This window comes from Labrys sp. LIt4 (assembly GCF_017813775.1).
Lineage (GTDB): Bacteria > Pseudomonadota > Alphaproteobacteria > Rhizobiales > Labraceae > Labrys > Labrys okinawensis_A.
In genome coordinates, this window is sequence record NZ_JAGIPY010000012.1 from 113,832 (window position 1) to 168,571 (window position 54,740).

Sequence of the window (54,740 nt, forward strand, 5' to 3'; positions counted from 1 at the left end):
AGGATGGACCGTATCTGCCCGTCAATAACACGGCAACTACGTTGACTCCATCTGGCACCGGGAATGCGGTACCGGTCATGACCTCCGACACAGCACCGTCTGGTGTTTGCTCGGCATCAGACTCGTTGGCTGGATTTGGTCCATTCCGCGCCTTCGATGGCAATGGAAGCACCTTCTGGACTACCACGGACAAGGTTGGATGGCTGTCCTATCAATTTGCGGCATCCAAGGTCATTGTTGGCTATAGCGTTCAGACAAGCAACTATCTGAATCCTGGCGATCCCAGCAACAACGGGCCTATGAACGCTCCTAAGTCCTGGACTTTCGAAGGCAGTGATGACGGGTCCACCTGGATCGTTCTAGATAGCCAGTTTGGCCAAACTGGGTGGAGCAACAACGAAACTCGCTCCTACCTGTTCTCCAACACAACTACCTATCGCTATTACCGGATCAACGTCGCCAGCAACAACGCCGGCACCGAACTCGATATTGCTTCGCTCCGTATGTTGGAGTTGCCGCCGAATGCCGCAACGATCACGATTACCGCATCCAGCATTGCGGGGATCAACAACGATACCGGGTTCCAGTCCAGTGACGTTGGCCGTTTCATCACCCTACTTGGATCGGACTCGATCTATCACCCTTTTCAGATCGTTAGCGTCACCTCGTCTACGATAGTCACGGTGAAAGCCACAGGCGGCCCGCTGCCGTCGGCGCGAGGCACATTGCAATGGCGCTTCGGCGCCTGGGGTGAAACACCCGGCTGGCCGGCTCATGTCGCCACTTTCGAGCAGCGCAAGGTCTACGCCCGCACCAACACCCAACCCTCCGGTATCTGGGCGACCAAGACCGGCGGCTACGGGCGCGAGCTGGACTTCTCCGTCTCCGTTCCGGTGAAGGACGACGACGCGATTTCCTTCACTCTTACCGATGTCAACGAAATCCAGTGGATCGCCGAAGGCGCGGATCTCCTGATTGGCACGGCCGGCGCAGCCCGCACGATGGGACGCGATAGCCCGAACCTGCCCTTCTCGGCCAACAATTTCCGGCAGGCCCTCGCCTCGACCTATGGCTCGCAAGCGATCCGGCCCGTGAAGGTTGGAAGCTCCACGGTCTTCGTCTCCAGCTTCGGTAAGGCGCTCCGCGAATTTGTCCAGGGCGACAGCGGAGCCGGCTATGCGACACCCGATATCTCCGTGCTTTCGGATCACCTGTTCGCTGCCGGAATCGCTGAGCTCTCCTATGCCCAGGAGCCCGACAGCGTGGTGTGGCTGCCCAACGGCAAAGGCGAACTGATCGGCCTGACCTATGAAAAGGACCAGTCCATGGCTGGCCTGCATCGCCATCTTATGGGCGGCAGCGGTTTCGTCGAGAGCTGCGCCACCATGCCCGGCCAGGGCAGGAACGAGGTGTGGCTGATCGTCCGGCGCATGATCGGCGGCGTGAGCAGACGCTATATCGAGCGCATGGCGGCGCCCTTCGAGGCGGCGACCGTTACGCCCGACAAGGCATGGTATCTCGACTGTGCTCTGCAGTATGGCGGCGCCCCCGCAACCGGCGTCACCGGACTTGGCCACCTCGAGGGCCAGCGCGTCGCGATCCTAGCGGATGGCGCGCGTGAAACCGACCAGATCGTCGCCGGCGGCGCTGTTTCGCTTGCCTCGGGGCGGCCGGCCAGCACGATCACCGTTGGCCTGCCTTACCTCTCACGCGCCCGCCTGATGCCCTCCCCCGCTTCAGCCGGCGATGGTTCGGGCCTGGGGCGGCGCAAGAAGATCGTCTTCGCCAAGATCGACTTCCTCTCTACCGGCTCGCTGCGCGCAGGCCGGGACGAAGCGACGGCCGAGGAGATCACCCTGCGCCATACCAATGACGATCTCGGCGCAGCCGCCCCGCTCGCCACCGGCTTCTACGACGCCCGTCCGCAAACGAGTTGGGGCGACAAAGGCGAACTCATGCTGATCACCGACGGCCCGCTGCCGGCGACGATCCGTTCCATCACACTCAACACCGATCCGGAGCCCTGACCATGTGCCCACCGCTTTTTGCAGCCATCGGAGCCGGACTGGCTTCCGCAGCCTCCGCCGCCGGCTCCGCCATTTCGGGCATCGGCCTTGGCACGGCAGCCTCGATCGCCGGCACCGGCCTGTCGACCATCGGCGCCATCCAGCAGGGCAACGCCGCCAAGGCCCAGGCCGACGCCCAGGCCGAGGCTTATCGCCGCCAGGCCCAGATCGAGACGATGACCGGCGAGTACCAGGCCAGCCGCAAGCAGGACCAGATCGACAGCACCATCGGCACGCAAACCGCGCTTACCGGCGGCTCCGGCGTCAATCTCGACGGCTCGCCCTCCGACGTCATCGGCTCGACCGCCAGCGAAGGCGCGCTCGACATCGCCGCCATTCGCTGGAACGCCAAGAACCAGGCCAACAATCTGAACTACCAGGCCAGGCTCGCCAACATCGCCGGCAGGAATGCCCAGACCGGCGGATACTTCAATGCAGCCGGCACCCTGTTCGGCGGCCTGGGGCGATTGGGAAAAACGGCTTGACCTTCCGGCGAAAGACGCAGGCCTAACATTGATGAGGATGCTCCTCCGTTTGGATAGATCGCCTGCCGTCAGCCCGGAAGAGTGGAAAGCCGGGTTCCAGGCTCTGCGTACGGCGATGGCGTCACATGTTGCAGCCACCGGCGAACATCGCCCGATCACGCCTTCTGTATGCCAGGCACTATAAACGCCGGCCGTTGAGCTCGGCGCCGATGCCCACGCCACCTATCTCGATTCACCGCCGAGAACATCTCGTTTCGTGCCCTCTCCGTCGCTCCTCAACTCCACATCCGCCCCCAAAGTCCCGCCTCACAGGCGGAATTCTGTTTGCCGGAGCCTCCATGACCATTCCCAGCTATGACAATCGCCGTACCTATGCTGGCGACGGCAGCACAACCGTCTTCGCTTTCCCGCCCCCGTTTACGGCCAACACCGATCTTGTAGTGCAGATTCAGGCCGCAGACGGGGCGACCGTCACCAAGACGCTCGGCATGGACTATATGGTGACCGGCGCCGGTTCACCTGCAGGCGGCAGCGTGACCATGACGGCCGCGCCGACAACGGGTACCACGCTGATCATCTACCGCGACGTGCCGCTCACTCAATCGGTCGATCTGCAGGATGGCGGCCCTCTGCCGGCGCCAACGATCAACCGAGCGCTCGATCGCATCACCATGTGGGGTCAGAGGCTGAAAGAACAGGTCGTCGCCCTCGGCGCCCTGGCGAACCAAACGGCGGCCGGCCTGATGTCGCCCGCCGACAAGGCGAAGCTCGATGGGATTCAAGCTGGCGCGCAGGTCAACACCGTGACGTCGGTTGCTGGCAGGACGGGCGCCGTGACCCTCGTCAAAGGTGATGTCAGCCTCGGAAACGTCGACAATACCAGCGACCTCAACAAACCGATTTCGACGGCGACGCAGGCCGCGCTGAACACCAAGGCCAACACCTCCGCGCTTGCGGCGGTGGCCTTCTCCGGTGCAAAGGCTGATGTAGGACTCGGCAATGTCGACAATACCGCAGACACGAACAAGCCCGTTTCCAGCGCCCAGGCTGCCGCCGACACCGCAACACTGAACAGCGCCAAGGCCTACACGGACAGCAAGGCCAACAAGGCTAGTGTCGGCCTGGGGAACGTCGACAACACCTCCGACCTCAACAAGCCGATCAGCACCGCCACGCAGGCCGCTCTCGACCTAAAAGCGAATACCTCCTCCCTTGGATCGGCAGCGTTCCAGCCGTCGACGGCGTTCGCCACCGCGGCACAGGGAGCAAAGGCCGACACTGCCGTGCAGGGATTGCAGGCGGGCCTGAATATCGAGATCGACAATACCGATCCGCTTCACCCCAAGGTAACTGCGGTTGGCTCGGCTGTCGGTGGCGATGTCACCGGGCCTGCTGGTGGCGTGGCAGCGAATGAGGTCGTGCTGTTCGATGGAGCCACCGGCAAGCTGATCAAGGGTAGCGGCATTCAAATCGCGAATGTTGCGAAGATCAATACGGTGCAGACCTGGACGACGAAACCAACTTTTTCCGTTGGCGCACAAACCATATCATCAGATCCCGCCGCCAATCCAATTGGTAGCAATGATGTTGCCAGTACAAAATATGTTTTCGATTTATTCAACTACTTTTATTCAACGGGAAGTATTGTTGGCAAGGATAGCCCCGCATTTACCGGGAATCCTACTGCACCGACGCCACAAGTCGGCGACAATGACACTAGTATCGCCACGACATCTTTCGTACAAGGAGAAATCAACGCCCGACCAAAGCTAAAAATTTATTCTGCGAACGCGACTTTGTCCCCCTCCGATACGCACTCCATCATCCGCATCGAAGGAGGTACAGTTTATAATCTGCCGGACAACAGCGCTTCTCCCAAGTCGATCGAGTATGCGATCTTCAATGCTACGAATGCGACTGTCACGATTACAGTGCCGGCCGGCAATTATCTCTACACCAGGGATGGTATCTCTGCCTCTGGCGGAAGCTATACACTCACCCCCTATGGAGCCATTCTGGTCAATGCCGCGAATTGGGATTGGTATATCCTCGAAAACAAGCGGATACCCGGCATTCCAACTGCATATTCCATCGGTGATCTTCTTTACGCCGACAGTGCCACTACGCTTGCCGCCTTGGCGGATGTGGCCGGAGGAAACGTGTTGCGTTCCGGCGGGGTGGGCGCTGCGCCTTCTTGGGGCAAGGTCGGTCTGACGACGCATGTCAGCGGGGCGCTCCCGGTTACCAACGGGGGTACAGGGCTGACCTCGGCGGGCTCCAACGGCCAAGTTCTTACGATCGTTTCGGGTGCGCCCGCTTGGTCTTCGAATGCGGCGACGTGGCCCCTCGGCTCTCTCTACGGCTTGATACTCTCGCAGGGATCGACCACGAGTGTGGGCATCTCTGTAGGCGGTTGTACTAATGAAGACGGCGGCTCTACCTACAATATGGTGCTCGGCTCAGCTATCACGAAATCTCTTTCGGCCTGGGCTGCCGGCTCCGGTAACGGTGCTCTTGATACGGGCTCAATCGCGCCGAGCACTTGGTACCATGTCCATTTGATCCGCAAGGACAGTGACGGCTCGATCGACGCACTCCTGTCGCTTAGCACTACGGCGCCGACAATGCCAAGCGGCTACACTGCGCGGCGGCGTCTCGGCTCCATCCGCACGAACGGATCTTCGCAGGTAACGGCCTTCCTTCAGGTAGGAGACGAGTTCATCTGGACAGTTCCAGTCATGGACCGCAACGGCAACTCTGCATCGGGCGCAACATCCGTCACGATCTCTGTGCCGAGTGGTGTCAGAGTCAAAGCCAGGCTGCGCGGCGCAATCCAAACGACGGCAAGCAACTTCGTCACGATGTCTGTCTATTCGCCAGAAATCACCGATCAAACCGCCATGTCGGGCAATGCTGGCTCCGCATCAATGGTTATACCGATCTCTGGCGCGCCTTTTTCAAGCAATTCCTGGGGGGCTTCTGCCTTCGATGTGGTGACCAATACCTCCTCGCAGGTGCGTGTTGCCGTCACTTCCACTTCGACCGCCGGCACCGTCGCCCTTCAAACTGATGGTTGGATCGACGCGAGAGGAAGGTTCTGATGCCGTTCGTTCAACGTGATGGAGCAGACAAGATTGTTTGCGCCTATGCCAATTTGCAACCCGGCACTGCTGAGGAAAGCACAGCAGAAAATGCACCGGAATATCTCGCGTTCCTCGCTGACTGGCGACTAGTGCTGCACCAAATGCATCTACAGGGCCAATATCTGGTGCAGTGCGTATGTCGAAGCTTCCACGATTGACACTCAGTTGAACGCTCAACCTGTGGGGTTTCGTTGCATGCGGCAGGACAGCCAAACCTTTACTACCTCGGATGAAATGTATCCGATGGTAAAGGTTGCTGTTGAACAGGCCTTTGGCGCGGCTCGGACTGCAGAGTTGCTGAAACCGGCCGACTGGCCCTACGCTGGCGCAGGAAGTGATCCGCTGCTATCGTGATCCAAGAAAAAAGATACGGACCAGATGATCGAAGTCGTTTTATGGGGTGGCACCGGGCATTCCCGTGTGCTTCGTGAATTGCTCAGCCATCTCGGCATAACTGTGTCCGCAGTCATAGACAACCGTGAAATCGAACCGCCATTCGCTGGCGTCGAGACCATCCGCGGGATCGAAGGTCTGAAGTCTTGGTTGGACCGGCGCGACGATTGTTCAATTAAGCCCTCATACGCTCTTGCAATTGGCGGCGGTTATGGCCGCGATCGACTCGCCATAGCGCAAGATCTCGATGCTCTCGGGCTTCCTCCGATCTCGTTGGTTCACCCGACAGCTATGATCGCTTCCGATGCGGTCGTTGGATTGGGGTCTCAGGTCCTGATCGGAGCCACCGTGGCAACATGCGTTCAGGTCGGCAGGTGCTCGATCATCAACAGCCGAGCCAGTGTTGATCATGACTGCATCATTGGCGATGGCGTCCACATTGGCCCCGGGGCCACGCTGTGTGGACAGATCGAGGTTGGCGACGGTGTCTTCGTCGGTGCCGGCGCCACGGTGCTTCCAAGGATCAAAATCGGTAGCGATGCTACCGTTGGCGCCGGTGCTGTCGTGACTAAGGATGTTCCTGCTGGGAGCACTATTGTCGGAGTTCCTGCGCGACCGCTGCAGGCTCAGTAACGAAACAGCGTCCGCTTGATGATCTTCTTCATCGGATAGACCCGCTTTCCTACATAGAGGCGGTTGGCGGCCTTGATTGCCAGTTTCGTGAACGGATCAAACTGGCGATCATCGACCATGGCATCGCAACATCTCAGGAACTCATGCCGCAGCTTCATCAGCTCCGGAATCGGCTGGCGCTGCCCTGATCTTGGACCATGCGCTTTGGGCGTTACCCTCTGGATGAATTTGGTCTCAGGGGCGGCCGTGACCTGCTGATCCAGCAATATGGGATACAGCGTGAGATGATCGGAAGCCCAGGCATAAGGGAAGTCCGTCCAAACCTTGTCGATCAAAGGCCTCAGGATGTCGGTCTTCCAGATTCCGTAGTACCAGCCAGCATGCGAACCGAACATCAGGTTCAAGATGCCGGAAAGGCCTCGCCGAGTCGGAATCGAAGGCACATAATCGCGCGTAAGGCGGCCGTTCGGTCGCTCAAACTGGATGGTCCCGGTTGCCAGGGCTGCTGTCGGCGTCCGCTTCAGCGCAGCAACGAGCTTCTCGACATAATCAGGTGCAGAGATGTCGTCATGCGCACGCCACATGAAATATGGCGACGTCGCCTGTTCCAAAGGGGTGATAAAATTCTTGACCGCTCCGACGTTCGTTGGCCGGCGAGTATATTTGATGCGACTGTCAGCGGCAGCGAAACGTTCTACGATTGTCTGCGTCTTATCGGTCGACGCGTTGTCGAACAGCAAGATCTCGATTTCTCGAAACGTCTGCCCGACCAGGCATTCCAGACACTCTTCGAGCTGGTCTTGACCGTTATAAACAGGAACGCCGATCGTAACTTCGGTCACTTCAGAGCTTCCCGCGACCGGTGGCCCGGTTGAATGCAGTCGGGATCCTCTTCTTGCGCTGCAACTGCCAGACCGAGATACCAAACCGAATTGCGAAATTTCGAACCAAGATAAAGTCCTTGGCCTGGATCAGGTCGTCGAAGACACGCCTACAGTCCCAGACACCAAGCGTGTCGTGGAGCACCATGTACCCGCCGACCCTCAGAAGCTCCTTGGTCAAGAAAATGTCTTTGCGCAAGCCATGGTAGGTGTGATCGCCGTCGACGAAAGCGAAATCGATCTTGTTTTCGTATTTCAGCAGACGCTGGCGGACCTCCGGTGCATGAGAATCGGAAATGATTTCCTCGATCAACTCGCTGTTGAGATCCTTTTTGATGCGCGTCCAATGAGGGTAGACTGGGTGGGTACCAACGTCGACCACGATGGTTTTGTCAGCCGAATAAAAGTCGCGTAGAAACTTGGTTTGGCCACCAGAAGCGATTCCGATATCCATGCTATATTCGGCCGGCCTTATCTTCGTCGCCATGTAGTGGACGAAAGATCCGAATTCCTCAGGATCCTGCTGAAGATACAGTCCATCTTCACGCGCCGGGTAGCCGAAGAAGGTGGTGTCTGATGAGCCGGCGTCTTCGACGGCTTGGATAATGCTCTCTCGGCTGCCAGCAGGCTTCGTCATACGCATAAATCGGTCCCTTCACGTGCACGCGACGCTAGCGCGCCGCCACAATGAAGACAAGCACATCTGTTTTCATCCTATGGTATGTATAGAGGCCTGGATACAGCCGTGCTAAATGGTGGCCGGGGTATCGGAGTTTGTCAGATTTAAATGAAACGCATTACTGTCATATTCTTGTGGCGAAAAATGAACGCCCCTAGATATGCCTATGCGTTCTTTAGAAGCATTAAAGAACACGACGCCGGTGTGGCATATGATTTGGTAATTGCGGCAAAAGGATACGCACCCGGAGAGCTAATTGCGTATGCTGATGTGCTGCCCTCGCTCCCTTGTTCCAGTATCAGGATTATGCATTTTCCCGACGAAAGGTCGCCGACAGCGGTAATCAAGGACGCAGCTGCTTCTTGCAAGACCGAGTTTGTTCTCGCCTTAACGTCCTGGAGCCGAATTCTCGCTCCACACTGGCTTTCGCATTACCTGGCGGCCTTCGACAACATTCCCGACTGCGGCATCGTCGGAGCGAGCGGAGGCTACGAATGCCTCAACGACCATACCCCCTTCCCGAATGTGGGGATCCGCTCCAACGCGTTCATGTTGAGAACGGAGATCTTCAACTCGCTTGATGCCGGTCCGCTGGTCACGCCATTCGATGGTAGCAACTTCGAAGCTGGGCCCAACGGCATGACGAAGCAGATCGTCGCCAGAGGGCTGCGTCCGGTCGTTGTTGATCGGTTCGGAGGTCGATGGCTGCCCGAGGATTGGCCAAAGAGCCACACTTTTCGGCATGCCGAACAAGAAGGGCTTTTGATCGCCGACAATCGCACCATCCAATACACCTGTGGTAGCCGGCGAAAACGGAAGCGGCTTGTCACGCGGTGCTGGGGGGCGAATGTCGACACAGTTCCTGGATCGCCGGTGCGCAAGACAATCGAATGGCTGAAATGGCACTATCCGCGAGGACCGATTGATGTCTTCCAGGATGCATGGGACCTATTCGTTTCGACCGTCTGCAAGATGATCGGAAAGTCACCTACTCCACCCAGGAAGGTTTTTCCAGGTTGATCCTGTGGCCACTGGACAACTGTCTCAATAAGTTATTTTGCTAAGATTTTTAGCCGCCCTCCGGGGCGGTTTTCCTTTGGAGATACACAGTGTTTAATACTACATTCGACTTTCATCAGGTCACTGTTGATTCCGCGTGCACCATCACTGATTCAACCAACGTGCTGGTCAATGGAGTCGCCAAGAAAATCGCGATTTGCCAAGGAAAGCACCATACATAAGTTTTTCATCGCCAGTTTTCGCGCGGCAGGCGCAACAACCTTGCACACGCACCGGAAATGAAGGTCTCGATATCTCTAGCTGCGAATGGGGTGTAGCTGGCCAAACGATTGCTTAACATTCAGGCTCTCTTATTCAACTCAACTCTCGCGTCACAATGCTGACCAACGACCTAGCCACCGTGCAGGACCAGATCAAGAAGTTGCAAAAAGAGAACGAGAATCTGAAGAAAAAATAGCGCACCGCCTCTTAATGCCTGGCAACCGCCTCAATAAAGGCGGCCTTTTTATTGGAGCTCCCATGTTTTGTACCCTGCTTGCCGGGACGCTGGCGCACGCCCTACTGTTTTGCGCCACACGCCAGCCTGATGCGCCTTATAGGGTCGGGGTCGCCAAGGAAATCGTCTAGCGGCTTCAAAGTCCCGATATCGCAATCGGTGAACTGAACACAGGCTCCCCTCTGGGGAGCTTTTTTTTGGAGCTCTCACATGAGCGAAACTCTCGCCCAAACCATCAAGCTCGTCTTTGGCTCCGAAGGCGGCTATGTGAACCATCCGCGCGATCCGGGGGGCGCCACCAAATATGGGATCACCGCGGCCACCCTGGGCGCCGCGCGCCGGCTCGGCCGCAAGGCGACACCGGATGAAGTCAAAGGCCTGACGCTGGCGGAGGCAGCCCGGATCCTGGACAGGCAATATGCACAGCCGCTGCGCTATCGGGAACTGCCGGCCGGCCTGGATTATGCCTTGTTCGATTACGCCGTGAATTCCGGCCCGGCCCAGGCCGTGAAGACGCTTCAGCGCCTTCTCGCCGTCGAGGCGGATGGCATTCTGGGCCTGAAGACGCTGGAGGCCATCCGCAAGCACGAGATAGCCAGCCTCATCGATAGTTTGCAGGACGCCCGCTTGCGGTTCCTGCGTGGCCTCAAGACCTGGCCGACCTTCGGCAGGGGCTGGAGCGCCCGTATCGCCCATGTTCGGGAGACTGCGCTGCACCTCGCCGATGGCGTCGCCACGGCCATCCCTCAGCCGCCTGCCGGCCTGGAGACCGCCACTCCCGCAGATGCCAAGGTCTCCTCGACCATCACAGGCAAGGGCACCATCGTGGCGACGATCGGCACGGCCAGCGCCACCATCGGCGCGGCCAAGGACGCATTGCAACCGATCACCGGCAATGGCGGCGTGGTCGATATCGTCTTCGCCCTGCTGGTCGCAGGCGGCAGCGTCGCGGCGATCGCCGGCCTCGTCGTTATCGCCTATCGGCAGGCGAGGCATCGGGAGGCGTCGGCATGATCGCCGCCGCCCTCGCCCTCTTCCGCCTGATCCCGCCGCACCTGTTGCTGAGAGCGCTGGCAATCGTCGCCGCCTTGACGGCGCTCTGGCTTTTCATCCAAGACCGCGAGCGGGCTGCAACGCAGCGAGCCGCCGCCAACATCGAAAGGGCAAATCATGTGGCCAAGGAGCGTTTCGTCGAGGCCCGTGAGGCTGTCGACCGCTGCTACAGCGCTGGTGGCGATTGGGATCGCTTTGAGCGGGTGTGCAAGCGTGGCGCCCGTTGACCGCCCCTGCGGCGTGATCACCGACAGCCTGCGGGACGTTCAGGCCGTCTCCCGCGAGGGCAATCGCCGCCTGGCGATCCACTATGAGGGCGGCCGGGCGGCAGGGTGCTGGCCATGAGCGAAAGGGAAAGCTGGAGCGTGGACAAGAAGATCCCGCTCGCCTTGGTAATCGCCCTCTTCGTCCAGACCGGCGGCGTCGTCTGGTGGTCGAGCCAGCTCAACAGCCGCGTCACAGTCATCGAGGAACGCAACCTCAAGCTCGAGGTCGAGATCGGCAAGCTCAAGGACGGCAGTTCCGAGGTTCGCGAGCGCTTTGCAAGAGCCGAGACCACGATGCAGGCCTTCGTCGAAACCACACGCCGCATCGAGGCCAAGCTCGATCGCCTCATCGATGACAAACTACCATCGAGAACCATCAGTCCTCGCTGACCGATCAGCATTCTGCGGGGGGCTTTTTGCGGTCTTCGATCCGTGAGTTTTCGTTTCGGATAACCCAGCTCGCTGTCCGGCCACCTGATATGCCACCGAATGAAGCAGACGAACCATATAGGTGCGTGGCGTCCCGGAAGGGATTCGAACCCCTGACCTACGGTTTAGGAAACCGTTGCTCTATCCTGCTGAGCTACCGGGACAGCCTGGGCGCCACGAAAACCCGTTCGCACGGGAAAGGTCAAGTCCTTTCCGTAGCACCTGGTCTTGTTTGTGCTTGAATGAATGCCCGCAGCGGCATGCTCGCGCAGGAAGCAGCGAGAACCAAGCTCCTCATTCAATTCGGTGTCTTAGAAATTCCCGGTTACGGCCATAGCGTCCAGGACTGTCGCTCCGTTGATCGGGAAGGAAACGATTGCGGGCGATTGATAGTGGTCACCACAAACCTGCTTTAGTGCGGCCAACAGATCCTGCGCCGCAATTTGCGCGTCTACGGCCGAATGAACATCCACCGTGCTCGGCACCAGAACTTCATCGCTCGTAGACGGCATCCACTTTCTCCAGCTTGGACTCGAGTTCTCTGGGCATCATGCTATCCCACGGCAGCGCCATTTACAACGCAGCGCAATCCCCGAGCCTTCCCAAAATCAACTCGCTCAAGCGAGTCAGTGGCGGGCGCGCCTCACGTTCAATCAGCGTGAGGAAATGGCTGCGCAAGGGCCGTTGTTTCCAGGCGAACAGGCGCTGATAGGCGGCTTCGTCGCTGGCAAGCCGCTTGAGATGCTCGGCCAAATCCTTCGGATCCGCGAAGCGTGATGCATCGATATAGCAATTGCTTCCCGGCACGAATTTCTCGACATTCGGCGCTCCGAAATAGACGGGCACCGATCCGGCCCAAAAAGCGTCGAAGAGTTTCTCGGTTACATAGTCGTTGCTGCGAGCGTTCTCGAAGGCAATGGTAAATCTATAAGCGCCGATCACATCCAACTTCGATTCCCGGCCCCTGTCGGTTGGAAGCCGCCTGTTGTTCAGGAACTTGCCGTAGGAATCGATCGCAATATAGCGGCTCAGTTCGTAGAGATAAGCGCGCCGGTCATTGCGGTCGACATCGCTCGAGATGAAGGACACCAGCGGCGCGTCTTCGGTCTTGGGCGGGGGCGGCCGGCGGAGCGCGCTCAGCATGTTAGCCACAGAACCGAACGGAATGGCGTAGGTGGTGGGAATGTCCGAATCCAGGCGATAAGTCATGGTCAAGTCGAAATGCTGCATGAATCGCGCATCGCGCATGACCGGATAATGGTCCTCGCATTCCAAAGAGCAGCCAACCCAGATCTGGCCAGGCCGCTTTTTCGGCTTGAGCTCCCAACTCCAGGGCCTGATGGCGGTTATCCGATCCTCTTTCCATTCGGGCAGATGGCAGATGACGACATCCGCTTCAGCAAAGCGCGACCGGTCCGTGGTGATTTCTACGCCTTCGATCATATCCTCCTGGCCAAGGGGATGCCCCCAATGGGCGTCGAAGACCAGAATCAGCATGGCGACTCGCTTCCTATGTCCGATCGGTTCGCCCAGATGGGTCGATTTGGATTTCGATCAGGCCCTTCTCCGCCAGGGTGTCGATGCAGGCATCCACGTCCTCCGACGGAGCGGCAGGCAGATTGAATAATCCCTGCAAGGCCTCGGCGATGCTCTCTCTGTCATTCGCCGTTCCGCAAAGCGCCAGGATCGCCGTCGCTGCCGGGTTCAGATAGTGGATTTCCCGCCTGCCGCGGTCATAGACCGCACAACCATCCGGCAGCAGTGTCCGCTCGAGGCCGGCAACGGCGCGATAGCGGACAGAATCAGCGCTCGTCATTCGGCTCCCCAATGTATTATCCCCGACTCTATCTCTGTGCAGTCTTTAACCACGTTCCGGTGCCAGCGCCGCCAGAGCCGACCACCCGAAATCGAGCAGCGGCAAAGCATCTTCAATCAGGCCCGTGCAGGCGTCCACCAGTTGCGGGCTGCGGATCAGGGTGTCCGGCAGGGGCCGCTTCACCACGATCGATTTCAGCTTAAGGGCCGCGACGAGATCGGCATCTTCGATGCCGGCGGCCTCGCGTGGCGGGCGCTTGAGGCTCCATTGCGGATCGAAGGCGAGCCCGGCTGCGGCGAGCTCCGCACTCACGGCACGGAAGCGCTCGGGGACGGCGATGATCGCCTGGCGGAAGGCGGCAAGCTGCTTGGGCTCGAGGTCGTAGAAGCCGACAGCGGCAAAGCACCCCTCGGGGGAGATGTGGATATAGGTAAGGCCCGGGTCGTTCTTGGCGCCCGAGCGTGTCATCACGGCGCCGGCATGGGTCTTGTAGGGGCGCTTGTCCTTGGCGAAGCGCACATCGCGATGAATGCGGAAGAGCGCGCTCCTGGGCGTACCGCGCATCGGCAGCCCCTTGGCGATGCAGGCCGCGTTGACCGCCTCGATCAGGGCCGAAAAGGGCGCCAGCACGTGGCTGTCATAGAGATCGCGATTCTCCTGGAACCAGTCGCGGCTCATGTGGAATTCGAGCGCTTTGAAGAAGGGCAGCGCCTTCTCGCCGAAGCCGGTGAAAGAAGCGGGCATGGGCAATTCCTGGAATCCTGACATCACCCCTTCCTATCGTGGAAGGGATGATATTTCCAAGAGAGGAACACGCATCGCGACATGAAGGCCTGTCGCTGTCATGTCCGCGCTTCCTGCCGATCAGCCCCGCCGGCGCCGCCGCTCCCGGCCGCCGCCGCCCCCCTCGCCCTCACCACCGCCACGCTTGAAGGTGACGCCAAGCGCCGCCTCCAGATGCGGGAAAGGATCGGATTTGTGCGGGATTGCCATGGCACCGACGAAATGGGCCTGGAAGGAAGGCTCGATCGCCGTTTCCACCTTCTCGATGCGCCGTACCACATCCTCAATCTCGGTGCGGGCCGAGGCATTGAGCAGGGCGATGCGTGCGCCGGTACCGGCGGCATTGCCGGCCGAGCCGACCTTGTCGAGCTCGCAATCGGGCACCAGGCCCAGGATCATGGCGTGCTTCACGTCGATATGGCTGCCGAATGCGCCCGCCAGCGTGATGCGGTCGACGGCGGTGACACCGTAGCGGTCCATCAGGAGGCGCACACCGGCATAGAGCGCGGCCTTGCCGAGCTGGATGGCACGCACGTCGTTCTGGGTGATGGCGATGCGCGGCTCGCCCTCGCGGATGAGATATTTGAAGGTGCGCCCGTCTTCCTCGACGCGCGGAGAGCGGGCCGCCATGGCGCCGTCGACGACGCCGTCCGGCGTGATCAGACCCGCCAGCAGCATCTCGGCGATCGCCTCGATGATGCCCGAGCCGCAGATGCCGGTGACACCGGTGCGAACCACCGCCTTGTCGAAGCCCGGCTCATCCGACCACAGGTCGGAGCCGATCACCTTGTAGCGCGGCTCCAGCGTGACGGGATCAATGCGTACGCGCTCGATGGCGCCGGGGGCGGCTCGCTGGCCCGAAGAAATCTGGCCGCCCTCGAAGGCGGGGCCGGTGGGCGAGGAGCAGGCGAGCAGGCGCTCGCGATTGCCCAGCACGATCTCGGCATTGGTACCGACATCGACCACCAGCGACACTTCCGGCCTGAGATAAGGCCCTTCCGAGAGCACCACGCCGGCCGTGTCTGCGCCGACATGGCCGGCGATGCAGGGCAGCACATAGACATAGGCTCCGCTGGAGAGCGGCAGGTTGAGATGGGCCGCCCGCGTCTGATAGGCGCCGTCGATGGTGAGCGCGAAGGGAGCGCCGCCGAGCTCGGTCGGATCGAGGCCGAGGAAGAGATGATGCATGATCGGGTTGGCGACCACGGTCATCTCCAGAATGTCGTTGGAGTTGAGGCCGACCTCCTTGGTGACGGACACGGCAAGCTCGGCAATGGCCTCGCGCACCGCCGTGGTCAGTTCGACATCGCCGCCCGGATTCATCATCACATAGGAGACGCGGCTCATCACATCCTCGCCGAAGCGGATCTGCGGGTTCATGATGCCGGAGGACGCCAGCACCTCGCCGCTGGCGAGATCGCACAGATGCGCGGCGATGGTCGTGGAGCCGATGTCGACGGCAAGGCCCACCCCCTGCTCGTGCAGGCCGGGCCAGATGCCGACGATCTCGCGCTTGTGCCTGATGGCCACCGTCACCGACCACTGGCCCTGGCGCAGCGACCATTGCAGCAAGCGCAGCGACTCCAAGGGCGCCGTGATGTCCTTGAGGCCCCATTGCTGTTCCAGCGCCTCCTGCAGGCGGCGGAAATCGCTGGAAGGCTCGTGCATGTCGGGCTCGCGCACCTCGACATAATGCAGCGCCACTACCGGTTCAATGGCGATGTCGCGGATCGCAGCACTCTTGCGTACCACCTGACGGTGGACCTGGCTATCGGGCGGCACATCGATGACGACGTCGCTGCACAATTTGGCCTGGCAGCCGAGGCGCCGGCCCTCGGCGAGCGGCCCCCGCTTGGAGACGTAGCGCTCCTCCACCGCGTTCCATTCGGTGACGTGGTCAGGCGCCGAGACGATGCCGAGCTTGGGGAACTTACCGTCACCGACCTCGACCTGGCAGCGCCCGCAAATGCCGCGTCCGCCGCAGACCGAATCGAGGTCGACGCCGAGCTTGCGCGCCGCCTCGAGGACAGAAGTGCCTTCGGGAAAACGGCCACGCTTGCCGGAGGGAGCGAAGAAGACGAGCGGATTGGTCATCGGCGGGGCCTTGGAACAAGTTCCCCTCTCCCGGTTCGGGAGAGGGGTTGGGGTGAGGGTTTATCCATAACCCTTTAAGTATTCGTCTTTGCCAGAGCCGCAAGCGAAAGGGCTGGAGGCCTTGGCCAGGATATTCGGGATACCTCCCTCACCCCAAACCACTCCCGCTCGGGAGAAGGGGTGCGCGCCTTATGCCCGCGCGCGGCGACGCTCGCGGCGGCCGGCACCGGCGCCGTCGGCGGCTTCCGGCTGCGGCTCGCGGAACTTTTTGATCCAGCTCATGCAGTTGGGATCATGGCCCATCACCACGTCGGCGCCGAGAATGGCCTGAATGTCCTCCAGGTGGAGGGGATTCATGATCGCCGACGTCATGCCGGCGCCGATCATCATCGGCAGGAAGGAGGCATTGAGGCCGCGGCGGTTCGGCAGGCCGAAGGAGAAGTTGGAGGCGCCGCAGGTCGTGTTAACCTTCAGTTCGGTCTGCAGACGGCGCAGGAGGTGCATCAGCTTGCGGCCGGCATCGTTGATAGCGCCAACCGGCATCACCAGCGGGTCGACCACGATGTCCTCACGCGGGATGCCGTAGTCGGCGGCGCGCTCGACGATCTTCTTGGCAACCTCATAGCGCACATCGGGATCTTCGGAGATACCGGTTTCGTCGTTCGAAATGGCGACGACGGCAGCATTGTATTTCTTCACCAGCGGCAGCACGCGCTCGAGGCGCTCTTCCTCGCCGGTGACGGAATTGACCAAGGGCTTGCCCTTGTAGACGGAAAGGCCGGCCTCCAGCGCTTCCACGATGGATGAGTCGATCGAGAGCGGCACCGGCACGGTGTCCTGCACCAGCTTGACGCATTCGGCCAGGATCTTGGGCTCGTCGGCGAGCGGGATGCCGGCATTCACGTCCAGCATCTGGGCACCGGCCTCGACCTGGGCGATCGCGTCGGAGACGACACGCGAATAGTCGCCGGCCGCCATCTCCGCGGCGAGCAGCTTGCGGCCCGTCGGGTTGATGCGTTCGCCGATCATGACGAAGCGCTTGTCGAAGCCCAGCACGACCTTTTGCTTTTCCGAAGTAATAACCGTTTCGGTCATGGTCTTTCCGTTCCGCCTTGGAGAGAAGTCACCTGCTAATTAAGGTCGCAACCGAGCCAGCCGCTAGCCTGCAAACGACAGGATTTGGCGGCCCTGACGAGGCTGATGGCGGCTATGCGACAGGCCGATTGGCAACGGGCTTCAGTGCTTGCCGTGCGGGCGGCCGAAATCGGGAGCAGCCGTCTCCTGCCCCTGGTCGATGATCGAGCGGCGCACCGCCCTGGTGCGGGTGAAAAGATCGAACAATTTGTCGCCCTCTCCCCAGCGGATCGCCCGCTGCAGATAGGCCAGATCCTCCGAGAAGCGGCCGAGCACTTCCAGCACGGCCTTCTTGTTGTTGAGGAAGACATCGCGCCACATGGTGGGGTCTGAGGCGGCGATGCGCGTGAAGTCGCGGAAGCCGCCGGCGGAAAACTTGATCACCTCCGACTGAGTCACCGTCTCCAGATCGTCGGCGGTGCCCACGATGTTGTAGGCAATGAGATGCGGGACATGGCTGGTAACGGCGAGCACGAGGTCGTGATGCTCCGGTGTCATGCGCTCCACCTTGGAGCCGAGCCTCTCCCAGAAGGCGCGATAGCGCGCCAGCGCCTCGGCGTCGATGTTCTCGGCCGGTGTGAAGATGCACCAGCGGTTCTCGAACAATTCGGCAAAACCGGCATCAGGCCCCGAATGCTCGGTGCCGGCCACGGGATGAGCCGGGATAAAGTGCACGCCCGATGGGAGGAAAGGCGACATCTGCGCCACCACGGCGCCCTTGACCGAGCCGGAGTCGGATATGACGGCGCCTGGCTTGAGATGCGGAGCAATGATCTCGGTCACCACGCCGAAGGCGCCCGAGGGCACGCAGAGAATGACGCAATCGGCGTCCGTAACGGCAGCGCCGAAATCCGTGGTGGCGACATCGGCGATACCGAGTTCCTCGACGCGACCGACCACCTTTTGAGAAAGGTCTGCCGCCACCAATGTCCGGGAAAGCCCGTAGCTGCGGGCCGCCCGCAGGATGGAGGAGCCGATCAGGCCGATTCCGATCACGCAGAGCCGGTCGAAGAGAAAAGGAGCGTCAGACATGGGAACCCTGGAAATTTTCGACTTCTGTGCACGATGAGGCCGGGGAAGGCAAATCCTCCCTGGGACAGCGCCCCTAACTGACACTCGAAGCTGGACGTCCAAAATGAGAAGCGACGCGGCCGGAAACGGCCGCGTCGCTTTTTTTCATGTCATCGGCAGTGAAGAGACGGCGGAAGACCAGTCCTGTCGGGGGCTTCAGCCTCTCTTCGGAATTTCCAGCCCACGCTGCACGGCGGGGCGGGCGAGGCCGCGCTCGAGCCAGGCCGGCACTTGCTTCAGGCTGGCATAGTCGACCAGTTCGCCGGCACCATAGAAACCGACGAGGTTGCGCACCCAGCCCAGCGTGGCGATGTCGGCGATGGTGTACTCGGCGCTCATCAGCCAGTCGCGCCCCTCCAGGCGCGTTTCGAGCACGCCGAGCAGGCGCTTGGATTCGGCACGGTAGCGTTCGAGCGGACGCTTGTCCTCGATCTCGCGGCCGGCGAATTTGTGGAAGAAGCCGAGTTGGCCGAACATCGGTCCGATCGCCGCCATCTGGAAGAACACCCATTGGATGGTCTCGTAGCGGGCAGCGGCATCGGCCGGCAGGAACCTGCCGGTCTTCTCGGCGAGATAGAGCAGGATGGCGCCGGATTCGAACAGGCCGAGGGGCTTGCCACCCGGGCCGTCGGGATCGATGATCGCCGGGATCTTGCCATTGGGATTGAGCGACAGGAATTCTGGCCCCCAGGTCTCGTTCTTGCCGATGTCGATGAGATGCGGCTCATAGGTGAGGCCGGTCTCCTCCAGCATGATCGATACCTTCACGCCATTGGGCGTGGGCAGCGAGTAGAGCTGGATGCGATCGGGATGCTGGGCCGGCCAGCGCCTGGTGATCGGGAAGGCGGAAAGATCGGACATGACGGCTCCGGATTGGCTCCCTCTCCGGGAACAGGAAAGGGGTTGGCGGAAAAAGAGAAATCTAGGTTATTTGCTCAGAAACTCGCGCAACGTTTCGACCACCAGGCAGTTGGCCTCCCCAGGACCGATAGTCAGGCGCAGGGCATCGGGCAGGCCATAGGCGTCGACACGCCTGAGGATGAGCCCGCGTTCGGTCAAGAAGGCATCGGCATCCCTGGCACTCTTGCCGGCTTCCTTCGGGAAATGCACCAGCAGGAAATTGCCGACCGATGGCGTCACGCCAAGGCCGAGGCCGGTGAGTTCCTTGGTGAGGAAAGCGAGCCATTTGTCGTTGTGCGCGATGGCATCGGCCACATGGCCGTCATCCTGGATGGCCGCGATGCCGGCCGCCATGGCCGGGCCGGAAACGTTGAAGGGGCCACGGATGCGGTTGACCGCGTCGATTACAGCGGGCGGGCCCACCATCCAGCCCAGACGCAGATTGGCCAGGCCATAGATCTTCGAGAAAGTGCGGGCCATCACCACATTGGGGCTGGTGGCCACCAGTTCGAGGCCGGATTCATAGTCGTTCGCCCGCACATATTCGGCATAGGCGGCATCGAGCACCAGGAGAATGTCGGAACGCAGGCCGGCATGCAGGCGCTTGACCTCGTCGAAGGGCAGATAGGTGCCGGTCGGATTGTTGGGATTGGCCAGGAAGACGATCTTCGTCTGGGCCGTCACCCGTGCCAGCAGGGCATCGACATCGGCGGTATAGTTCTTTTCGGGCGCCACCACCGGCGTCGCGCCGGCCGCGAGCGTGGCGATCTTGTAGACCAGGAAGCCGTGCTCGCTGTAAACGGCCTCGTCTCCCGGCCCGAGATAGGTATAGGCCAGCAGCGAGAGAAGTTCGTCCGAACCGGCGCCGCAGATCAGCCGCGCGGGGTCGAGGCCGTAGCGCGCCGCGATTGCCGTCCGCAGGGCAGAGGAAGCACCATCGGGATAGAGTTCGAGCTTCTCGCCAGCAGCGGCATAGGCGGCCTTGGCCTGGGCGCTCGGACCGAGCGGCGTCTCGTTGGACGACAATTTCCAGAGCTTGACGCCGGCGGGCGCCGCCGACTTGCCGGGCACATAAGCATCGATGTCGAGGATGCCCTTGCGGGGAACGGGACCGTTCATGTCTAGGGATTCCGAAGGTTACTTGAGAGGCAGGACGAAAGCCGGCGCATGGGAGCCGATCGGCTCGAAACTGGTGCCCGAAGGCAGGGCTTCGGCGAGCGCGACGATGGTCTGGCCCGGATGCAGCGCGACCAGCAGTGCCGCGCCGGCATGGGCGGGGATGCTCCAGCCCTGGGGCAGCGCAGGAAGGGCCGTCGGCAGCACGGCCGAAATCAGCCTGACATCGCCGGGCGATAGCGGCTCGTCGATCGGCTTGGACAGCACATAGGTCGGCAGCGCGGCCGGATGGTCGGCCCGCTCGACGAAGGGCAGCCTGGCGATGATCTTGGGCGCCGTCTCGCCTTCGAGGGCCCGCCACCAGGCACCGGGAGCGGCCACCGGCACCAGGCCGAGATCGCCACGCGAATGGGTGAGCGCGTGGATGACGTCGCCGGCATCGTCATGCGTCTCATAAGGCACCACGAAGCCGAAATGGAAGCGGGCAACGTCACGCATCGCCGCATTGCCGAGCGAGATGTCGCCATGCACCGTATAGGGCGCCTGCACATGGGTGAAGGTCGCGATGATCACGCGCCAGATCGATTCGACGATGTCGACCGGCAGGATGCCGTGATGGCGTCCGACGATCTCGCGCATCATCGAGGCTTCCCGCCCAGGCCGGAAGGCCGAACCGGAGGCCTGCGAACGCTTGATGGCGATGAGCTGGTCGATGATCTCGCCGCGCTCCATCAGGAGGCGGTGCATAGCGGCATCGATGCGATCGATTTCTTTGCGAAGATCGGCAAGGTCGGCGGCCGGTTGCATCGAGGTCATGGCGGCATTCGGGCATTGAAGGCGGGAGGACTGTCATAGGCGGATGGGTCGGGGATGGCAACCACCACACCGGGGACAGGCTTCGACGACGCACATACCACCCCGCCAATACGTTGAACTTCTCGTCCTGGCGCAACCACAAATAGTTTTCATTCTTCAATGAGAAGTTGCGCCCCTCAAATTCCAGCAATCAATGATAATCATTTCAGCAACACGGCAGAAACAAACGTCACAACTTCGCGAACACTGTGTTTACGCCATACTTGCGGCAAGGCTTTGCTCTAGTTTTGACGCGGCGATGACATGAGAGCACCGCAATATTCCAAAGGGTAGACACGATGAGAATTTTGATCACTTCCGTCTTGGCCGCATGTGGACTGGCAGCTGCAGCCTCCTGCGCCCAGGCCGACGGCATCACCGACTTCTATTCGATCCAGCGCGGCTTCGGTTACGACGAAGCCAAGACACCGGTTGCACCGGCGGCCATGCCCCTGTGGAACGCCAATGCCGGCCAGGGTGTCGACCCGGCGGTGGAGACGGCGCCGGGCGCGGAAGCTCCCGCAACCCCGGTGACGAAGCGCCGGGTGCACCATGCCGCCATGCGGCATCCGCTGCACCACCGGAGCGAAGCACCCGCTTCCTAATCGAGAGCCTCGGCGTATTTTCGGCAGTGGTGGCCAAAAGAGGCCCCAACTCGGCCATGCCTGGGCTTGTCCCGGGCATGGCGTTCGCCCTACAAACCGACCTCGGCGAGCGCGGCCTGTTGGCGGGCCGCGACCGTCTCGACCGAGAAATCCTCGATCGCCGCCTCGAAGAGGCGGTGAAAATTCAGTTCCGCCCGCAGATGCAGGAACACGCCGCCGAGCCCGATCGCGGCGCGATCCATGAACACGAATTCGCGCGGCACCGTCACCGGGCCCTTCTGCTTGAGCGCCTGATGCACGGCATAGGCTTCCCTGCGGCCATATTCGGACGGCGCCACGCCATCGGCGATGGTGCGCACGCGGTCGTCGAGCAGCGGGCCGAAGATGAAACGCGCCCACAGGTTCAGCGTCTCGATCAGGTCCTTGCTCAGTTTCTTAAAGCCCCAGGTCTCGTAGGCGTGCACCACCCGCTCGGCCTCGCCTTGCAGCAGGCCGCGATAGAGTTCGACCACGCCGCCCACGAAGGCCGGCGGGAAGATGCGGATACAGCCATAATCGAGCAGGTTGATGCCCGAGGGTTCGCCATCCTCGCTGAACACGGTGTAATTGCCCAGATGCGGGTCACCGTGGATGATGCCGATATGGGCATAGGGCTGCCACCAGGCCGCGAACATCGCGGCCGCCAGGCGGTTGCGCACCGGCAGCTCGGCTTCCTTGAAGGTGAGGATACGCTCGCCGGTGAGCCAGTCCATGGTGAGCAGGCGTCCGGTGGAAAGCTCGGGCCACACGCGCGGCGCCCGCACGTCGGACATGCCGAGGGTGGCGAAGGCGTTGCGGTAGAGCGCCGTATGCTTGGCCTCGCGGCGATAATCGAGCTCTTCGCGCACCCGCTCGCCGATCTCCTGGTAGATCTCGCGGGTGTCGATGGCCGGATCGAAGCGCCGGTGCAGGGCGAACAGCACCTGGAGCTGCGCGAGATCGGCCTCCACGGCCGATTGCATATCGGCATATTGCAGCTTGCAGGCGAGCGCGGTGCCGTCCTTGGCGGTGGCGCGATGCACCTGGCCTAGGGAGGCCGCTGCCGCCGGCTCATGCTCGAAGCTGGCGAAGCGGCCTGCCCAGTCCGGCCCGAGCTCAGCCATCATGCGCCGCTTGACGAAGGCCCAGCCCATGGGGGGCGCCTGGCTTTGCAACTTGGAAAGCTCGGCAGCATAATCGGGCGGCAGCGCGTCCGGGATCGTGGAGAGCAACTGGCCGACCTTCATCAGCGGCCCCTTCAGCCCGCCGAGCGCCTTGGCCAGCGCCACCGCATTGGAGCTCGAGGAGCCACCGCCCCCCAGCAGCCGCGATCCGGCCATGCGGGCCGCCACGCCGCCGACATTGACGCCGACCCGGGCATAGCGCCTCGCCCTGGCCGAAAGCCGGTTTGCCTCGTCGTCATGCTCGGACATGAAAGTCTCCTGGCTGCCCCTCCCTAGATAGGCGCGCACTGCCGAAGCGCCAAGCGACAGGGTGGCGCAGGCGCGCTCTTCCCGCTGGGAGAGGGTTATCCGCCCTTCCGCTTCAACCGCATGATCGCCGTGTCCAGGGCCTGCAGGAAGGCCGAGCGGTCCTTGGCGCTAAACGGCCTGGGGCCGCCGGTCATCTCGCCGGTCGAGCGCAGATGCTCCATCAGGTTGCGGGTGGCGAGCGCCATGCCGATCGAGGCTTCGGTGAAGGGCTTGCCGGTGGCGCCGATCACCTGGGCGCCGGCCGCGATGCAGCGGCTGGCGAGCGGGATGTCGTTGGTGATCACGACGGCCTCGGGCGTGGCGCGTTCGGCGATCCAGTCATCCGCGGCGTCGGGTCCGGCCTGCACCAGCACGAAGGCGATCAGCGGGTCGCGCGGCAGGCGCATGAAGCTGTTGGCGACGACATGGGTCTTGAGCCCGTGCCGCCCGGCCACGCGGAACACCTCCTCCTTGACGGGGCAGGCATCGGCGTCGACGAAGATCTCGATGGGCATGGTGAGGCGATAGCGCATCGCAGAGGCGAAAGCGAGAGGCGGCCTCATCACCCTCCCCTCCCCCCGAAAATTCTTTCCGCTTGCCGGCCAAATCCTCTATTGAGGCGGCAAATCGGATTGAAGCCCCTTGAGCAAGCCCCCTTTCCCTCCCCGCCATCCGCCCGCCGGGCGCGGCGTTCCCGGCCTTGCCGCCCGTGCCCTCGCGGCGAAGGCGGTGGCGGGCGTCCTCGGCCAGGACCAGGCGCTGGAAGACGCCTTCGACGACGCCTCGCTCGAAGCCCGCGATCTGGCCCTCGCCCGCATGATCGCCGGCGTCTCGATGCGGCGCTACGGCACCATCGGCACGCTGCTCGAGAAGCTGCTCGTCAAGGGCATGCCGCGCAAGTCCGGCCCGCTGGAGGCCATCCTGATCACCGCCGCGGCCCAGATCCTCTTCCTCGACGTGCCCGACCGCGCCGCCGTCGACCTGGCCGTGCGCCTCGCCCGCGGCGATGATCGCGCCCAGGCCTTTTCGGGCCTCGCCAATGCCGTGCTGCGCAAGATCTCGGCCGGCAAGGAAGAGCTGCTCGCCGCCATCCCGCCCGAAGCCGATACCCCCTCCTGGCTCTACAAGCGCTGGAGCGCCCAATATGGCGAGGCGACGGCGGCCGCCATGGCGGCGGCACAGCGCGTCGAGCCCTCGCTCGACCTCACCGTGAAGGCGGATGCCGCCGGCTGGGCCGAACGGCTCGGCGGCCGCCTCCTGCCCACCGGCTCGGTGCGCCTCGCCCATAACGGCCCCATCCGGGCACTGGAAGGCTATGAGGCCGGGGCCTGGTGGGTGCAGGATGCCGCCGCCGCCCTGCCTGCCCGCCTGCTCGGCGATGTCGCGGGGCGCCGGGTCGCCGATCTCTGCGCCGCGCCCGGCGGCAAGACCGCCCAGGTCGCCGCCGCCGGCGCCACGGTCACCGCTGTGGACCGCTCGGCCGCGCGGCTGCAGCGCCTCGGCGAGAATCTCAAGCGCCTCGATCTCAAGGCCGAGGTGGTGACGGCGGACATCCTGGCCAATGACTTGCAGGCTTGGAAGGCCGAGCCCTTCGACGCCGTCATCCTCGATGCCCCCTGCAGCGCCACCGGCACCATCCGCCGCCATCCCGACGTCGCCTGGAGCAAGTCCGCCCGCGACATCGGCGCGGTGGCCGACCTGCAGCGCCGCATGCTCGGCCGCATGGCCGGCCTGGTGAAGCCCGGCGGGCTGCTGGTCTACTGCACCTGCTCGCTGGAGCAGGAAGAGGGCGAGGCGCAGATCGCCCGCTTCCTCGAAGGCAATGCGGATTTCGCGCTGGAGCCGGTGCTATCCGATGACATCGGCGGCATCGAGGGGGCGATCACGCCCGGGGGCATGCTGCGCACTCTGCCGAGTCTCCTGCCCGATCCAGATCCGGTGATGGCCGGCATGGATGGCTTCTTCGCCGCGCGCATGCGGCGGAAGGGGTAGCCGCGTAAGGCGCGGGAAGCCTTCCCCACGAAGCTGGGGAAGGTGCCCGAACAAAGTTCGGGCGGATGGGGTGTGGCGAGCAGCGCGATAAGCATGACGAGATGGCACGACGGTCGTGCAAGCATCCGAGGAGGAAACGCGCTGCCCGCCACACCCCTCCCGACCTCGCTTCGCTCGGCCACCCTCCCACTTCGTGGAGAGGGCTTGTCGCGTCTTTCTGGGCAACAGCCAGCGTACCCATCGCTCCGCCGCGCTTAAAACTGGGGCCATGTCGCTGAAATCGCCGGCCCGAGGCTTGCGCGAAGCTCACGCAATGGCCACAAGGAGCCTATCGCCGACGTCGGCATGCCCGCTTCGGGCGCCCGTCCCTTCGTTCCCTTCTCTGGAGGTCCGCGTCAGGAATGAGCCGAGGCACTCTGGGCCCCAAGCTCCGTCTCTCCCTCACTGCTGCCGCGCAATCCGGCCGCGCCGTGCTGACGCGCCTTTACCTCCTGCCCTTCATGCGCTGGCGCTTCGGCCGCGGCGATCCCGAAAAGCTGGTGCTGGCCCCGCAGGACCTCAGGGCCGCCGACCCCACCCGCGCGGCCGAACTGGTGCTCGGCCGCTTCACCTTCGTCGCCAAGACCATCGTGCTCAACGAGGTCTCGCCCTTCGCCATCGCCCCGCCCTCGCCGGCCTGGCGCGAGACGCTGCTCGGCTTCACCTGGCTGAGGCATCTGAGGGCGGCCGACGGCACCGCCGGCAAGCAGGTGGCGCGCCGCCTGGTCGGCGATTTCGTGCGCTCGAACCTGCGCTTCCAGCCCGAGGCCCTCGACCCGCTCCTGACGGCGCGGCGCATGCTCGCCTGGGTCTCGATGGCGCCGATGATCCTCGACGGCGCCGATCGCGGCTTCTACCGCGCCTTCCTGCGCTCGGTCGCCTGGCAGACCAGCTATCTCCTGCATGCCGGCCGCTCCACCACCGACGGCATGCCGCGCCTGCTCTGCGCCATCGCGGTGATGCAGGTGAGTCTCTGCCTCTCCAACAAATCGGGGCTGCGTCGCCCGGCGCTGCGCTGGCTCACGAGCGAGCTCAACCGACAGATCCTGGCCGACGGCATCCATATCTCCCGCAACCCGCAGGCCAATATCGAGCTGCTGCTCGACCTCCTGCCCCTGCGCCAATCCTTCGCCGCGCGCAACGCCGTCGCCCCGCCCGAACTGATCGGCGCCATCGACCGCATGATGCCGATGCTGCGCTTCTTCCGCCATGCCGACGGCGCCTTCGCCGCCTTCAACGGCATGGGCTACACCCAGAGCCATCTGATCGCGACGCTGCTCGCCTATGACGATGCCCGCGGCAAGCCGGTGCAGAACGCCCCCCATGGCGGCTATCAGCGCCTGGAGGCCAATGGCGCCGTGCTGCTGGTCGACACCGGCAAGCCGCCGCCGGTGAACGTCTCGCAGGAGGCCCATGCCGGCACGCTCGCCTTCGAGTTCTCGGCCGACAATTTCCGCATCGTGGTCAATTGCGGCGCGCCCGCCCCGGGCCGCGAGAACTGGCGCCACCTCGCCCGTTCCACCGGCGCCCATTCCACCGCCATCGTGGCCGACGCCTCCTCCAGCCATTTCGCCGGCGGTACGAGGAAACCCGGCGCCACCGCGCCGAGCCTGGGCGGGCGGGCCATCCTCTCCGGCCCCAGGCATGTGCCGGTGCAGCGCGAGAACACGCCGGCGGCCAGCACCATCACCGCCTCCCATGACGGCTACCGCCATGATTTCGGCCTGATCCACCAGCGCGAGCTGACGCTGAGCCAGATCACCGGCGCGCTCGAGGGCCGCGACAGCTTCCTCGACGCCAAGGGCGAGCCCTGGAAGGGCAAGGAGCCGGTGCTGCTGCGCTTCCACCTCCACCCCGCCGTCGCCGCCCGGCCCGCCAATGGCGACACCCAGATCGTGATCACCCTGCCGAGCGGCAAGGAATGGCTGTTCCTGGCCGACGTGCCCTTCACTTTGGCCGAAACAGCGCATCTGGCCAATCCCGAAGGGCCGCGCCGCAGCGTGCAGATCGTGATGACCCTGCCCGAGGGCGAGCACACGATGAGCTGGGCCTTCCTGCCGGCCGATCCGATATGACGGCAGCGAGAGCCATCCTCGCCGCCGCGCTGGCGGTGCTCCTGGCCGGGCCGGCGACGGCGCAGGACCGGCCGGACGACTACATGACCTTCTCCTGCACCCATCTTCCGGCGATGAAGGTCACCCAGCAATTGGTGGCGCTCTATGGCGACAAGGGCGACAAGCTCGTCGTCGCCTCAGACCTCGAGACCTATCTGGCGCTCGTCTCGATGGACAATGTCGCCCGGCTCAGGAAGGACAGGCAGGCCTACGAGAAGTTCTTTCCGGCCCAGCAGGTCGGCGGACAGCGCAAGGCGCCCGTCACGCTGCACTATTATCTCGGCAAGGACGAGAAAAGCGGAAAGCAGCGCCTGGAGGTCACCAATTCCGCCAATGGCAGGAAGGTGATGGACTGCACGCCGGTCCAGAAATGAGGCCAGGCCTTTGCGGACAATGCAGTTCACTTAAGCGTCTTCAGGTCTGCTCGACCTTTGTCATTGCCGGGCTTGACCCGGCAATCCAACCTGGATCTCCGTATTGCGTGGGCGGTTTCTGGATAGCCGGGTCAAGCCCGGCTATGACAATTCGGAGCGCTTCCCTCCTAAATGAACTGCATTAGGCCTTTGCGAACCGCTTCCGGCGCAATTCTCCCGGTTTGCCACCCATCATAGATCTTGATCGTTGCGTGTAGGCGGAAGGCTGTCGTTCCGGCGCCGCCGAAGGTGGCGGGAAGGGAATCCAGGGCCAGAATCTGCGCTCGCCAGAGCAAAGCGCGTTCAGGTATGAACGCTTATTTGCTCTGATACCAGGAAACATAAAGGCTACCCCGTCATTGCGAGCGAAGCGAAGCAATCCAGGGCTACAAACTCTGTGCCTTCAAGCCCCTGGATTGCTTCGCTTCGCTCGCAATGACGAAGCTGGGGCGTCAAACTTTATGCAGGCTGGTATAACTCATTGTTTCGACGCGCCTTTGCGATTCTTGGTAACTCCGTCTAATCGCAAACCGCCTTAGCCCCTTCCCCTCGCTGCCCCTCACAAGCAGGGCTTGGTGAGGATACGGCCAGGAATGACAAGTCAGGCATTCCGTGGGTTGGTCTTACTCGTAGCGGTCGTGGCGGCGCACCCAGTCCATGCCCTCGGCCTCGTTACGGCCTTTCGGTGCGAGATCGAGCATGGCGTAGGTGCCCATCATCACCTCGACGCCGCGCCCATAGGTGGAGTAGGTGCGGAAGACCTCGCCCGCCTCGTTCTTGTAGAAGGCGCTGACACCGGGCCATTCCCCGCCGGTTTCCCGCCATTCCCCGAAATTGTAGTCGATATGCCCGCTGGCGACCTCCTCGGGCGTGAAGCTGACGCGGAAGTCATAGTTGAAGTCGCTGCCGAAGGACGAGACCCATTTGAACTGCCAGCCCATGCGTTTGCGGTAGCGCTCGATCTCGGCGAGCGGCGCGCGCGAGACGGCGATCATGGTGACGTCGTGATGCGCCAGGTGCCTGTTCATGCCGTCGGTGTGATCGGCCATGTAGGAACAGCTCGGGCAGCCTTCCTTCCATCCCGGCGCGAACATGAAATGCTGCACCAGGAGCTGCGATCGGCCGTCGAAGAGATCGGCCAGCGTGCGCGGGCCATCCGGCGTGTCGAACACGTATTCCTTGTCGATGCGCACCCATGGGAGGGCGAGCCGCTCCCTGGCGACCTTGTCGCGAAGATGGGTGAGCTCCTTTTCCGTCTTGAGGAAATTCCGGCGGGCGGTCAGCCATTCACCGTGTGAAACGACAGCGTTCTGCATCGTCAGTCTCCTTCGGTTTGGAGGGTGGGGAGGTTGCGGCGCTGCAAACGGCCGGAAAGGAATTTCAGCCACGCCGAACCGTGAAAAAGGCTCATCAGCAGGTACATCAGGGCCATGTCGTTGATCGGGATGACGGTCGGGACGGCGGAACATATCGTCATGGCCGGCGAGCCGGCGGCGGAAATCCCGGCCATCAAGGCGAAGGTCGGGGCGGCGGCGAGCCCGAGCCAGCCGGCCATGCCGGTGGCGGGACCCCGCAACGAGGCGACCATCCCTGCCGATGCGGACATCGTCATTTCCGCTCCTCCGCCATTTGCCGTTTCCGGCGTTGCGATACGAAGACGTTATCGCGGACGGCGGGCCCTGCGAGAGTTACAAGTGTGGCGGGATTTCAATGGTCTCGCTTGTCTCCGCCACCGCACGGCCTCCGCCGAAGGCAGCGGGAAGGCAGTGCACGGCCAAAATCCGCGCCCGCAGAAGTAAGGCACGTTCGGGCGCAGACGCCGTTTTGCTCCGGCTCTGCGGTTCGACGCGCCTTTGCGATTCTTGGTGATTCCACGCAGCCGCAAAACGCTGTAGCTCCTGGATCTCCTTCCTCCGCTACCACGCACGAGCAAAGCTCGTGACGATATGGCCGGGGATGACGAGTCACCTATTCTGTGTTGATACCAGACCCCATCCTTTGAATTGCCACCTCGTGGGACACAGGCCATGACGCCTTCCGGTTTTCGCTTTCCGCCCGCCGCCTTCTTCGGCATTCCGCTCGGCCTGCTGGCGCTCGGGCTGCTCTGGCGCGGGGCGGAGCGCCTCTGGCTCCTGCCGGCCGGCATCTCCGAGGCGATCCTCGCCGTCGGCGCCCTGGTCTGGACGCTGCTGATCGTGCTGTTCGCCGGCAAATGGCTGTTTGCACCGGGCGATGCGCGCGCCGAATTCGCTGATGCGATCCAGTGCTGCTTCATCGGCCTCGCGCCGGTGACGACGATGCTGACCGCCCAGGCCCTGCTGCCCTATTCCCGCACGGGCGGCCTCGCGCTGGCGCTCATCGGCACTCTCGGCGCCATCGCCTTCGCCGTCTACCGCTCGGGTGGCCTGTGGCGCGGCGAGCGAGACATCGGCACGGCGACGGCCGTGCTCTATTTGCCGACCGTCGCCGCCAGCTTCGTATCCGCCTCGACGCTGTCGGCCCTCGGCTGGCCGGAATGGGGCCAGTTGGCCTTCGGCGGCGGCGTGTTCTCCTGGCTGGCACTGGAATCGGTGTTGATCAACCGCCTGCTGCACGGGCCGGCCCTGCCGGAACGGCTGCGCCCCACGCTCGGCATCCAGCTCGCGCCGCCGGCGGTGGGCGCGGTGGCCTATCTCAATGTCAGCGGCGGGCATGGCGATGTCTTCGCCATGGCGCTGATCGGCTATGCCATCCTGCAGGGCCTGATCCTGCTGCGCCTGCTGCCCTGGATCATGGCCCAGCCTTTCTCGCCCGGTTATTGGGGCTTCAGCTTCGGCGTCGCCGCCCTGCCGACCGCCGTGATCCGCTTGGCCGCGGAAGGCACCAGCCCGCCGGCGCAGCTACTCGCACCCTTCCTGTTCGCCATCGCCAATATCGTGATCGGCCTGCTGGCGGTGGGCAGCCTCTATCTCCTGGCGCGCGGCAAACTGTTGCCCCCGCCGCCGACCCAGCCGACGGCGGCGAAGGCTTGATCGCGGGGCCTCTTGCACGTTACCGGCCAGCTTGAGTCTTTTGCTCGACGAGGAGGAGACTGACTTCGACACGGCGTCAGGGGGTCTCGCACAGACCAGATGCCTGTGGCCGGCGCGTGGGGTGGGTTGGATCCCGTAGAGGGGTCCCTCGAAGGGTAGCTTAGGGGCCGGCGGCAGACCGTCCCCTATTGGATGCTTCGAGCAAAGCGGACACACCGCCGATGATTGTCGAGGGTCGGAACTAACCCTAGCTTAATATGGGAAGCGTCCACTTCTGAGCGGTTCAAAGGTGGCGCCCAAAGCCAAAAGAAGCAGCCGCTAAGGTCGACATGGTGGTTTTCGAAGCTTAAAGTGCCAAGTGCCCTGCAACCACCACGCACGACCGTGAATACTGTCATAGATGTGGGCGCTCAGCAGTCCCTCCACAAGCGTGCTGCAGAGATTCAGTTTGGGCGACTCAGGATCAGTGTTCCCGGTCGCGCGGCGGGTTCGGATCGTTGCCGCCACCGAGAGTATCCTTGCTGCGGATCAGTCCGTCTCGACCCTTGATGGTCAGTTCGCCGCCGCCGGCGTTGACCAGCTTCTCTTTCCCGGAGGCAATTGCCTCCTTCTAGGTGTCGAATACGAAGCCTTTGGAGGCATCGTTACGCTTATCGACCCACTTGTTGTCGGACGCGCGGCGGTAGACGGTACGGTCAGTATCCTTGCTCATGGTCAGCCTCCTTCGTTGTCAACGTCGATGTCGGTTTCGATAATGGCACTCTCGACGAAGACGCCGAGTTGATCGCGCAGCTCGTTGTAGACGTCGTCGTCTTCGTGCCCGGTGCCAAGCGACAGGACGAATTCCGTATTCATTTCGGGCACCTCGTCAGCTGTCGAAATTCCGTAGAGGTAGAGATCCCGGACGTAGACGCGGGCATAGACGCGCAGGGCATCGCCATCGAAGCTAATGTTCTGGAAGGTATTGTGGTGGTGCCGGATTGGGCTCCACTTGTGATCGAAGGTCCGGGCGTCCGCTTCTGTAATCTTCTCGGTTTCGAGCGAGCCAAGAAGGTTATGAAACTTGGGCATGCTCTTCGGCGTCAGACCTCGCTGGCGTTGCAGAGCGGTTGCCAGACGGACGCTGAAATAGTTCGGCCCGGCAATATCGCTGACCATCGGGTGCGGGTTCAGAACCGCGGTAAGCGTGCCAAAACCCTTCAGCTTCCCCGATTCACACATGGACCGGGGAATGGGCAGCTCCCAATAGTAGGCAGCGCCCGGACGGAGCGAGGCCTTCCACTGCAGCGTGACCACGCCGTTGCGGCACTCCCAGGGCAAAGAGCCGACGGCCGGCGTTCCAAAGCCGAGGGAATGATTATGCCCATCGCCATCGGCGTTGTGCAGCAACAGGGCTTTGACCAAGTCCGGAGAGGCATCTCGTACGCGATGCATGGTGTGCGCGGCCACTGCTGAGGTAAGAGCCGTCGAGAAACTCGAGCCCGCGATAACCGAGCCGCCGATCGCCCGCACATGCGAGAAGTGGGATAGGTCAGGCTTGAGCATGCTGGCAGGGCCAGGGCCGCTAAGGCTGACCGGACATTCGCTGCCAGGGGAGCCATTCGCGCTGTGAAGACGGCCACCCACAGTGAGCGCCGCCTCGCAGTCCGCCGGAGGCTGCAGAAGATCTCCCGGCTTGTTGCCGATAGAGACAACTGGCAGAACGCCGTGCTTGCGGGCCAGAAGGGCAATATCGTGGCCCAAAGGGCTAACCAAGTCGAGTTGGCAAGGTTGACGCTGGTTGAGCGAGAAATTCCAGACCTTGGTGCCTGGGTTCGCCGTCATGACGCCATCGAGGTAAGCGATGAAGTCCTGGGGATCGACGAACGAGCGCGCGCTGTCTTTGGCAACCGCTTGAACGGTGCCAACTTGGCAGTAAAGCGGTGGGAGCGTGAGGTTGTTATTCCAGTCGTGACCCTGGACGATCAGCGACGTCACCCGGTTGCCGTGCAGTGTGTCAGCATCCACCGTCTGGATCAGAGGCGGCGCGTGCCAGGCTTCGGCCGGACGATAGGAGGTGGCAGTGAGGCCCCCGTCGACAACCCCGACGATCGGGAGAGAGGAAAGGTTGGCCGGAAGTGGCCGGTCAGGCTCGCGCCCTTCGCCGGGAGACGTTGAGGTTAGCGGCCGAACCGGCTCGATGCGGTACACGGTGCCTGAAGCCACCAACTGCTCAAGGGCGTCCTGGCTCGGCACAATAACTGTGGCCCGGGCGCGGTGATGGGCGCGATACTCGCGGACAACCAGGTTGAACCGATCGCCCGTTGACGCCACAGCTTGCAGACTGCGCCGCATGAGCGCAGGAGCGTCACTTGCCATGTCGGCCGTGAGCGCAGCCAGCAACGGCGCTGGCGGGACGACCACTCCATCCCGCAAAGCTGAAAATGCCTGGATCAGGCTTTCCACTGCGTCACGTCCCCGCAGAGGCATTAGCCAGACGACAAACGCCCTACCAGCATCGACTTCTGGGGCAGCTTCCCAGATCTCGACCAGGTTAGAGTTACCCGCAGTATCGCCCTCGCTAAAGAAACGAACGGATTTGACGCGGGAAATGTCCACCAGCTCCTTGGCCACGTCCGTGCTTTCGACGAGGCGGCCGAGCATGTTGAGCTGGTCAGCACGAATCTCGACCAGGTAACCCGTCCGATAAGGTGCGATCAGACGGGCGTCGCGCGTCGCCTGAAACAGATCGTTCGGGGTCCAGGTGGGAGCCAGGGAGTCGTCGAACATGGCGGCGTAGAGGACCACCCTGCCATTGAACTTCGGACGACCGTCGGACTGCGCTGCGAGCGTGCGCAGTTGCGACCCCAGTGCGCGGCGCTGCACATTAAGGCGACCGGCCTTGATGCCGAAGGCATTCTTCCCGCCGCCAGTGATCCTTTCCGGCTTAGGGTCCTTGGAGAAGCGGAGGACCGGATTGAGAAGCGGGTTACGAGGATCAGCCATGTCCCGCCTCCTTCAGGTAGCGATAAACCATCTGTCGGCTCACACCGACAATCTCTGCAATATCACCTGGGCGGACGCGCCCTTGATCATGGAGGAAAAGGCTCAGGCTCTTTTTCTCGGCCGTATCGAGTTCGCGGTTCTTGAGAAGCTGCGGGCTGCCCGCGCGCGACAACTGCACCGCCATCAAAATCTGCGCGAGGCTTGGCTCCTGATGGCCGAGGACGGCGCGCCGGCGAACCGCGAGCGCAATATTCTCGATATCGGCGCCGCTAAGACCGTCGGAAGCTCTCGCGAGTAGGTGAGCGTCGTCCAGACGAGTCTGATCATCTTGATAGAGGAAATGCAGCCACAAACTGGCCCGCACATCCTCGTTCGGCAGTTCAAACTCCACCTTATAAGGGAAGCGCCGCCAAATCGCCGGATCCAGCAGGTGAGGATGATTGGTGGCGCCGATCGTAACGACGTCGTTAGGCAGCGAATCCAGCCCCTGAAGGACGGTGTTCACGACCCTCTTGAGCTCACCGAGTTCGTGCCGATCGTCGCGCAGCTTAGCGATGGCATCCATTTCGTCCAGGAACAGAACCGCATTCCGCGCTGGGACGAACTCGAATATGCCGCGGATGTTCTTCGCCGTTTCGCCCAAGCGGGACGAAATCAAGGAGTCCAGCCGTGCCACATAAAACGGTCGCTGCAGCATGGCTGCTATCGAGCTTGCGAGAAGTGTCTTGCCGGTCCCAGGAGGTCCGTACAGCAACATGTGGAGCTGTGAGGACACCCCTTTTTCTGTCAGCAGGTGAATATTCTTCGCATCTTCCACCAATTGCGAGACCGTCTGCTCTGCTTCGCCAGACAACATCACCGGGGTGGTTGGCCACTGGCCTTCTTCAATGAGCGGCAAGCGAGACCCGGCATCGCGCGGGAGGGCCTCGGCATACCCTGAGGCCTGAAGCGGCACACCGCGCTTGCGGAGAAGGGTCTGCAGTGCCTTGGCCCCCTCAAGATCCTTCTGTTCGGCCATTAGCTTGGCAATATTGGTGCCGATACGCCGCACGCCGGTGTAATCGGCAGACATCGCGGCATCAATGAGGGCTGTGATGAGTGATCTGTCAACTTGCATGATGTTATTGTTATACAATTCTAAAAATTTGTCAACTCAATATATGAATTTGTAAACCTATTACCAGAGCGAGGGGCCACTCACCTTCCTGCAGCGAGCCTACCGATTGCGATGTAGAGCTGCGAGAGGTTCATTTCCCCACAACGTAGTCGTACAGGTCACTTCTGGTAGCATTCGGGTTGCGACCGGCCGCTGTGCTCGATCACGCGCTATCGCTACCGCGAGCTTTCGACCGGTACCGACCGCAAGCCAAAACCCCATTTCGGACGTCGGCTTCCGGGCAGGCGTCGAAGTTCTATTCCTGGCGCAAAGGCGCGAGTGTGCTCTACCTCGCTCATGTCCGCTTCTGGGTTGCGGCCGTTAATAGGGCAATGACCGATTTGGGGCGCAAAGCAGCCATTCCTGCGAAGCTCCCGCAAGATTGTGAAGGGTCAAGCCGAGGCTTCCTGTGAAATCTTTTTCACCCCTTTTTTCCTTCTCAGTCGCCACAGCACCCCCTCACCCCATCATCGCATCCCCCCGCACCGCTTCCACCAAAAACTCCATCACCACCTTCACCCGTTGCGGCAAATTCCGTCGGGAGGGATAGACCAGCGTGATGGGCAGCCTGGCCGGCGGGAAGTCCGGCATCAGGCTGACGAGGCGGCCGGCCGCGATGTCGGGGCCGGCGAGGATGTGGGAGAGGATGGCGAGGCCGCCGCCGGCCAAAGCGGCGCGGTGGACGGCGACGGCGCTGTCGGCGACGAGGCGTGGGGCGATGCGCAGGCGCGTCTCGTCGGCGCCGTCGGAGAAGCACCAGAGCCGCCCATCGCCGGCGCGGGCATAGCAGATGCAGTCATGGCCGGGCACCTCCTTCGGCCGCACCGGCGCGGGGCGCCGGGCGAGATAGCAGGGCGCGGCCACCAGATAGGCCGTGGTCCAGCCGATGCGCCGGCCGGTCAGGCTGGAATCCTCGACGGCGCCGAGGCGCACTTCGAGATCGATGCCCTCGCCGATGAGATCGGAGGGCGCCTCGCGCAGGAGGAGATCGACGGTGAGGCCGGGATGGCGGGCGAGCAGGTCCGGCAGGCGCTCGGCGAAGGCGAGGCCGAGCGGGGCGGGCAGGCTGAGCCGCACCCTGCCGGTGACCGCCGCCTCGCCGGCGCCGGCGCTCTCGCCCAGCGCCTCCACCGCCTCGATCACGCGCAGGGCCATCGGGATCAGCCGCTCGCCCTCCGCCGTCAGCGCCAGGGCCACGGTGGTGCGGTGGAGCAGGCGCAGGCCGAGCCGCGCCTCCAGCGCCGAAACCTGGCGCGACACCGCCGGCTGGGTGAGATCGAGATCGGCCGCCGCCGCGGTGAAGGAGCCCGTCTGCGCCACGCGCAGGAAGGTCCGCAAGGCGCCAACGATGTCCATTCCCCACCCCCATACTTTTGCGCATAGGCCTTATGCCCGGAGTTTAGGCAGGTAAGGCTTTACTGTCCAGCTATTACGGATATTTTGTATCCATAAGGATATTGAATATCCTTAATAAGGAAACGGACATGAGCCAGCGCCTGAACTACGCCCAGCAATCCCCCGAGCTCTTCAAGAAGCTCTCCGAGCTCAGCATGGCCCTGAAGGGCAGCGTGATCGAGGAGAAGCTCCGCGATCTCGTCAACATCCGCGCCTCGCAGCTCAATGGCTGCGCCTTCTGCCTCGACATGCATGTGAAGGAGGCCAAGATCCACGGCGAGAGCGAGCTGAGGCTCTACCACGTCGCGATCTGGCGCGAATCCAACCTGTTCGTGCCGCGCGAACGCGCCGCTTTGGCCTGGACCGAGGCGGTGACCCGGCTGCCGGAAGGCGGCATTCCCGACGAGCTCTATGAGCGCGTGCGCGGCCAGCTCTCGGAGAAGGAGGTTTCCGACCTCACCTTCGCGATCGCCATCATCAACAGCTGGAACCGCGCCTCCATCGCCTTCAAGGCGGTGCCGGGCTCGGCCGACAAGCTCTACGGGCTCGACAAGGCCGGGCTGAGCTGAGCCGTCTTCCCGGGTGCGCGGACGTCACGTCCGCCTCTTCCCCTCTTGCAAACGCAGCGCTTCCAAGAGCGGACGGGACGTCCGCGCACCCGGAAATATCCATCACCACCCAGCGGCACGGGGCCCTCGGCGCCGGCGCCACCATCAAACAGGAGGCCAGCATGAGCCTGGACAACACCTTGACGCCCACCAGACCCAAACCCGACGAGCTGGTGCCCTCGCGCTACGCGGTGCAGATCGGCGAGATCGACGTGCTGATCGTCAGCGACGGCGTGCTGCCGCTGCCCACCCAGATGCTGGGCCACAATGCCGATCCTTCCGTGCGGGCCGCCTGGCTGAAGGACATGTTCCTGCCGCAGGACGCCTTCGACTGGGCGCTGAACGTGGTGGTGGTGCGCAGCGGCAAACAGACCATCCTCATCGATGCCGGGCTGGGGCTCGACCCGGACCTCAACCTGCCGCGGGCCGGCCAGCTGATCAAGCGGCTGGAGGCGGCCGGCATCGATCTCGGCGCCGTGACCGACGTGGTGCTCACCCATATGCATATGGACCATGTCGGCGGCCTGCTGGTGGACGGCGTGAAGGAGCGCCTGCGTCCCGATCTCAAGATCCATGTGGCTGAAGCCGAGGCCAGGTTCTGGGAGGCGCCCGATTTCTCCCATGTCGCCATGCCGCCGGGCTTCCCGGACGCGCTGCGGGCGACCGCCAAGCGCTTCGCGGCGGAATATCGCGACCACCTCCGGCTGTTCGGCGAGGAGCATGAGGTGGCGCCCGGCGTGGTCGTCTCCCGCACCGGCGGCCACACGCCGGGCCACAGCGTGGTCCGCCTCGCCTCCGGCGGGGACCGGCTGATGTTCGCGGGCGATGCCATGTTCGCGGTCGGCTTCGAGCATCCCGATTGGTTCAACGGCTTCGAGCACGATCCGGAGGAGGCCGCCCGCGTGCGCGTCCGGCTGCTGAAGGAGCTGGCCGAGACCAATTCGTTCCTGGTGGCCACCCACCTGCCCTTCCCCTCGGTCGGCCATGTCGCCGTGGACGGCGACGCCTTCCGCTGGGTGCCGGTGTTCTGGGACTACTGAGCAATTTCCGGGTGCGCGGGCATCTTGCCCGCTCTTCCCTTCTTGCACGTACAGCGTTTCCAAGAGCGGACGAGACGTCCGCGCACCCGGAAACATCCCCAAAGGAGACATCCCATGAAAATCGTCATCATCGGCGGCACCGGGCTGATCGGCACCAAGACGGTGGCGCGGCTCAGGGCCAGGGGCCACGAGGTGATCGCCGCCTCGCCCAACACCGGCGTCAACACCATCACCGGCGAGGGGCTCGCCGAAGCCCTGGCCGGGGCGCAGGTGGTGATCGACCTCGCCAACTCGCCCTCCTTCGAGGACAAGGCCGTGCTGGAGTTCTTCGAGACCTCCGGCCGCAACCTGATGGCGGCGGAGAAGGCGGCCGGCGTCGGGCATCACATCGCCCTCTCGGTCGTCGGCACCGAGCGGCTGCAGGAGGCCGGCTATTTCCGCGGCAAGCTCGCCCAGGAGAGGCTGATCAAGGCCGCCGGCATCCCCTACACCATCGTGCACTCCACCCAGTTCATGGAGTTCCTCGCCGGCATCGCCCAGTCCGGCACGATCGAGGGCAAGGTGCATCTCTCGCCCGCCTTCGTGCAGCCGATCGCCTCCGACGACGTCGCCGACGCCATGGCCGATGTCGCCCTCGCCGCGCCGGTGAACGGCACGATCGAGATCGCCGGCCCGGAGCGCTCGCGCCTCAGCGATCTCGTCGCCCGCTATCTCAAGGCCAGCGGCGATCCCCGCGAGGTGGTGGCCGATCCCGAGGCCCGCTATTTCGGCGCCCGCCTGCAGGAGGGCTCGCTGGTGAGCGACAACAACCCCCGCCTCGGCCGCATCGGCTTCGAAGCATGGTTCGCCGCCAATCCGAGGAAGTGAGACGGCGGCTTCGCCACAGAGAACGCGACACCAGCCGCCCCTTCGCCCCGTCCTTACGGGGAGAAGGGGACCCAGACGCCACGCGCAGCCGTCAATCGCAGCGTCTCGCCCTAGCTCCATTCCCCCAACCAGGAACCCCAGCCATGATCCGCCCTCTCCTCGCCGCCTTCGCCGTCTCCACTCTGCTCGCCGCGCCGGCCGCCGCCGACGGCAAGGCGGCCAAGGTCTCGCTCGTCTATGAGCACGAACTGCCCAACGTCCCCGGCAAGAGCATGAGGGGCGTGCTGGTCGAATATGGCCCCGGCGGCTTTTCCGAGGGCCATACCCATCCCTCCTCCGCCTTCATCTACGCCACCGTGCTGGAAGGGGCGATCAAGAGCCAGGTCAATGACGGGCCGGTGAAGGTCTACCGCGCCGGCCAGAACTTCTCCGAAATGCCGGGCGACCGCCACGGCGTCAGCGCCAATGCCAGCAAGACCAGGCCCGCCAAGCTGCTGGCGGTGTTCGTGGTCGATACCGCCCAGAAGGAACTGACCTTCCCGCTGCAGAAATAGGCGTGCGAGCGCACCGAACGTGGTGCGGTCCCCATACAAGCGTTTCCCCCTCGAGCCCCCGCCATGGTCGATGATCCCGATTTCCTGCCTCTCGTGCTGATCGACCTGCTGGGGCTCGCCGGCATCGTCGTCTGGCATCTGCAGGGGCGCCGGCGCCCGATGGCGCGGCTGGTCGTGCAGCTCCTGTTCTTCACCGGCATGACGGTGCTGCTCGGGGCCTACGGCATCTGGCCGCACGAACTCGGGGCGCGCGAGGCCGCCGGTCTCGCCGCCTTCGTCGCCAAATCGGCGCGGGTGCTGTGGTGGACGCATCTGGCCTGGGCCGTGATCGGCCTGATGCACATCTATTTCGCCCTCAACCGCCGGCCGCGCGAGGCCCATCTGCTGCAGGATCTGTTCGTCGCCCTCGCCTATCTCGGCGTCGCCCTTTCGATCCTGGGCTTCGTGTTCGGCGTGCCGGTCGGCACGCTGGTGGCGACCTCCGGCGTGGTCGCCGTCATCCTCGGCCTCGCCCTGCAGAACACGCTCGGCGACGTGTTTTCCGGCATCGCCCTGACGCTGGGCCGCTCCTATGGCCTCGGCGACTGGATCGTGCTCGGCGACGGCACCGAGGGGCGGGTGATCGAGACCAATTGGCGCTCCACCAACCTGCTCTCGGGCGCGCATAATGTGGTGGTGCTGCCCAACAGCCTGCTGGCCAAGCTCAGCCTGACCAATCTCAGCCGCCCCGACGAGACCCACTGGATCAGCCAGAGCGTGCGGATCGCCGCCAGCCAGGACCCGCGCGACAGCGTGGAGGCGCTGCGGGCCGTGCTCGGCGCCTGCGGGGAGATCCTCCGCGATCCCGCACCGATCGTGGCGCTCCGCAGCGTCGATGCGCTGGCGATCGAGGCCGAGCTGCAGTTCTGCGTGGCCAATCCGGCACGGCGCACGCCGGCGCGCAACGAGGTGCTGGACCGGCTCTACCAGGCCTGCGGGGCCGGCGGCCTCGCCCTGGCGCCCTCGCCCGCTTCCCTCATCCTGCCCGCGCCAGCACCCATTCGAAGCTATTCTTCCACAGCTCAGCCGGGATCTCCTGCGACAGGATTCCGACCAGATCGGACAGCTTGACGCTGCGCAGCTTCTGGCGCCAGGCCTCGTCCGCCTCCCACATGATGCGCGCCACGGCGCAGGGCGCGCTCTCGCAATAGCCCTTGGGGCGGCAGGGATTGTTGGCGCGGATATTGGTGCACACGAAGGTGCGCGACGGCCCTTCCACCGCCTCGACGATGTCGAGGAAGGTCAGCTCGGACGGGGGCCTCGCCAGCCTGTAGCCGCCGGAGGGGCCGAGCGTGGTGTCGACCAGCCCGGCCTGCGAGAGGTGCTGCAGCGCCTTGGAGAGATATTCCTTCGGCACGCCGTGGAACTCGGCCAGCGCCTTGGTCGAGAGGTAGCGCCCCGCCGGCAGGCCGGCGAGGATCGCACAGCAATGCAGCGCCCATTCGACTTGGCTTTTCAGGATCATACGCTCGTTCCGCAGCGGCAGCACGCGCCGACAATTACGGACATACGATATCCCTATTGGTGCAGCGTGTAAATGCGGGTGTTTCCGGGTGCGCGGACGTCCCGTCCGCCTCTTCCCTTCGGTGAGCACAGCGTTTCCAAGAGGCGGACGGGACGTCCGCGCACCCGGAATGCCTGCCTCTCCCATAAAATCTCCCCCTTCCCCTCATCTTGCGCTATCAAGCGGCCAAACCCCGCCCTGGAGATCTCGACCTTGACCGCTGCTGCCCCCATCGCCCGCGCTTTGCTGTCCGTTTCGGACAAATCAGGCCTGATCGATTTCGCCAAGGGCCTCGCCGCCCATGGCGTCGAGCTGGTCTCGACCGGGGGCACGCGCAAGGCGCTGGAGGAGGCGGGCCTGCCCGTCAAAGACGTCTCCGACATCACCGGCTTTCCCGAGATGATGGACGGCCGCGTCAAGACGCTGCATCCCAAGGTGCATGGCGGCCTGCTCGCCATCCGCGGCAATGAGGAGCACCGCGCCGCCATGGCCGCGCATGGCATCGGCCCGATCGACCTCCTCGTCGTCAATCTCTATCCCTTCGAGGCGACGCTCGCCCGCGGCGGCAGCTTCGAGGACCTGATCGAGAACATCGACATCGGCGGCCCCGCCATGATCCGCGCCGCCGCCAAGAACCATGACGACGTCACCGTCATCGTCGACGTCGCCGATTACGACGAGGTGCTGGCCGAGATCGCCGAGAATGCGGGGGCGACCAGCCTGCCCTTCCGCCGCCGCATGGCCGCCAAGGCCTATGCCCGCACCGGTGCCTATGACGCCGCCATCTCCAACTGGTTCGCCGCCACGCTGGAAGAGGATACGCCCACCTTCCGCGCCCTCGGCGGCACGCTGGCCGAGGCGCTGCGCTATGGCGAGAACCCGCATCAGAGCGCGGCCTTCTATCTCACCCCCGAAAAGCGCCCGGGCGTCGCCACCGCCCGCCAGCTCCAGGGCAAGGCGCTCTCCTACAACAACCTCAACGACACCGACGCCGCCTTCGAATGCGTGGCCGAGTTCGATCCGGCCAAGTCCGCCGCCGTGGTGATCGTCAAGCACGCCAATCCCTGCGGCGTCGCCGAGGCGCCGACGCTCGTCGAGGCCTATGAGAAGGCCCTTGCCTGCGACCCCGTCTCGGCCTTCGGCGGCATCATCGCGGTGAACCGCACGCTCGATGCCGACACCGCCCGCAAGATCGTCGAGATCTTCACCGAGGTGATCGTCGCCCCCGACGCCAGCGAGGAAGCCATCGCCATCATCTCGGCCAAGAAGAATCTGCGCCTGCTCGTCACCGGCGCCCTGCCCGATCCGCGCGCGGAAGGCCTCACCGCCAAGACGCTGGCGGGCGGCCTGCTGGTGCAGTCGCGCGACAATGCCGTGGTCGACGACATGACGCTGAAGGTGGTGACCAAGCGCAGCCCGACGCCCGAGGAGATGGCCGACCTCGCCTTCGCTTTCCGCATCGCCAAGCATGTGAAGTCCAACGCCATCGTCTATGTGAAGGACGGCGCCAGCGTCGGCATCGGCGCCGGACAGATGAGCCGCGTCGATTCGGCGAGGATCGCAGCCGCCAAGGCCGCCGACGCCGCCAAGCTGGCGGGCCTGCCGGAACCCCTCACCAAGGGCTCGGTGGTGGCCTCGGATGCCTTCTTCCCCTTCGCCGACGGCTTGGAGGCTGCGGTCGCCGCCGGCGCCACCGCCGTGATCCAGCCCGGCGGCTCGCAGCGCGACGCCGAGGTGATCGCCGCCGCCGACGCGGCGGGCCTTGCCATGGTGTTCACCGGCACGCGCCACTTCCGGCATTGAGATGCGTCCGCGCCTCGACGCGCCGCACGACCTGTGTTCCCGCAGGTATAGCCGTCCGGCACGGCAATGACGCATCCAGGCTGTCGTAATGCCCTGGCCTGGCGGCAGCTTCCGCTCTTCTGTCCACAGCCTATAGCTGTAGATGATCGCATGGTTGAACCGCCGACAGGCCCGGTGATAGTTTCGGGCTGAAATCCATAAGCTTGCAATCGGCTTTTGGATTTGATCGATGTGCTGGGGAGAGCTGGAATGAAGCGGTTTTTTGCGCGCGCGGTGGCGGCGGCCGGCCTGGTCCTGGCGATCGCCACCCCTTCGATGGCCGAGGAGGCCGCCCGCGTGGCGTATCAGGGCAGCGTGCAGACCAGCATTCCCGCCGGCGTGACGGTGATCGTCAAGAAGATCACCGTGGGCGAGGACGCCACGGTGGTCAGCCTCGTCGCGTCCTTCGACAGCCGCCAGACCAACCGCGTCAATCTCAACGACATCAACGCCTTTCTCGACATCGGCGGCGACCAGAAGCTCAGCCTGCGCCAGCCCGAGGACAACCCCTATCTGATCATCCAGAACGGCCAGAGCATGGATGGCGAGCTGGTCTTTCCCGGCCGCCTCCCGGCCGATGCCGGCGAGGTCCGGCTGGTCTTCAACAACGGCAATGCGGGCGATGACCTCAACGCCCCCGGCCTGACGCTCAAGATCCCGGTCAAGGCGCAATGAGGCGTCCAGGCGCCGCCATGGCGCTGCTGGCCCTGGTTCTTCCGGTCCTGCCGGCTTCGGCCCTCGTCATCGAGCACCGCCACGAGCCGATCGGGGAGCAGCCGTCGACGATTCGCCCCAGATCCATCGGCGCCAGCCGCTGGCAGCCTTATGCCCTGCCGCCCACGCGCTTTGCGCCACAAACCCGGGCGAGCCAGCTCGAGCCGGTCGGCGGAGCCTCCAGCCTGCGCCTCAAGGAGGTGCCGGCCAAGCTGCGCAGCCGCACGCAGGCTCTGCTCGAGCAGTTCGGCGCCCGCGAGAACGAGGGCAAGATCCTGATCAGCCTGCCCGGCGACGTGCTGTTCGATTTCGACAAGGCCGACATCCGCGCCGATGCCAGGCCGGTGCTGGCCCGCCTCGTCGAGGTGCTCAAGGCCTTCCCCAAGGCGCCGGTGGCGATCGGCGGCCATACCGACGCCAAGGGCGAGGACGACTACAATCTCGCTCTGTCCGAGCGCCGCGCCGCCTCGGTGAAGGCCTATCTCGCCCGCGGCAAGATCAGCCCCGGCCGCCTGACCATCCAGGGTTATGGCGAGACCCGCCCCGTGGCGCCCAACCAGAAGGCGGACGGCGCCGACGATCCCGAGGGGCGCCAGCGCAACCGCCGGGTGGAATTCGAGATCGGCAAGCCGCCGGAATGATTGAGGCCCTTTCCATCATGATCCTCCAGCAAAAGGCGACATCATGGCGTTGATCCCCTGCCCGGCCTGTAGCCAGCGCGTCTCCGAGCAGGCCTTGGCCTGCCCGTCCTGCGGGCATCCGATCGCCGCTGCCGGCGAGGGCAAGCAGACGGCCGTCCGCGTGCTGGGCGGCGTCGCCGGCACCTATGTCTCGGCCAATGCCCTGGTACAGCTGGTGATCGGCGTCGTCTTCTGCATCAGCGTCGCCGCGGTGATCATGACGGTGATCATCGTCAACGGCTGAGCCGCGGCGCCCGCTCAGACCACGACCTTGGTGCAGATCTCGACCAGGCAGCCATTGTTGTCGCGCACATAGGCAACGATCTGGCCCCAGGGTTTCTGGGCCGGCGGCGACACCGCCTGCGCCCCGGCGAACAGGGCCTTCTTGTAGGCGATCTCGACATCGTCGACCACCAGCGCGATCTCCATGCCGGCCGGCGGCGCATCCGGCCGGTTGGGCTGGAAGGGACCGGTCATGTCGGTGACGAAACTCTCATCGGCAAAGCACAGCGCCGTCTCGCCGGTGACGAGCTCGGCAAACTGCCCCTCGGCGATAAAGCGCGTCTCCAGCCCGAAGGCCTGCTTGTAGAAAGCCGAGGTCTCGACGACATCGCGGACATAGTGGACGACATAACCGAGCTTCATGATAATGTTCCCTGTTTGTTCGCATCATCGATAAGACAAACACCCGACTTTGTCCAGTATGAAGGCAGCGTTTTTCGGGGCGATGGGGTGAAGCTCGCTCTCATCCCGCACGCATTGCAGCACGCAATGGCGCGATGATGCGGCATGAAATGCCGCGTCGCAGTCACGGCATGACAAGGAACTCCTTCCGACCCGCCTATCCGGAAGCGGCAAGCGCCATCGGCCGGCGGGCTGACAGGATTGCCAATCGGGACCCGGCCATACGAATCGAGCGCTCCTCCTTGGTTAAACCGCATTGCCGCTCAGAGCGGCTTGTAGGCGATTGCCTCGATCTCGATCTTGATGTCGATCATCAGCCGGGCCTCCAGCGTGGTGCGGGCCGGCGGATTGGCGGGGAAATAGCTGCCATAGACCTTGTTGAAGGCACCGAAATCGCGGGCATCGGCCAGGATCACCGTGGTCTTGACCACGTCCTCCAGCCCGGCCCCGGCCAGCGCCAGGGCCTTGGCGAGGTTTTCCATCACCTGGCGCGTCTGCGCTTCGATGCCGCCCGGCACCACCGAGCCGTCCGGCAGGGTCGGCACCTGGCCGGAAATATGGATGCTGTCACCCGCCCGCACGGCCGGGGACAGGGGAACGTGGGAGCTGCCGAAATGCTGCTTGGTCATGGATATCCCGGTAGGTTGTGCCAATGATTTGCGTCGTTGCGAGCGAAGCGAAGCAATCCAGAGAGCAACGTTCCGTGCCGGAAGTTTCTGGATTGCTTCGCTTCGCTCGCAATGACACGTGTCCTACTTCACCGCCCCCAGGGCAAGGCCGCGCATCAAATAGCGCTGCAGCCAGGTGAACAGGATCGCGATCGGGATGGTCGCCGCCAGGGCGGCCGCCATCACATAGTTCCATTCCACCGTGTAGCGCCCTGCCACCAGATTCACCACCTGCAAGGGCAGCGTATAGGCTTCCTGCTTGCGCAGCATGGTGAGGGCGATGACATATTCGTTCCAGGCATTGATGAAGGTGAAAATCGCCGTCACCGCCATGGCCGGCAGCGCCAGCGGCAGGAACACCTTGACCAGCGTGGCGAAGGGGCTGGCCCCCTCGATCCAGGCCGCCTCCTCCAGATCCTTGGGAATGGTGGAGAAATAGCTCTGCAGCATCCACACCGCGAAGGCGAGGTTGAAGGCGATGTAGATGAAGGTCACGCCGGTCAGGCTGTCGATGAGCTGGAAGCCGAGGCGACTGCCGAGTTCCACCAGCAGGCGGAACAGGCCGAACACCAGCACGATCGGCGAAAGCATCTGCGAGATCAGCAGGAACTGCCGGAACGCCCCGCGCGCGGCGAAGCGGTAGCGGCTGAGCGCGTAGGCGGCGGGAATGGCGACGAGCACCGTCAGCACGGTGGTGACCAGCGACACGATCAGCGAATTGGCGAGCGCCGGCCCGAAGGCCGTCTCGGTATACATGGTGACGAAATTGCCCCAGACCGGCCGGCTCGGCCACCAGGAGGAAGACAGCATCTCCTCCGTCGGCTTGAGCGCCGTCACCAGCATGACGGCGAAGGGAAAGAGCGTGAGGATGATCAGGGGCGACAGCAGCACCCAATAGAGCACGGAGCGCTTGAGCTTGCTCATGCCTGTTGCTCCTCGCGCATGGCCAGCCGCACATAGATGATGGCGAAGACGAGCAGCAGCGCGAACATGATGATCGACACCGCCGCCGCCTCGCCGAACTTACCCAGGCGGAAGGCGAGCTTGTAGAGATAGGTCACCAGGATGTCGGTCGAATTGGCCGGGCCGCCCTGCGTGGTCACCCAGATGATCGGGAAGGAATTGAACACGTTGATGGTGTTCATCACCAAAGCGATGTTGATGAAGGGCTTCAGCAAGGGCAGTGTGATATGGGTGAATTGCTGCCAGCGGCTCGCCCCCTCCACCGCGCCGGCGTCGTAGAGATCGTCGGGCACCGAGGACAGGCCGCCCAGGAAGATCGTCACCGTGAAGGGGATCGAAACCAGGATGCCGATCAGGATCTGCATCGGGAAGGCGGTGGAGGCGTCCGCCAGCCATTCGATGTTGCGGCTGGTCAGGCCAAGGCCCCTGAGCCCGGAATTGAGCATGCCGCTCTCGCCGTTCAGGGCCCAGCGCCAGACCACCGCCGTCATGGCGAGCGACACCGCCCAGGGCAGCATGATGATGACGCGGGCAAGGCTCCGGCCGTAGAAATCGTCGTTGAGGATCAGGGCGATCGGCACCGAGACGATCAGCGTGCCCGCCACCACGCCCACCGTCCAGATCAGCGTGCGCCACAGCGCGGCGATGAAATCGGGATCGGCAAACAGGGCCTGGAAATTGGCGAGACCCGAAAACTCCCGGAGCATGCCGAAGCGGTTGACGTCATGCAGCGAAATCTGGCCGATCTGATAGAGCGGCCAGAAGATGATGAAGGCCGCCATCAGGAAGCTTGGCAGGATCAGAAGATAGGGTGTCGCACGCCCCATACGGTGTGTGCCTCCTCGGTGCCGAAGGGAAGAGCTGATTGGTTTTTCACAGCACGGACTGTGCTGCCCCTCACCCTTACCCTAGTCAACTCAAGAGAGTTGACGACACCCCGTAAGAACGGGGCGAGGGGGAGCTTGGCGTCGCGCTCTGTCCAGCAAATGCGGCGTTTTACATTAAAGCGCAACACCCGGCGCCCCTCGCCCCGTTCTTACGGGGAGAGGAGGTGAGGGGCAGCGTATCGCTTGCCTATGGAACCGCGATCATTCGCTGCCCCCACCCATCATCCCGCTACTTCTTCTCGAGGATGCCGTTGACCTTGGCCGCGGCTTCCTTGAGCGTCGGCTCGATCTCGCCCTTGCCCAGATAGATGGTCTGGATCGCGTTGGAGGTGGTCTGGGCGATGTCCTCCCAGCCCGGAATCACCGGCGCGAAGATCGCGTTGGGCAGGAGGGAGGCGAACACCTTCTTGTCCGGATCATCGGCGAAATAAGGATCCTTCGCCTCGGCGGCGTTCACCGGCAGGAAGCCCTCGTTCTTGTCGAAGGCGGTGCGCTGCTCGGTCGAGAACAGGAAGGCGAGGAACTTGAAGGCCTCGTCCTTCACCTTGGAATTTTCGAACAGCACGATCGAATCGGTCACGCCATAGGTGAAGGGCTTGCCGTTGGGCCCGAGCGGAATCGGCGCCACGCCATATTTCAGGTCGGGTGCTTCCTTCTTGATCTGGCCGGAGAGGAAGGGCGCCGTGATCACGGTCGCGACCTTGCCCTGCTTGAACAGATTCTGCACGTCCTCGCGGGCATAGGAGGTCACGCCCGGCTCGGTGAGGCCGCCGTCGATGAAGCCCTTATAGAGCTTGGCCGCATCGATCGCCGCCTGGCTGTCGAGGCCGGACTTGCCGTCCTTGACGATCGCTCCGCCATTGGACCACATGCCGTAGTAGAAATAGACGTCCGTCTCAATTTCCTTGCCCTGCAGGCCGAAGGGCGCCACGTCAGGCGAGGATGCCTTGATCTTGGCGGCGGCGGCCTGGAAGTCGGCCCAGGTCTTGGGGAACTCGGTCACGCCGGCCTTGGCGAAGACGTCCTTGTTGTAATACATGGCGCGCGCGGAAGCCGCGATCGGCAGGCCATAGGTCTTGCCGTCCATCACCGAGGGCGACAGGAAGGTCGGGATGAAGCTCGCCTTGAACTCGGGCGTGATGTAGCTGTCGAGCGGAGCGACCACGCCCTGGGAGACATAGTCGAGCAGCCAGCGCGTGCCGATGATCGAAAGATCGGCATTGGTGCCGGCCGAGATATCGGTGGTCAGCTTCTGCTGGAGATTGTCCCACGGCACCACTTCGATCTCGACCTTGGTGTCGGGATTGGCTTTCTGGAACGCCTCCGCGGCTTCCTTGAAATAGGGGCCGGTATCCTTGGAATATTCGGCGATGGTCACGCGTACCGTGCCTGCCTGCGCGATGGAAGCGCAAGCCAGGAGACTGGCGCCTGCGAGCAGCATCGCCATCCGTCCGATCATTGTCATGAAACGTCCCCGTCCTTATCATTGCTGCGGTCGTTGCCGCGCCCCCGCGCGCCTCGCCGCAAGAGGGCGCTAATGTTCCCCGTAATCGAAAACCGCGCAAGCGGGATTTGACCAGCCGGCCTATGGCCGGGGTGGATTTGATCCGCGCATCGCTGACCGCAATCCGAGGCGCAAAAGGCCCGATCCGACTTTGCCTTCCCACCATCGCCATGCATAGATGGCGCGTCTTTGTTCGGGTGAGTCCCACGGGTGCTTCCCTGGGAGCGCGGACGTCCTCGTCCGCCCGTTCCTCCCCTCCCCGGGCGCAGCACATGCAGTCAGGAAGAGCGGACGAGGACGTCCGCGCTCAGGAAGAAACGTCACCATGAGCGAGCCATCCCTCCCCGACCCCTTCGGCCTTTCGGGACGCCATGTCCTGGTCACCGGCGCCGGCGGCGGCATCGGGCGGGCCATGATCGAAGCCTTTGCCCGCGCCGGCGCCGCGGTCTCGGGCGCCGACAGGGATGCGGCTCTGCTGGAAAGCCTGCCCCTGCAGCACCGGCTCGTCTTCGACCTTACCGACGCCAAGGCCTGCACCGATGCCATTGCCGGCCTGGTGGCCGGGGGCGGCGCCCCCGACGTGCTGGTCAACAATGCCGGCTTCACCCGGGCCGAAACGCTGGCCGACGTCGACGACGCGGTCTGGGACAGCGAACTCGCCATCAACCTCACCGGCGCCTTTCACGTCACCCGCCCCGTGATGGCGGCGATGGCGGCGCGCGGCGGCGGCTCGATCGTCTTCGTCGCCTCGGTCAACGGGCTCGGCCATTACGGCAATCCCGCCTATTCGGCGGCCAAGGCCGGGCTGATCGCCTATGCCAAGTCGATCGCGGTGGAAGCCGGCCGCGACGGCATCCGCGCCAATGTGGTCTGCCCCGGCTCGGTGCGCACGCCGGCCTGGGACCACCGCCTTGCCAAGGATCCGACGATCCTCGAAGATGTCGTCTCCCATTACCCGCTCGGGCGGATGGTGCGCCCCGAGGACGTCGCCAATACAGCCGTCTTCCTGGCCTCCCCGCTCGCCGCCGGCGTGACGGGAGCGGTCCTGCCGGTCGACGGCGGCCTGACCGCCGGCAATCTGCGCTTCGTGCGCGACATCATCGAGAGGAGGTCGTGACATGGCGGGCCTGCAGGTCAAGGCGCTGCAAAAGCGATATGGCTCGGCCGTGATCCTCAAGGGCATCGACCTCGATGTCCGCGACGGCGAATTCGTGGTGCTGGTCGGCCCTTCCGGCTGCGGCAAGTCCACGCTGCTGCGCATGATCGCCGGCCTCGACGAGATCTCGGACGGCGAATTGTGGATCGGCTCCAAGCTTGCCAACAAGCTGTCGCCACAGCAGCGCAACATCTCCATGGTGTTCCAGAGCTACGCTCTGTTCCCGCACATGACGACGCGCGCCAATATCGGCTTCGGTCCGCGCATGCGCGGCGAAAGCGCCCAGTCGATCGCGCCGCGCGTGCAGAAGGCGGCTGGTGTGCTCAACCTGCACGACTATCTCGACCGCTACCCCCGCCAGCTCTCCGGCGGCCAGCGCCAACGCGTCGCCATGGGCCGCACCATCGTGCGCCAGCCCGAGCTCTTCCTGTTCGACGAGCCGCTCTCCAATCTCGACGCCAAGCTGCGCGTGCAGATGCGCACCGAGATCAAGGCGCTGCACCAGGACCTGAAGACCACCATCGTCTACGTCACGCACGACCAGATCGAGGCCATGACCATGGCCGACCGCATCGTGGTGATGAATGCCGGCCATATCGAGCAGGTCGGCTCGCCGCTGGAGCTCTATGACAGGCCCGCCAATCGCTTCGTGGCGAGCTTCCTCGGCTCGCCCTCGATGGGCTTCATTCCCGGCACGGCCGAGAAGGGTGACGGGGTCCCACGGCTGCGCACCAAGAATGGCCTGCTGTTGCCGATGGGCGACAGCGCCGCCGTTTCCGGGCAGGCGGTGGAGATCGGCATCCGCCCCGAGCATTTCCTGCTCGGCACGGAACAGACCGGCTTTCCCTTCGTAGTCGGCGTTGTCGAGCCCACCGGCGCGGAGACCCATCTGTTCGGCACCATCGACGGCACCGAGATGCGGGCGGTGTTCCGCGAGCGCCTGTCGCCCCAGCCGGGCGAGACGCTCTACCTCGACGTCGCCAGAACCAATGTCCACGTCTTCGACCCGCAGAGCGGGGCGAGACTGTAAGGCAACGAGTGGATCGCAAATTCGCTCTATCGTCATTGCCAGCGCAGCGAAGCAATCCGGTCGCCGCAAGCATGGCCTTTCAAAAAAGCTGGATTGCTTCGCTGCGCTCGCAATGATGGAAACCTGTTCCGGGACTCGAGAATTCGAACGCCATCCATGACGAAGCCCCTCGACACCAATCCCTTCCCTGACGATCCCGAGCGCCACGCCCTGTGGGAGATGCTGGTCCGCCGCGACATCGAGGCTTATCTCAAGGTGGACTGGCCGGCGGTGGCGGACGATTTCCTCGCCGACACCTTCTTCGGCCTGAGCGGCCTCAAATCCGCCAATCCGGACGAATGGCGCATGATCTTCCCGCGCCTCGAGGACTATCGCGACCGCTGGCTGAGCCAGGCCCGGCTTTCGGCCGCCACAGCCTATGCCGAACCCCGCCGCGAAGCGCTCTATCGCATCACCTCGCTCCGAGATATCGACATCAATGGCGAGCGGGCGGTGGCGCACAAGAAGTTCGACGGCATCATCGCCAAGGCCGACGGCAGCACCGATGCCATCAACTGGCAGACCCTCTATCTGTGCAATCGGGTCGGTGGGCGCTGGAAGATCGCCGGCTTCGTCGGCTACCTGCCCAATCCGATGGGGATATCGGGCTGAACCTGACAGGCTGACATCGACGCCTCCTCCGACGCATGCCACCTTCGGCTGGAGCCTTCGACGACAATGAAAAGAAGCCCGAACATGCCCGCCAATCACCTGAGTCAGCCTCCGCGGGGCAGCATACCCTTCCCGGCCGCCCTCTTCTTCGTCACGGTCCTCGGCATGGCCCTGGCGGCATGCGCTTCGGGAAGCGGCATCGACAAGCGGCAAGTCCGTCAAGACGCCGCCGCCAGATGCGCCAGCGCACAAGACAAGATCGGGTGCCAGCAGACTCAGAGCCGGCGGCTTGTCGACGAGGGCTACACCTCGATCTGCCGCGCCAAGGGCCTCGCGGACAATTCCCCGGCGATGAAGCGCTGCAGGGGCGAACTCGCCTATGCCGACTGCGTCCGCACCATCAGCGACTATCAGGGCTACACCGCCCAAATGAACCCGCGCGGCCCCTGGGAGTCCCCGCCCAGCGCCGTCTGCAAGAGCCATCTGGTCACGGAATGAACCGGATCATGTGGCGCGAGAGGCACCCTCGATGCCTCTCGCCCATCCAATCTACAGCTCCCCCTTCTTCATGCTGGCGGCGATGAAATCCGCCTGGCGGATGGCGAGCGCCACGATGGTCAGGGTGGGATTCTCGGCGCCGCCGCTGGTGAACTGGCTGCCGTCCGAGACGAACAGGTTCTTGATGTCGTGAGTCTGGCCGTGCTTGTTGACCACGCCGTCGGACGCCTTGGCGCTCATGCGGTTGGTGCCGAGATTGTGGGTGGAGGGATAAGGCGGCGTCGGGAAGGTCCTGACGGCGCCGACCGCCTCATAGATCGCCCGCCCCTGCCGGTAGGCATGGTTGCGCATGGCGGTATCGTTCTCATGGTCGTCGAAATGCACGTTGGCGACAGGCATGCCTGCCTTGTCCTTGGCGGAGGCATGCAGGGTGATGCGGTTGGCCTCGCTCGGCATGTCCTCGCCGACGATCCACATGCCGGCCATGTGGTCGTAGCTGTCGAGCGCCGAGGTGAAGGAACGCCCCCACGCGCCGGGATCGAGGAAGGCGGCCATGAAGGGCAGGCCGAGCGACAGCGTCTCCAGCTCATAGCCGCCGGCAAAGCCGCGCTTGGGATCGTGGCCCGCCTCGTCCCTGACGATGCCGGCCATGGTGGTGCCGCGATACATGTGCACCGGCTTTTCGAACACGCCATAGACCGAGCCGGTGGTATGGCGCATGTAGTTGCGACCAACCTGGCCGGAGCTGTTGGCCAGGCCATCGGGGAACAGGTTCGAGGCAGAGTTGAGCAGGAGGCGCGGGCTCTCGATGGAATTGCCGGCGACAGCCACGACACGCGCCTTCTGGCGCTGGGTCTTGCCGTCCTTGTCGAGATAGACCACGCCGGTGACCTTGCCCTTCGCGTCATGCTCGATCTTCACCGCCTGGCTGTTCGGCCGGACTTCGAGATTGCCGGTTTCCTCGCCCTTGGGGATCTCGGCGTAGAGGGTCGACCATTTTGCGCCGGACTTGCAGCCCTGGAAGCAGAAGCCGATCTGCTGGCAGGAGCCACGCCCGTCGCGCGGCTGGCTGTTGATCGCCATGCGCCCGGTATGCACTTCCTTGTAGCCGAGCTTCCTGGCGCCGGCTTCCAGCACCTTGTAATTGTTGTTGCCGGGCAGGCCGGGAATGTTGTTGGTGCGCGTCACCCCCATCTTGTCCTCGGCCTTGGCGTAATAGGGCTCGAGCTCGGCGAGGGTGATCGGCCAGTCCAGGAGATTGGCGCCCGGCAGACTGCCATAGGTGGAGCGGATCTTGAATTCGTGCTCCTGGAAGCGCAGCGAAGCGCCGGCCCAATGCACGCTGGACCCGCCGACCGCCTTGACGATCCAGGCCGGCAGATTGGGGAAGTCCTTGTGCACCCGCCAGCTTCCCGAGGTGGTGCGCATGTCCTTCCAGGCGAGCTGGCCGAAGCTTTCCCATTCGTCGTTGACGAAATCCTCGATCTCGTAGCGGCCCCCCGCTTCCAGGATCACGACCTTCACGCCTTTGAGGGCCAGTTCGGTGCCCAGCGTGCCGCCGCCGGCGCCGGAGCCGACGATCACCACGACGGAATCGTCGTTCAGATCAAAAGGGGCTGCCATGGTTCTGTCTCCTCCAAGGCATCCTGCGCCAAGACGATCTCGTCTCAGGACGCAAGGACGCGTCGAACCAAAGAATGAGAGTAAAAATGCGTTCTCGCCGAAACGCGCTTAGCTCAGGGAATGGTGCCGCCGGAGGAAAGGCCGTCCGGAGGAAATAAGGGCTGGAATCCGGTCTGCGCCGACCGGGGTCAAAGCCACTCGATGTCGGAAAAGCCGCGGTTGATGTAGCCGCCCTTGTCGGCGGAGGAGCCCTCATAGCCGAAGAGGGGCCAGACCTCCTTCTGGTTGTAGAGGCTGACCACCAGGCCCGAACGCACCGTGGCGAAGAAGGGCGATGGCTCGATCTTGCGCAGGATCGCCAGCCTCTCCTCCTCCCAGCCGAGGTCGGCATAGCGCGTGCCCCCCGCCGCGGCGGCCAGCCCGTCCAGCGTAGTCACGCCATCCTCGAACAGCGCCTTGCTCGCCGCATCCTTGCCGGCCTTGGCATCGAAATCCTTGACGGCAATGGCGTAATAGCGATCGGGAAGCCGGTCGTGCGGATAGATGTCGCGCGACATCCGGACCAGCGTTTCCAACGTCTCCGGCTTCAGCGCGCCGGCTTCGAGCGCCCAGGCCTCCCGCGGGCAGTAGAGCGCCCCGCCGGCGACCACCAGCGCAACGCCGGTCGCGGCCGAGACGATAAAACCGCGACGGGACAGTTCGCCTGCCTGCCTGG

At 63.7% G+C, this 54,740-nt stretch carries 56 protein-coding genes and 1 tRNA gene (2 of these 57 cut by a window edge); 28 read left to right on the top strand and 29 right to left on the bottom strand.

Going from position 1 to position 54,740, the window contains the following annotated elements; genetic code table 11:
- The 5 genes from J8I29_RS21225 to J8I29_RS21245 all read left to right on the top strand — a co-directional run.
- A protein-coding gene (locus J8I29_RS21225; RefSeq protein WP_209433164.1) for a discoidin domain-containing protein crosses the window boundary here: on the top strand, positions 1-2,027 show its 3' portion. Its footprint begins 448 nt before the window's first position; 2,027 of the gene's 2,475 nt are visible here — the last part of the coding sequence; its start codon lies off the left edge, out of view; it ends in the stop codon at positions 2,025-2,027.
- A 2-nt stretch (positions 2,028-2,029) separates the two neighbouring features.
- Positions 2,030-2,551 (top strand): hypothetical protein, encoded by a 522-nt coding sequence (locus tag J8I29_RS21230; RefSeq protein WP_209433165.1) that lies wholly within the window; start codon positions 2,030-2,032, stop codon positions 2,549-2,551.
- 338 nt (positions 2,552-2,889) lie between these two features.
- Positions 2,890-5,652: a hypothetical protein gene (locus J8I29_RS21235; RefSeq protein WP_209433166.1), complete on the top strand. Its 2,763-nt coding sequence runs from the start codon at positions 2,890-2,892 to the stop codon at positions 5,650-5,652.
- Complete coding sequence (locus J8I29_RS21240; protein ID WP_209433167.1) at positions 5,652-5,852, top strand: hypothetical protein; 201 nt, start codon at positions 5,652-5,654, stop codon at positions 5,850-5,852. The genes J8I29_RS21235 and J8I29_RS21240 overlap by 1 nt, the downstream gene beginning before the upstream one ends.
- A 220-nt stretch (positions 5,853-6,072) precedes the next feature.
- Complete coding sequence (locus tag J8I29_RS21245) at positions 6,073-6,720, top strand: acetyltransferase (protein ID WP_209433168.1); 648 nt, start codon at positions 6,073-6,075, stop codon at positions 6,718-6,720.
- Here J8I29_RS21245 and J8I29_RS21250 read toward each other — a convergent pair.
- Both J8I29_RS21250 and J8I29_RS21255 read right to left on the bottom strand, forming a co-directional pair.
- Entirely contained in the window at positions 6,714-7,562 is an 849-nt protein-coding gene (locus tag J8I29_RS21250; RefSeq protein WP_209433169.1) for a glycosyltransferase family 2 protein, read from the bottom strand. The two genes, J8I29_RS21245 and J8I29_RS21250, sit on opposite strands and share 7 nt — an antisense overlap.
- 1 nt (position 7,563) lies before the next feature.
- Positions 7,564-8,244, bottom strand: coding sequence for a class I SAM-dependent methyltransferase (locus tag J8I29_RS21255; RefSeq protein ID WP_209433170.1), 681 nt, complete (start codon positions 8,242-8,244; stop codon positions 7,564-7,566).
- A 144-nt stretch (positions 8,245-8,388) separates the two neighbouring features.
- Here J8I29_RS21255 and J8I29_RS21260 point away from each other — a divergent pair, with 144 nt between their 5' ends.
- The 5 genes from J8I29_RS21260 (at position 8,389) to J8I29_RS21275 (ending at position 11,505) form a co-directional block, all read left to right on the top strand.
- Positions 8,389-9,300, top strand: coding sequence for a hypothetical protein (locus J8I29_RS21260; protein WP_209433171.1), 912 nt, complete (start codon positions 8,389-8,391; stop codon positions 9,298-9,300).
- A gap of 706 nt (positions 9,301-10,006) precedes the next feature.
- The gene (locus tag J8I29_RS21265; protein WP_209433172.1) at positions 10,007-10,810 is read left to right on the top strand and encodes a glycoside hydrolase family 108 protein; all 804 of its coding nucleotides are present in this window, start codon (positions 10,007-10,009) and stop codon (positions 10,808-10,810) included.
- On the top strand, positions 10,807-11,076 hold the full coding sequence (locus J8I29_RS21270) for a hypothetical protein (RefSeq protein ID WP_209433173.1): 270 nt from the start codon (positions 10,807-10,809) through the stop codon (positions 11,074-11,076). The genes J8I29_RS21265 and J8I29_RS21270 overlap by 4 nt, the downstream gene beginning before the upstream one ends.
- Positions 11,063-11,194 (top strand): hypothetical protein, encoded by a 132-nt coding sequence (locus J8I29_RS30320; RefSeq protein WP_280870981.1) that lies wholly within the window; start codon positions 11,063-11,065, stop codon positions 11,192-11,194. The genes J8I29_RS21270 and J8I29_RS30320 overlap by 14 nt, the downstream gene beginning before the upstream one ends.
- Positions 11,191-11,505 carry a hypothetical protein gene (locus J8I29_RS21275; protein WP_105864036.1) on the top strand — a complete coding sequence of 105 codons (315 nt, stop codon included), beginning with the start codon at positions 11,191-11,193 and terminating at the stop codon, positions 11,503-11,505. Before J8I29_RS30320 ends, J8I29_RS21275 begins: the two co-directional genes overlap by 4 nt.
- Before the next feature lie 126 nt (positions 11,506-11,631).
- Here J8I29_RS21275 and J8I29_RS21280 read toward each other — a convergent pair.
- From J8I29_RS21280 to J8I29_RS21330, 11 genes are all read right to left on the bottom strand, one after another.
- Positions 11,632-11,708 (bottom strand) — tRNA-Arg (locus J8I29_RS21280).
- 147 nt (positions 11,709-11,855) lie between these two features.
- Positions 11,856-12,056, bottom strand: a complete 201-nt coding sequence (locus tag J8I29_RS21285) for a hypothetical protein (protein WP_209433174.1) — start codon at positions 12,054-12,056, stop codon at positions 11,856-11,858.
- Positions 12,057-12,117: 61 nt separating this feature from the next.
- Entirely contained in the window at positions 12,118-13,041 is a 924-nt protein-coding gene (locus J8I29_RS21290) for a glycosyltransferase family 10 (protein ID WP_209433175.1), read from the bottom strand.
- 13 nt (positions 13,042-13,054) lie between these two features.
- Positions 13,055-13,360: a PqqD family protein gene (locus J8I29_RS21295; protein ID WP_209433176.1), complete on the bottom strand. Its 306-nt coding sequence runs from the start codon at positions 13,358-13,360 to the stop codon at positions 13,055-13,057.
- Between the two features lie 45 nt (positions 13,361-13,405).
- Positions 13,406-14,104: a TIGR02453 family protein gene (locus J8I29_RS21300; RefSeq protein ID WP_209433177.1), complete on the bottom strand. Its 699-nt coding sequence runs from the start codon at positions 14,102-14,104 to the stop codon at positions 13,406-13,408.
- 120 nt (positions 14,105-14,224) lie between these two features.
- A complete protein-coding gene (locus tag J8I29_RS21305) occupies positions 14,225-16,237 on the bottom strand; it encodes an ASKHA domain-containing protein (RefSeq protein ID WP_209433178.1) in 2,013 nt (670 codons plus the stop codon).
- Positions 16,238-16,426: 189 nt separating this feature from the next.
- Positions 16,427-17,332 (bottom strand): methyltetrahydrofolate cobalamin methyltransferase, encoded by a 906-nt coding sequence (locus J8I29_RS21310; protein ID WP_209433179.1) that lies wholly within the window; start codon positions 17,330-17,332, stop codon positions 16,427-16,429.
- A 141-nt stretch (positions 17,333-17,473) separates the two neighbouring features.
- Positions 17,474-18,403, bottom strand: coding sequence for a prephenate/arogenate dehydrogenase family protein (locus J8I29_RS21315; RefSeq protein WP_209433180.1), 930 nt, complete (start codon positions 18,401-18,403; stop codon positions 17,474-17,476).
- A 195-nt stretch (positions 18,404-18,598) separates the two neighbouring features.
- Complete coding sequence (locus tag J8I29_RS21320; protein WP_209433181.1) at positions 18,599-19,303, bottom strand: glutathione S-transferase N-terminal domain-containing protein; 705 nt, start codon at positions 19,301-19,303, stop codon at positions 18,599-18,601.
- A gap of 66 nt (positions 19,304-19,369) precedes the next feature.
- Positions 19,370-20,461, bottom strand: coding sequence for a histidinol-phosphate transaminase (locus J8I29_RS21325; RefSeq protein ID WP_209433182.1), 1,092 nt, complete (start codon positions 20,459-20,461; stop codon positions 19,370-19,372).
- Between the two features lie 18 nt (positions 20,462-20,479).
- Complete coding sequence (locus J8I29_RS21330) at positions 20,480-21,274, bottom strand: chorismate mutase (protein ID WP_105864026.1); 795 nt, start codon at positions 21,272-21,274, stop codon at positions 20,480-20,482.
- Positions 21,275-21,612: 338 nt separating this feature from the next.
- On the opposite strand from J8I29_RS21330, the gene J8I29_RS21335 reads away from it, so the two are divergent.
- A complete protein-coding gene (locus J8I29_RS21335) occupies positions 21,613-21,918 on the top strand; it encodes a hypothetical protein (RefSeq protein ID WP_209433183.1) in 306 nt (101 codons plus the stop codon).
- 89 nt (positions 21,919-22,007) lie between these two features.
- Here the strand turns inward: J8I29_RS21335 and J8I29_RS21340 are convergent, their stop codons facing one another.
- Both J8I29_RS21340 and J8I29_RS21345 read right to left on the bottom strand, forming a co-directional pair.
- On the bottom strand, positions 22,008-23,369 hold the full coding sequence (locus J8I29_RS21340; RefSeq protein WP_209433184.1) for an AarF/UbiB family protein: 1,362 nt from the start codon (positions 23,367-23,369) through the stop codon (positions 22,008-22,010).
- Between the two features lie 95 nt (positions 23,370-23,464).
- Complete coding sequence (locus tag J8I29_RS21345) at positions 23,465-23,971, bottom strand: YaiI/YqxD family protein (RefSeq protein WP_245197227.1); 507 nt, start codon at positions 23,969-23,971, stop codon at positions 23,465-23,467.
- A gap of 79 nt (positions 23,972-24,050) precedes the next feature.
- Here J8I29_RS21345 and J8I29_RS21350 point away from each other — a divergent pair, with 79 nt between their 5' ends.
- The 3 genes from J8I29_RS21350 (at position 24,051) to J8I29_RS21360 (ending at position 27,927) form a co-directional block, all read left to right on the top strand.
- Complete coding sequence (locus J8I29_RS21350) at positions 24,051-25,400, top strand: RsmB/NOP family class I SAM-dependent RNA methyltransferase (protein ID WP_209433185.1); 1,350 nt, start codon at positions 24,051-24,053, stop codon at positions 25,398-25,400.
- A gap of 401 nt (positions 25,401-25,801) precedes the next feature.
- Positions 25,802-27,514: a heparinase II/III family protein gene (locus tag J8I29_RS21355; RefSeq protein WP_105864022.1), complete on the top strand. Its 1,713-nt coding sequence runs from the start codon at positions 25,802-25,804 to the stop codon at positions 27,512-27,514.
- The gene (locus J8I29_RS21360) at positions 27,511-27,927 is read left to right on the top strand and encodes a hypothetical protein (RefSeq protein WP_209433186.1); all 417 of its coding nucleotides are present in this window, start codon (positions 27,511-27,513) and stop codon (positions 27,925-27,927) included. Before J8I29_RS21355 ends, J8I29_RS21360 begins: the two co-directional genes overlap by 4 nt.
- A gap of 662 nt (positions 27,928-28,589) precedes the next feature.
- On the opposite strand, the gene J8I29_RS21365 is transcribed toward J8I29_RS21360, so the two are convergent.
- Together J8I29_RS21365 and J8I29_RS21370 are read right to left on the bottom strand one after the other, a co-directional pair.
- Entirely contained in the window at positions 28,590-29,282 is a 693-nt protein-coding gene (locus J8I29_RS21365; protein ID WP_209433187.1) for a thioredoxin family protein, read from the bottom strand.
- A gap of 2 nt (positions 29,283-29,284) precedes the next feature.
- A complete protein-coding gene (locus J8I29_RS21370; RefSeq protein WP_209433188.1) occupies positions 29,285-29,578 on the bottom strand; it encodes a hypothetical protein in 294 nt (97 codons plus the stop codon).
- Positions 29,579-29,993: 415 nt separating this feature from the next.
- Here J8I29_RS21370 and tehA point away from each other — a divergent pair, with 415 nt between their 5' ends.
- Entirely contained in the window at positions 29,994-30,977 is a 984-nt protein-coding gene (gene tehA, locus J8I29_RS21375) for a dicarboxylate transporter/tellurite-resistance protein TehA (protein ID WP_209433189.1), read from the top strand.
- A gap of 463 nt (positions 30,978-31,440) precedes the next feature.
- Here tehA and J8I29_RS30460 read toward each other — a convergent pair whose 3' ends face one another.
- The 4 genes from J8I29_RS30460 to J8I29_RS21395 all read right to left on the bottom strand — a co-directional run bounded on the left by J8I29_RS30460 (position 31,441) and on the right by J8I29_RS21395 (position 36,474).
- On the bottom strand, positions 31,441-31,578 hold the full coding sequence (locus J8I29_RS30460) for a DUF2188 domain-containing protein (RefSeq protein ID WP_209433235.1): 138 nt from the start codon (positions 31,576-31,578) through the stop codon (positions 31,441-31,443).
- A gap of 113 nt (positions 31,579-31,691) precedes the next feature.
- Positions 31,692-33,962, bottom strand: a complete 2,271-nt coding sequence (locus J8I29_RS21385; protein ID WP_209433190.1) for a S8 family serine peptidase — start codon at positions 33,960-33,962, stop codon at positions 31,692-31,694.
- Positions 33,955-35,079, bottom strand: a complete 1,125-nt coding sequence (locus J8I29_RS21390) for an AAA family ATPase (protein ID WP_209433191.1) — start codon at positions 35,077-35,079, stop codon at positions 33,955-33,957. Before J8I29_RS21390 ends, J8I29_RS21385 begins: the two co-directional genes overlap by 8 nt.
- A 498-nt stretch (positions 35,080-35,577) precedes the next feature.
- Positions 35,578-36,474 carry a LysR family transcriptional regulator gene (locus J8I29_RS21395; protein ID WP_105864011.1) on the bottom strand — a complete coding sequence of 299 codons (897 nt, stop codon included), beginning with the start codon at positions 36,472-36,474 and terminating at the stop codon, positions 35,578-35,580.
- 128 nt (positions 36,475-36,602) lie between these two features.
- Between J8I29_RS21395 and J8I29_RS21400 the strand changes: the two genes are divergently transcribed.
- From J8I29_RS21400 to J8I29_RS21420, 5 genes are all read left to right on the top strand, one after another.
- Positions 36,603-37,082 (top strand): carboxymuconolactone decarboxylase family protein, encoded by a 480-nt coding sequence (locus J8I29_RS21400; RefSeq protein ID WP_209433192.1) that lies wholly within the window; start codon positions 36,603-36,605, stop codon positions 37,080-37,082.
- A gap of 161 nt (positions 37,083-37,243) precedes the next feature.
- The gene (locus J8I29_RS21405; RefSeq protein ID WP_209433193.1) at positions 37,244-38,161 is read left to right on the top strand and encodes an MBL fold metallo-hydrolase; all 918 of its coding nucleotides are present in this window, start codon (positions 37,244-37,246) and stop codon (positions 38,159-38,161) included.
- A 114-nt stretch (positions 38,162-38,275) separates the two neighbouring features.
- Positions 38,276-39,028 (top strand): SDR family oxidoreductase, encoded by a 753-nt coding sequence (locus J8I29_RS21410; RefSeq protein ID WP_209433194.1) that lies wholly within the window; start codon positions 38,276-38,278, stop codon positions 39,026-39,028.
- Positions 39,029-39,171: 143 nt separating this feature from the next.
- The gene (locus tag J8I29_RS21415) at positions 39,172-39,582 is read left to right on the top strand and encodes a cupin domain-containing protein (protein WP_209433195.1); all 411 of its coding nucleotides are present in this window, start codon (positions 39,172-39,174) and stop codon (positions 39,580-39,582) included.
- Positions 39,583-39,645: 63 nt separating this feature from the next.
- Positions 39,646-40,692 (top strand): mechanosensitive ion channel family protein, encoded by a 1,047-nt coding sequence (locus tag J8I29_RS21420; protein ID WP_209433196.1) that lies wholly within the window; start codon positions 39,646-39,648, stop codon positions 40,690-40,692.
- On the opposite strand, the gene J8I29_RS21425 is transcribed toward J8I29_RS21420, so the two are convergent.
- On the bottom strand, positions 40,598-41,086 hold the full coding sequence (locus J8I29_RS21425; RefSeq protein WP_105864005.1) for an Rrf2 family transcriptional regulator: 489 nt from the start codon (positions 41,084-41,086) through the stop codon (positions 40,598-40,600). The two genes, J8I29_RS21420 and J8I29_RS21425, sit on opposite strands and share 95 nt — an antisense overlap.
- A 252-nt stretch (positions 41,087-41,338) precedes the next feature.
- Between J8I29_RS21425 and purH the strand changes: the two genes are divergently transcribed.
- The 4 genes from purH (at position 41,339) to J8I29_RS21445 (ending at position 44,605) form a co-directional block, all read left to right on the top strand.
- Positions 41,339-42,928: a bifunctional phosphoribosylaminoimidazolecarboxamide formyltransferase/IMP cyclohydrolase gene (gene purH, locus J8I29_RS21430; RefSeq protein ID WP_245197228.1), complete on the top strand. Its 1,590-nt coding sequence runs from the start codon at positions 41,339-41,341 to the stop codon at positions 42,926-42,928.
- 249 nt (positions 42,929-43,177) lie between these two features.
- Positions 43,178-43,642 (top strand): hypothetical protein, encoded by a 465-nt coding sequence (locus J8I29_RS21435; protein ID WP_209433198.1) that lies wholly within the window; start codon positions 43,178-43,180, stop codon positions 43,640-43,642.
- Entirely contained in the window at positions 43,639-44,322 is a 684-nt protein-coding gene (locus J8I29_RS21440; RefSeq protein ID WP_209433199.1) for an OmpA family protein, read from the top strand. Before J8I29_RS21435 ends, J8I29_RS21440 begins: the two co-directional genes overlap by 4 nt.
- 43 nt (positions 44,323-44,365) lie before the next feature.
- A complete protein-coding gene (locus J8I29_RS21445; RefSeq protein WP_209433200.1) occupies positions 44,366-44,605 on the top strand; it encodes a hypothetical protein in 240 nt (79 codons plus the stop codon).
- A 14-nt stretch (positions 44,606-44,619) separates the two neighbouring features.
- Here the strand turns inward: J8I29_RS21445 and J8I29_RS21450 are convergent, their stop codons facing one another.
- From J8I29_RS21450 to J8I29_RS21470, 5 genes are all read right to left on the bottom strand, one after another.
- Complete coding sequence (locus tag J8I29_RS21450; protein ID WP_209433201.1) at positions 44,620-45,006, bottom strand: VOC family protein; 387 nt, start codon at positions 45,004-45,006, stop codon at positions 44,620-44,622.
- A 302-nt stretch (positions 45,007-45,308) separates the two neighbouring features.
- Entirely contained in the window at positions 45,309-45,674 is a 366-nt protein-coding gene (locus J8I29_RS21455) for a RidA family protein (RefSeq protein WP_105863999.1), read from the bottom strand.
- Between the two features lie 123 nt (positions 45,675-45,797).
- Complete coding sequence (locus J8I29_RS21460) at positions 45,798-46,637, bottom strand: carbohydrate ABC transporter permease (RefSeq protein WP_105863998.1); 840 nt, start codon at positions 46,635-46,637, stop codon at positions 45,798-45,800.
- Positions 46,634-47,503, bottom strand: a complete 870-nt coding sequence (locus J8I29_RS21465) for a sugar ABC transporter permease (RefSeq protein WP_105863997.1) — start codon at positions 47,501-47,503, stop codon at positions 46,634-46,636. The genes J8I29_RS21460 and J8I29_RS21465 overlap by 4 nt, the downstream gene beginning before the upstream one ends.
- A 289-nt stretch (positions 47,504-47,792) precedes the next feature.
- Positions 47,793-49,028, bottom strand: coding sequence for a sugar ABC transporter substrate-binding protein (locus tag J8I29_RS21470; protein WP_209433202.1), 1,236 nt, complete (start codon positions 49,026-49,028; stop codon positions 47,793-47,795).
- 364 nt (positions 49,029-49,392) lie between these two features.
- On the opposite strand from J8I29_RS21470, the gene J8I29_RS21475 reads away from it, so the two are divergent.
- The 4 genes from J8I29_RS21475 (at position 49,393) to J8I29_RS21490 (ending at position 52,402) form a co-directional block, all read left to right on the top strand.
- A complete protein-coding gene (locus J8I29_RS21475) occupies positions 49,393-50,184 on the top strand; it encodes an SDR family oxidoreductase (protein ID WP_209433203.1) in 792 nt (263 codons plus the stop codon).
- Position 50,185: 1 nt separating this feature from the next.
- A complete protein-coding gene (gene ugpC / locus J8I29_RS21480; protein WP_105863994.1) occupies positions 50,186-51,253 on the top strand; it encodes a sn-glycerol-3-phosphate ABC transporter ATP-binding protein UgpC in 1,068 nt (355 codons plus the stop codon).
- A gap of 156 nt (positions 51,254-51,409) precedes the next feature.
- Positions 51,410-51,904 carry a hypothetical protein gene (locus J8I29_RS21485; protein WP_209433204.1) on the top strand — a complete coding sequence of 165 codons (495 nt, stop codon included), beginning with the start codon at positions 51,410-51,412 and terminating at the stop codon, positions 51,902-51,904.
- A gap of 84 nt (positions 51,905-51,988) precedes the next feature.
- Positions 51,989-52,402, top strand: a complete 414-nt coding sequence (locus J8I29_RS21490) for a hypothetical protein (RefSeq protein ID WP_209433205.1) — start codon at positions 51,989-51,991, stop codon at positions 52,400-52,402.
- Between the two features lie 51 nt (positions 52,403-52,453).
- On the opposite strand, the gene J8I29_RS21495 is transcribed toward J8I29_RS21490, so the two are convergent.
- Positions 52,454-54,025 (bottom strand): GMC family oxidoreductase, encoded by a 1,572-nt coding sequence (locus J8I29_RS21495; RefSeq protein WP_209433206.1) that lies wholly within the window; start codon positions 54,023-54,025, stop codon positions 52,454-52,456.
- Positions 54,026-54,213: 188 nt separating this feature from the next.
- On the bottom strand, positions 54,214-54,740 hold the 3' portion of the coding sequence (locus J8I29_RS21500; protein ID WP_245197229.1) for a twin-arginine translocation signal domain-containing protein. The gene runs 10 nt beyond the window's last position; the window shows 527 of its 537 coding nt (coding positions 11-537); its start codon lies off the right edge, out of view — the gene reads right to left on this strand; its stop codon occupies positions 54,214-54,216.

What these genes read in the sequence shown, in the direction of transcription:
- J8I29_RS21435 (WP_209433198.1), top strand. Translation starts at nt 43,178, where the DNA reads ATGAAGCGGTTTTTTGCGCGCGCGGTGGCGGCGGCCGGCCTGGTCCTG.
- J8I29_RS21335 (WP_209433183.1), top strand. Translation starts at nt 21,613, where the DNA reads ATGAGAATTTTGATCACTTCCGTCTTGGCCGCATGTGGACTGGCAGCT.
- J8I29_RS21270 (WP_209433173.1), top strand. Translation starts at nt 10,807, where the DNA reads ATGATCGCCGCCGCCCTCGCCCTCTTCCGCCTGATCCCGCCGCACCTG.
- J8I29_RS21490 (WP_209433205.1), top strand. Translation starts at nt 51,989, where the DNA reads ATGCCCGCCAATCACCTGAGTCAGCCTCCGCGGGGCAGCATACCCTTC.
- J8I29_RS21400 (WP_209433192.1), top strand. Translation starts at nt 36,603, where the DNA reads ATGAGCCAGCGCCTGAACTACGCCCAGCAATCCCCCGAGCTCTTCAAG.
- J8I29_RS21275 (WP_105864036.1), top strand. Translation starts at nt 11,191, where the DNA reads ATGAGCGAAAGGGAAAGCTGGAGCGTGGACAAGAAGATCCCGCTCGCC.
- J8I29_RS21445 (WP_209433200.1), top strand. Translation starts at nt 44,366, where the DNA reads ATGGCGTTGATCCCCTGCCCGGCCTGTAGCCAGCGCGTCTCCGAGCAG.
- J8I29_RS21325 (WP_209433182.1), bottom strand. Translation starts at nt 20,461, where the DNA reads ATGAACGGTCCCGTTCCCCGCAAGGGCATCCTCGACATCGATGCTTAT.
- J8I29_RS21485 (WP_209433204.1), top strand. Translation starts at nt 51,410, where the DNA reads ATGACGAAGCCCCTCGACACCAATCCCTTCCCTGACGATCCCGAGCGC.
- J8I29_RS21470 (WP_209433202.1), bottom strand. Translation starts at nt 49,028, where the DNA reads ATGACAATGATCGGACGGATGGCGATGCTGCTCGCAGGCGCCAGTCTC.
- J8I29_RS21320 (WP_209433181.1), bottom strand. Translation starts at nt 19,303, where the DNA reads ATGTCCGATCTTTCCGCCTTCCCGATCACCAGGCGCTGGCCGGCCCAG.
- J8I29_RS21260 (WP_209433171.1), top strand. Translation starts at nt 8,389, where the DNA reads ATGAAACGCATTACTGTCATATTCTTGTGGCGAAAAATGAACGCCCCT.
- J8I29_RS21285 (WP_209433174.1), bottom strand. Translation starts at nt 12,056, where the DNA reads ATGCCGTCTACGAGCGATGAAGTTCTGGTGCCGAGCACGGTGGATGTT.
- J8I29_RS21495 (WP_209433206.1), bottom strand. Translation starts at nt 54,025, where the DNA reads ATGGCAGCCCCTTTTGATCTGAACGACGATTCCGTCGTGGTGATCGTC.
- ugpC (WP_105863994.1), top strand. Translation starts at nt 50,186, where the DNA reads ATGGCGGGCCTGCAGGTCAAGGCGCTGCAAAAGCGATATGGCTCGGCC.
- J8I29_RS21315 (WP_209433180.1), bottom strand. Translation starts at nt 18,403, where the DNA reads ATGTCTGACGCTCCTTTTCTCTTCGACCGGCTCTGCGTGATCGGAATC.
- J8I29_RS21410 (WP_209433194.1), top strand. Translation starts at nt 38,276, where the DNA reads ATGAAAATCGTCATCATCGGCGGCACCGGGCTGATCGGCACCAAGACG.
- J8I29_RS21475 (WP_209433203.1), top strand. Translation starts at nt 49,393, where the DNA reads ATGAGCGAGCCATCCCTCCCCGACCCCTTCGGCCTTTCGGGACGCCAT.
- J8I29_RS21310 (WP_209433179.1), bottom strand. Translation starts at nt 17,332, where the DNA reads ATGACCGAAACGGTTATTACTTCGGAAAAGCAAAAGGTCGTGCTGGGC.
- J8I29_RS21265 (WP_209433172.1), top strand. Translation starts at nt 10,007, where the DNA reads ATGAGCGAAACTCTCGCCCAAACCATCAAGCTCGTCTTTGGCTCCGAA.
- J8I29_RS21295 (WP_209433176.1), bottom strand. Translation starts at nt 13,360, where the DNA reads ATGACGAGCGCTGATTCTGTCCGCTATCGCGCCGTTGCCGGCCTCGAG.
- J8I29_RS21235 (WP_209433166.1), top strand. Translation starts at nt 2,890, where the DNA reads ATGACCATTCCCAGCTATGACAATCGCCGTACCTATGCTGGCGACGGC.
- J8I29_RS21240 (WP_209433167.1), top strand. Translation starts at nt 5,652, where the DNA reads ATGCCGTTCGTTCAACGTGATGGAGCAGACAAGATTGTTTGCGCCTAT.
- J8I29_RS21450 (WP_209433201.1), bottom strand. Translation starts at nt 45,006, where the DNA reads ATGAAGCTCGGTTATGTCGTCCACTATGTCCGCGATGTCGTCGAGACC.
- J8I29_RS21395 (WP_105864011.1), bottom strand. Translation starts at nt 36,474, where the DNA reads ATGGACATCGTTGGCGCCTTGCGGACCTTCCTGCGCGTGGCGCAGACG.
- J8I29_RS21255 (WP_209433170.1), bottom strand. Translation starts at nt 8,244, where the DNA reads ATGCGTATGACGAAGCCTGCTGGCAGCCGAGAGAGCATTATCCAAGCC.
- J8I29_RS21405 (WP_209433193.1), top strand. Translation starts at nt 37,244, where the DNA reads ATGAGCCTGGACAACACCTTGACGCCCACCAGACCCAAACCCGACGAG.
- J8I29_RS21365 (WP_209433187.1), bottom strand. Translation starts at nt 29,282, where the DNA reads ATGCAGAACGCTGTCGTTTCACACGGTGAATGGCTGACCGCCCGCCGG.
- J8I29_RS21300 (WP_209433177.1), bottom strand. Translation starts at nt 14,104, where the DNA reads ATGCCCGCTTCTTTCACCGGCTTCGGCGAGAAGGCGCTGCCCTTCTTC.
- J8I29_RS21230 (WP_209433165.1), top strand. Translation starts at nt 2,030, where the DNA reads ATGTGCCCACCGCTTTTTGCAGCCATCGGAGCCGGACTGGCTTCCGCA.
- J8I29_RS21340 (WP_209433184.1), bottom strand. Translation starts at nt 23,369, where the DNA reads ATGTCCGAGCATGACGACGAGGCAAACCGGCTTTCGGCCAGGGCGAGG.
- J8I29_RS21465 (WP_105863997.1), bottom strand. Translation starts at nt 47,503, where the DNA reads ATGGGGCGTGCGACACCCTATCTTCTGATCCTGCCAAGCTTCCTGATG.
- J8I29_RS21245 (WP_209433168.1), top strand. Translation starts at nt 6,073, where the DNA reads ATGATCGAAGTCGTTTTATGGGGTGGCACCGGGCATTCCCGTGTGCTT.
- J8I29_RS21305 (WP_209433178.1), bottom strand. Translation starts at nt 16,237, where the DNA reads ATGACCAATCCGCTCGTCTTCTTCGCTCCCTCCGGCAAGCGTGGCCGT.
- J8I29_RS21370 (WP_209433188.1), bottom strand. Translation starts at nt 29,578, where the DNA reads ATGACGATGTCCGCATCGGCAGGGATGGTCGCCTCGTTGCGGGGTCCC.
- J8I29_RS21385 (WP_209433190.1), bottom strand. Translation starts at nt 33,962, where the DNA reads ATGGCTGATCCTCGTAACCCGCTTCTCAATCCGGTCCTCCGCTTCTCC.
- J8I29_RS21460 (WP_105863998.1), bottom strand. Translation starts at nt 46,637, where the DNA reads ATGAGCAAGCTCAAGCGCTCCGTGCTCTATTGGGTGCTGCTGTCGCCC.
- J8I29_RS21425 (WP_105864005.1), bottom strand. Translation starts at nt 41,086, where the DNA reads ATGATCCTGAAAAGCCAAGTCGAATGGGCGCTGCATTGCTGTGCGATC.
- J8I29_RS21415 (WP_209433195.1), top strand. Translation starts at nt 39,172, where the DNA reads ATGATCCGCCCTCTCCTCGCCGCCTTCGCCGTCTCCACTCTGCTCGCC.
- J8I29_RS21355 (WP_105864022.1), top strand. Translation starts at nt 25,802, where the DNA reads ATGAGCCGAGGCACTCTGGGCCCCAAGCTCCGTCTCTCCCTCACTGCT.
- J8I29_RS21390 (WP_209433191.1), bottom strand. Translation starts at nt 35,079, where the DNA reads ATGCAAGTTGACAGATCACTCATCACAGCCCTCATTGATGCCGCGATG.
- J8I29_RS21420 (WP_209433196.1), top strand. Translation starts at nt 39,646, where the DNA reads ATGGTCGATGATCCCGATTTCCTGCCTCTCGTGCTGATCGACCTGCTG.
- J8I29_RS21290 (WP_209433175.1), bottom strand. Translation starts at nt 13,041, where the DNA reads ATGCTGATTCTGGTCTTCGACGCCCATTGGGGGCATCCCCTTGGCCAG.
- J8I29_RS21455 (WP_105863999.1), bottom strand. Translation starts at nt 45,674, where the DNA reads ATGACCAAGCAGCATTTCGGCAGCTCCCACGTTCCCCTGTCCCCGGCC.
- J8I29_RS21330 (WP_105864026.1), bottom strand. Translation starts at nt 21,274, where the DNA reads ATGACCTCGATGCAACCGGCCGCCGACCTTGCCGATCTTCGCAAAGAA.
- J8I29_RS21440 (WP_209433199.1), top strand. Translation starts at nt 43,639, where the DNA reads ATGAGGCGTCCAGGCGCCGCCATGGCGCTGCTGGCCCTGGTTCTTCCG.
- J8I29_RS21360 (WP_209433186.1), top strand. Translation starts at nt 27,511, where the DNA reads ATGACGGCAGCGAGAGCCATCCTCGCCGCCGCGCTGGCGGTGCTCCTG.
- tehA (WP_209433189.1), top strand. Translation starts at nt 29,994, where the DNA reads ATGACGCCTTCCGGTTTTCGCTTTCCGCCCGCCGCCTTCTTCGGCATT.
- J8I29_RS21345 (WP_245197227.1), bottom strand. Translation starts at nt 23,971, where the DNA reads ATGAGGCCGCCTCTCGCTTTCGCCTCTGCGATGCGCTATCGCCTCACC.